The sequence below is a fragment of the Staphylococcus pseudintermedius genome (assembly GCF_001792775.2).
Classification (GTDB): domain Bacteria; phylum Bacillota; class Bacilli; order Staphylococcales; family Staphylococcaceae; genus Staphylococcus; species Staphylococcus pseudintermedius.
In genome coordinates this window covers 57,672-104,380 of sequence record NZ_MLGE02000007.1, presented here as the reverse complement: position 1 = coordinate 104,380, position 46,709 = coordinate 57,672, and the positions used below count along the sequence as shown (strand labels likewise).

At 37.7% G+C, this 46,709-nt stretch carries 41 protein-coding genes and 1 pseudogene (1 of these 42 only partly in view); 23 read left to right on the top strand and 19 right to left on the bottom strand.

Features of this window, described 5'->3' with window-relative positions; all coding sequences use genetic code 11:
* Positions 1 to 170: 170 nt before the first annotated feature.
* The gene (locus tag BJK46_RS07205) at positions 171 to 1,769 is read right to left on the bottom strand and encodes a M20 family metallopeptidase (RefSeq protein WP_103263462.1); all 1,599 of its coding nucleotides are present in this window, start codon (positions 1,767 to 1,769) and stop codon (positions 171 to 173) included.
* A 183-nt stretch (positions 1,770 to 1,952) separates the two neighbouring features.
* On the opposite strand from BJK46_RS07205, the gene BJK46_RS07200 reads away from it, so the two are divergent.
* The gene (locus BJK46_RS07200; protein WP_014613066.1) at positions 1,953 to 2,309 is read left to right on the top strand and encodes a DUF3139 domain-containing protein; all 357 of its coding nucleotides are present in this window, start codon (positions 1,953 to 1,955) and stop codon (positions 2,307 to 2,309) included.
* Positions 2,310 to 2,476: 167 nt separating this feature from the next.
* Here BJK46_RS07200 and BJK46_RS07195 read toward each other — a convergent pair whose 3' ends face one another.
* Complete coding sequence (locus BJK46_RS07195; protein ID WP_014613067.1) at positions 2,477 to 3,424, bottom strand: lactate/malate family dehydrogenase; 948 nt, start codon at positions 3,422 to 3,424, stop codon at positions 2,477 to 2,479.
* Positions 3,425 to 3,604: 180 nt separating this feature from the next.
* Between BJK46_RS07195 and BJK46_RS07190 the strand changes: the two genes are divergently transcribed.
* Both BJK46_RS07190 and BJK46_RS07185 read left to right on the top strand, forming a co-directional pair.
* Positions 3,605 to 4,678 carry a M42 family metallopeptidase gene (locus BJK46_RS07190; RefSeq protein WP_014613068.1) on the top strand — a complete coding sequence of 358 codons (1,074 nt, stop codon included), beginning with the start codon at positions 3,605 to 3,607 and terminating at the stop codon, positions 4,676 to 4,678.
* Between the two features lie 171 nt (positions 4,679 to 4,849).
* Entirely contained in the window at positions 4,850 to 5,755 is a 906-nt protein-coding gene (locus BJK46_RS07185) for a DMT family transporter (protein ID WP_014613069.1), read from the top strand.
* A gap of 354 nt (positions 5,756 to 6,109) precedes the next feature.
* On the opposite strand, the gene BJK46_RS07180 is transcribed toward BJK46_RS07185, so the two are convergent.
* Positions 6,110 to 6,445 (bottom strand): DUF4889 domain-containing protein, encoded by a 336-nt coding sequence (locus BJK46_RS07180; protein ID WP_103263461.1) that lies wholly within the window; start codon positions 6,443 to 6,445, stop codon positions 6,110 to 6,112.
* A gap of 283 nt (positions 6,446 to 6,728) precedes the next feature.
* Here BJK46_RS07180 and BJK46_RS07175 point away from each other — a divergent pair, with 283 nt between their 5' ends.
* Positions 6,729 to 7,922, top strand: a complete 1,194-nt coding sequence (locus BJK46_RS07175; RefSeq protein ID WP_014613071.1) for a CynX/NimT family MFS transporter — start codon at positions 6,729 to 6,731, stop codon at positions 7,920 to 7,922.
* An 85-nt stretch (positions 7,923 to 8,007) separates the two neighbouring features.
* Here the strand turns inward: BJK46_RS07175 and BJK46_RS07170 are convergent, their stop codons facing one another.
* The gene (locus BJK46_RS07170) at positions 8,008 to 10,101 is read right to left on the bottom strand and encodes a helix-turn-helix domain-containing protein (protein WP_014613072.1); all 2,094 of its coding nucleotides are present in this window, start codon (positions 10,099 to 10,101) and stop codon (positions 8,008 to 8,010) included.
* Between the two features lie 574 nt (positions 10,102 to 10,675).
* On the opposite strand from BJK46_RS07170, the gene BJK46_RS07165 reads away from it, so the two are divergent.
* A complete protein-coding gene (locus BJK46_RS07165; RefSeq protein ID WP_065354033.1) occupies positions 10,676 to 12,115 on the top strand; it encodes a sucrose-specific PTS transporter subunit IIBC in 1,440 nt (479 codons plus the stop codon).
* A gap of 696 nt (positions 12,116 to 12,811) precedes the next feature.
* Here BJK46_RS07165 and BJK46_RS07160 read toward each other — a convergent pair.
* Together BJK46_RS07160 and BJK46_RS07155 are read right to left on the bottom strand one after the other, a co-directional pair.
* A complete protein-coding gene (locus BJK46_RS07160) occupies positions 12,812 to 13,750 on the bottom strand; it encodes a magnesium transporter CorA family protein (RefSeq protein WP_020219805.1) in 939 nt (312 codons plus the stop codon).
* Positions 13,747 to 14,211, bottom strand: coding sequence for a MarR family winged helix-turn-helix transcriptional regulator (locus tag BJK46_RS07155; protein WP_014613075.1), 465 nt, complete (start codon positions 14,209 to 14,211; stop codon positions 13,747 to 13,749). The genes BJK46_RS07160 and BJK46_RS07155 overlap by 4 nt, the downstream gene beginning before the upstream one ends.
* A 410-nt stretch (positions 14,212 to 14,621) precedes the next feature.
* Here BJK46_RS07155 and BJK46_RS07150 point away from each other — a divergent pair, with 410 nt between their 5' ends.
* The 3 genes from BJK46_RS07150 to BJK46_RS07140 all read left to right on the top strand — a co-directional run bounded on the left by BJK46_RS07150 (position 14,622) and on the right by BJK46_RS07140 (position 17,449).
* A complete protein-coding gene (locus tag BJK46_RS07150) occupies positions 14,622 to 16,277 on the top strand; it encodes a Na/Pi cotransporter family protein (protein WP_096533529.1) in 1,656 nt (551 codons plus the stop codon).
* 302 nt (positions 16,278 to 16,579) lie between these two features.
* A complete protein-coding gene (locus tag BJK46_RS07145) occupies positions 16,580 to 16,783 on the top strand; it encodes a hypothetical protein (RefSeq protein WP_014613077.1) in 204 nt (67 codons plus the stop codon).
* Between the two features lie 207 nt (positions 16,784 to 16,990).
* Positions 16,991 to 17,449 (top strand): DUF2871 domain-containing protein, encoded by a 459-nt coding sequence (locus BJK46_RS07140; RefSeq protein WP_014613078.1) that lies wholly within the window; start codon positions 16,991 to 16,993, stop codon positions 17,447 to 17,449.
* Between the two features lie 75 nt (positions 17,450 to 17,524).
* Here BJK46_RS07140 and BJK46_RS07135 read toward each other — a convergent pair whose 3' ends face one another.
* From BJK46_RS07135 to BJK46_RS07120, 4 genes are all read right to left on the bottom strand, one after another.
* Positions 17,525 to 17,941 (bottom strand): GNAT family N-acetyltransferase, encoded by a 417-nt coding sequence (locus BJK46_RS07135; RefSeq protein ID WP_014613080.1) that lies wholly within the window; start codon positions 17,939 to 17,941, stop codon positions 17,525 to 17,527.
* A 20-nt stretch (positions 17,942 to 17,961) separates the two neighbouring features.
* Positions 17,962 to 18,990, bottom strand: a complete 1,029-nt coding sequence (locus tag BJK46_RS07130) for an NAD(P)/FAD-dependent oxidoreductase (protein ID WP_015729590.1) — start codon at positions 18,988 to 18,990, stop codon at positions 17,962 to 17,964.
* Between the two features lie 186 nt (positions 18,991 to 19,176).
* The gene (gene glcP, locus BJK46_RS07125; RefSeq protein ID WP_014613082.1) at positions 19,177 to 20,520 is read right to left on the bottom strand and encodes a glucose transporter GlcP; all 1,344 of its coding nucleotides are present in this window, start codon (positions 20,518 to 20,520) and stop codon (positions 19,177 to 19,179) included.
* A 236-nt stretch (positions 20,521 to 20,756) separates the two neighbouring features.
* Complete coding sequence (locus BJK46_RS07120; protein WP_015729589.1) at positions 20,757 to 21,752, bottom strand: oxidoreductase; 996 nt, start codon at positions 21,750 to 21,752, stop codon at positions 20,757 to 20,759.
* A gap of 131 nt (positions 21,753 to 21,883) precedes the next feature.
* Between BJK46_RS07120 and BJK46_RS07115 the strand changes: the two genes are divergently transcribed.
* The 3 genes from BJK46_RS07115 (at position 21,884) to BJK46_RS07105 (ending at position 25,269) form a co-directional block, all read left to right on the top strand.
* Entirely contained in the window at positions 21,884 to 22,402 is a 519-nt protein-coding gene (locus BJK46_RS07115; RefSeq protein WP_103263460.1) for a GNAT family N-acetyltransferase, read from the top strand.
* 104 nt (positions 22,403 to 22,506) lie between these two features.
* On the top strand, positions 22,507 to 23,211 hold the full coding sequence (locus BJK46_RS07110) for a hypothetical protein (RefSeq protein ID WP_103263459.1): 705 nt from the start codon (positions 22,507 to 22,509) through the stop codon (positions 23,209 to 23,211).
* Positions 23,212 to 23,664: 453 nt separating this feature from the next.
* Complete coding sequence (locus BJK46_RS07105) at positions 23,665 to 25,269, top strand: L-lactate permease (protein ID WP_014613086.1); 1,605 nt, start codon at positions 23,665 to 23,667, stop codon at positions 25,267 to 25,269.
* 467 nt (positions 25,270 to 25,736) lie between these two features.
* On the opposite strand, the gene BJK46_RS07100 is transcribed toward BJK46_RS07105, so the two are convergent.
* Positions 25,737 to 26,912 (bottom strand): glycosyltransferase family 4 protein, encoded by a 1,176-nt coding sequence (locus tag BJK46_RS07100; protein WP_103263458.1) that lies wholly within the window; start codon positions 26,910 to 26,912, stop codon positions 25,737 to 25,739.
* A gap of 426 nt (positions 26,913 to 27,338) precedes the next feature.
* On the opposite strand from BJK46_RS07100, the gene mqo reads away from it, so the two are divergent.
* Positions 27,339 to 28,844: a malate dehydrogenase (quinone) gene (gene mqo, locus BJK46_RS07095; RefSeq protein WP_014613089.1), complete on the top strand. Its 1,506-nt coding sequence runs from the start codon at positions 27,339 to 27,341 to the stop codon at positions 28,842 to 28,844.
* A gap of 318 nt (positions 28,845 to 29,162) precedes the next feature.
* Here mqo and BJK46_RS07090 read toward each other — a convergent pair whose 3' ends face one another.
* Both BJK46_RS07090 and BJK46_RS07085 read right to left on the bottom strand, forming a co-directional pair.
* Positions 29,163 to 30,587, bottom strand: a complete 1,425-nt coding sequence (locus BJK46_RS07090; RefSeq protein ID WP_103263457.1) for a sensor histidine kinase — start codon at positions 30,585 to 30,587, stop codon at positions 29,163 to 29,165.
* A complete protein-coding gene (locus tag BJK46_RS07085; RefSeq protein ID WP_037542346.1) occupies positions 30,580 to 31,257 on the bottom strand; it encodes a response regulator transcription factor in 678 nt (225 codons plus the stop codon). Before BJK46_RS07085 ends, BJK46_RS07090 begins: the two co-directional genes overlap by 8 nt.
* 847 nt (positions 31,258 to 32,104) lie before the next feature.
* Here BJK46_RS07085 and BJK46_RS07080 point away from each other — a divergent pair.
* Complete coding sequence (locus BJK46_RS07080; RefSeq protein WP_014613092.1) at positions 32,105 to 33,169, top strand: ABC transporter permease; 1,065 nt, start codon at positions 32,105 to 32,107, stop codon at positions 33,167 to 33,169.
* Positions 33,166 to 33,855, top strand: a complete 690-nt coding sequence (locus BJK46_RS07075; RefSeq protein WP_014613093.1) for an ABC transporter ATP-binding protein — start codon at positions 33,166 to 33,168, stop codon at positions 33,853 to 33,855. The genes BJK46_RS07080 and BJK46_RS07075 overlap by 4 nt, the downstream gene beginning before the upstream one ends.
* 42 nt (positions 33,856 to 33,897) lie before the next feature.
* Here BJK46_RS07075 and BJK46_RS07070 read toward each other — a convergent pair whose 3' ends face one another.
* Positions 33,898 to 34,161, bottom strand: a complete 264-nt coding sequence (locus BJK46_RS07070) for an AbgT family transporter (protein WP_110161247.1) — start codon at positions 34,159 to 34,161, stop codon at positions 33,898 to 33,900.
* Positions 34,162 to 34,291: 130 nt separating this feature from the next.
* On the bottom strand, positions 34,292 to 35,074 hold the full coding sequence (locus BJK46_RS07065) for a YdcF family protein (protein WP_099997397.1): 783 nt from the start codon (positions 35,072 to 35,074) through the stop codon (positions 34,292 to 34,294).
* Positions 35,075 to 35,385: 311 nt separating this feature from the next.
* Here BJK46_RS07065 and BJK46_RS07060 point away from each other — a divergent pair, with 311 nt between their 5' ends.
* The 4 genes from BJK46_RS07060 (at position 35,386) to tenA (ending at position 39,139) form a co-directional block, all read left to right on the top strand.
* Complete coding sequence (locus BJK46_RS07060; RefSeq protein ID WP_014613096.1) at positions 35,386 to 35,850, top strand: MarR family transcriptional regulator TcaR; 465 nt, start codon at positions 35,386 to 35,388, stop codon at positions 35,848 to 35,850.
* A gap of 106 nt (positions 35,851 to 35,956) precedes the next feature.
* Complete coding sequence (locus BJK46_RS07055) at positions 35,957 to 37,351, top strand: membrane-associated protein TcaA (protein ID WP_099991871.1); 1,395 nt, start codon at positions 35,957 to 35,959, stop codon at positions 37,349 to 37,351.
* 477 nt (positions 37,352 to 37,828) lie between these two features.
* The gene (locus tag BJK46_RS07050; protein ID WP_037544134.1) at positions 37,829 to 38,371 is read left to right on the top strand and encodes a TetR/AcrR family transcriptional regulator; all 543 of its coding nucleotides are present in this window, start codon (positions 37,829 to 37,831) and stop codon (positions 38,369 to 38,371) included.
* Between the two features lie 93 nt (positions 38,372 to 38,464).
* The gene (tenA, locus tag BJK46_RS07045; RefSeq protein WP_031253764.1) at positions 38,465 to 39,139 is read left to right on the top strand and encodes a thiaminase II; all 675 of its coding nucleotides are present in this window, start codon (positions 38,465 to 38,467) and stop codon (positions 39,137 to 39,139) included.
* 125 nt (positions 39,140 to 39,264) lie between these two features.
* On the opposite strand, the gene BJK46_RS07040 is transcribed toward tenA, so the two are convergent.
* Positions 39,265 to 39,897 (bottom strand): hypothetical protein, encoded by a 633-nt coding sequence (locus tag BJK46_RS07040; protein WP_014613100.1) that lies wholly within the window; start codon positions 39,895 to 39,897, stop codon positions 39,265 to 39,267.
* A 160-nt stretch (positions 39,898 to 40,057) separates the two neighbouring features.
* On the opposite strand from BJK46_RS07040, the gene BJK46_RS07035 reads away from it, so the two are divergent.
* Positions 40,058 to 40,393: a thioredoxin family protein gene (locus BJK46_RS07035; protein WP_103263456.1), complete on the top strand. Its 336-nt coding sequence runs from the start codon at positions 40,058 to 40,060 to the stop codon at positions 40,391 to 40,393.
* 122 nt (positions 40,394 to 40,515) lie between these two features.
* The gene (locus BJK46_RS07030; RefSeq protein ID WP_014613102.1) at positions 40,516 to 41,418 is read left to right on the top strand and encodes an alpha/beta hydrolase fold domain-containing protein; all 903 of its coding nucleotides are present in this window, start codon (positions 40,516 to 40,518) and stop codon (positions 41,416 to 41,418) included.
* Positions 41,419 to 41,991: 573 nt separating this feature from the next.
* On the opposite strand, the pseudogene BJK46_RS12435 reads toward BJK46_RS07030, so the two are convergent.
* Positions 41,992 to 42,075 (bottom strand): annotated as a pseudogene (locus BJK46_RS12435) (hypothetical protein); the annotation flags it as partial.
* Between BJK46_RS12435 and BJK46_RS07025 the strand changes: the two are divergent.
* Positions 42,038 to 43,024: a PTS sugar transporter subunit IIC gene (locus BJK46_RS07025; protein WP_225550179.1), complete on the top strand. Its 987-nt coding sequence runs from the start codon at positions 42,038 to 42,040 to the stop codon at positions 43,022 to 43,024. The pseudogene BJK46_RS12435 and the gene BJK46_RS07025 overlap by 38 nt on opposite strands.
* A gap of 58 nt (positions 43,025 to 43,082) precedes the next feature.
* On the opposite strand, the gene BJK46_RS07020 is transcribed toward BJK46_RS07025, so the two are convergent.
* The gene (locus BJK46_RS07020) at positions 43,083 to 43,559 is read right to left on the bottom strand and encodes a thioesterase family protein (RefSeq protein WP_014613104.1); all 477 of its coding nucleotides are present in this window, start codon (positions 43,557 to 43,559) and stop codon (positions 43,083 to 43,085) included.
* Between the two features lie 175 nt (positions 43,560 to 43,734).
* Between BJK46_RS07020 and fni the strand changes: the two genes are divergently transcribed.
* Together fni and BJK46_RS07010 are read left to right on the top strand one after the other, a co-directional pair.
* Entirely contained in the window at positions 43,735 to 44,766 is a 1,032-nt protein-coding gene (fni, locus tag BJK46_RS07015; protein ID WP_065520371.1) for a type 2 isopentenyl-diphosphate Delta-isomerase, read from the top strand.
* 173 nt (positions 44,767 to 44,939) lie between these two features.
* The gene (locus BJK46_RS07010; protein ID WP_103263455.1) at positions 44,940 to 46,145 is read left to right on the top strand and encodes a GTP-binding protein; all 1,206 of its coding nucleotides are present in this window, start codon (positions 44,940 to 44,942) and stop codon (positions 46,143 to 46,145) included.
* Between the two features lie 26 nt (positions 46,146 to 46,171).
* Here the strand turns inward: BJK46_RS07010 and gltS are convergent, their stop codons facing one another.
* A protein-coding gene (gltS, locus tag BJK46_RS07005; RefSeq protein ID WP_063278985.1) for a sodium/glutamate symporter crosses the window boundary here: on the bottom strand, positions 46,172 to 46,709 show its 3' portion. 674 nt of this gene lie beyond the right edge of the window; the window shows 538 of its 1,212 coding nt (coding positions 675-1,212); its start codon lies off the right edge, out of view — the gene reads right to left on this strand; the stop codon is at positions 46,172 to 46,174.

Below are 46,709 nucleotides of genomic sequence, written 5' to 3'. Positions count from 1 at the left end.
CTCTACAAGTGGGGATTAATACCATTAGCCCAGCTTGCAGAGTTGGCTTACGCAAGATATTGAACCGCCGAGTACGGAACCGTACGCTCGGTGGTGTGAGAGGACGAGTAGTCAATTAATGGCTATTCTCCTACTCGATTGTCGTGATTTGGCAATATTTTACTATTCAATTATGATAAAAAATGTGTTTTGATTATTGTTTCTAAAATAATAGGTAACTCTTCAAAGGCACTCTGTTGATGTACGCGCTCGGTCACTTTATGGGCGTCTTTACCGATAGGACCACAGTTCAAAAATGGTGCTTGAATCCGTTCAATCGCTTCAAACGGAATATGATATGTCTGGCCAAATACAGGTGTGTGATCGCGAAATGCGTCAAATCCTGAACCATTTGGAGATGGTGCAACGTAACTTAAATCACTAATACCATTAAAATAATGAATGCGTTCTGACACACGATTGAATTGTTGCTTGGCAGTGTCTGTAATCGTTTGTTTAATTGCTTCAACTAAAGGGTGAAACGATGCATTCGTTGCTGGATAATACGGTGGTGCAAAGAATGTAACAACGACAGGGCCAAGTGATTTACAAAGGCGAATAAGCGCATCAATAATCAAAATAGACTGTGCATGGGGCTCTTGTTCGTTTTGAATGGCTTGGTCAACCCTGTCTTTAACTGCGCGCTCACCATGATGTTGACATGCATATTGATACAACTCTTGATAAGTCAGCAACTGCAACTGAGGTAGCGGTGCGACGTCTTCATCTTTCATTCGTTGTTGGTAAGCCGCCCAAGCTTTATGCATGCCTTCTTTGACCGCCGCATTAAATTGTTGGAAAACATCATTTGCGTTATGTTTAAATAAGAAAAGATTAAATAAAGCGACTGTACGAAATGGCGTTTGGACATCATAATGATGCTTAACATCATTCATTTTTAATGTGACAGGGAAGGGCGTCGACTCACCTTCAAATGTCTCTTTAAAACGAGCGCTATATTCAATTTCTTGAAGGATATAACTCATCATAAAATTCGAACTTAAACCGAGTGCGGGTGTACCGACATGGGTTTCACGACCATTCACAAAAACGCCTGGCATAATTTTGCCAATCGACCCGCTATAAAAATAATGGATGTCATTGCCTTGTTGTTGAAATGTCGGCTCACTATTTAAATGTAAGACGATATCGAGTTGATGTTGCTGACAAAGTTCATCTAAGTGTGCCACTGCGGCATGCATTCCTTGTGAAGTAACTTCTTCGTCAGGTACAGTCATCAAAATGAGGTTGATATCCCATTGTTCGATGATGGCTTTTTCAATGAGTGACATATGTAACATGAGGCCGGGTTTCATATCCATACTGCCGCGACCAAATAAATATTGACCGGACTGAATATCGACTTGAACTTCTTTATCAAAATCCTCAACATGTCCTTGAAAAGTTGCTGTGAGGCGATCCATATCAAAAGCTTCAGATTGGTATAAACCAAAATCTTCAATACCCACTGTATCAAAATGACTGATACATGTGACGGCTTTGTGAGAGGTAGCGCCAAGATATAAAGCAACTACCGCATGTCGACCATCGTCAGTCGGTACGAGATGGATCTGTTCAGGGTGTGCTTTGAAATAATCAAGAGACATCAATTGATCTTTCACTAAATAAGGAAACGATTGTTCACCTTCTGAATGTGTCACACTTTGATGTGCAACGAGTTGTTTTAACAGTAATGCTCTTCCTGCTGCTGTTTGCCAATGTGTTTTCATACTATCTTCTCCTTTGTGTACTGTTTCCAGCATACAGTCTCATTGTAAGTGTTTTCATAGCATTTGCCAATGACATCCAATGACTTTATGACGTTTGTGTGACGGAGGAAGTTCTCTTAGATGTCTCAAACTGATTTGTGTTAATATAGTAAAATAAGATAGTACAAAGTGGGGGCATATGACATGTTAAAAAAAATAATCGGTATTATTTTGTCACTCATCGTTATATTTATCGTTGTTGCCGGTGCATTTTTTGCGTTTAAAGGGTACCAGAAAAGCCAAAATTTAAAGATGATTGATCAATATTTAACTGAAAATCATTTGAAAGATAAAGTCATTGAGGAAAAAGATGAGTACGACCCGAGAAAAGGGATTTTTTATAAAGAGTTAACGATTAAAGGCGATGAAAAAAATACATACATCGCACAGCCGATCCATATGAAACGTGGATTTTTCTTACAAGGCTTTAATACAGAAACGAAAAAGCATGATAAAAACGCGAAATATAGTTTCTTTGATGAAGATTATAAGTTGAAATAACTGTTTCTTAATTAGGAAATACGAGCTTGAAAGTTTTACGAATGCGGACATGTTCTTGCTTGATGATGTGGATAAGATGATGAAGAAAAGACTCGGACGAATTGATGTTCCGAGTCTTTTTATGCAAAGGCAATGATACAGCCCTTATATGAAGTGTGATTCTCATGCTACTTTACAGATTCTGCTGTTGCGATGGCTTGTTGAATATAGTCCACTGATTGATCGAGTGCTGTTTTTTCCTCTGCATCTAATTGAATTGGGAATATTTCATGGTGGCCATCGCGATTCACACGTGTCGGCAAGCTAAAGGCCACATTCGTATAATCATATACATTTTGATGGACAGTTGAAATCGGTAAAATACGATTCTCATCATAAAAAATAGCTTCTGCTAAATCGACAGCAACGCGTGAAATGGCTGAATTTGTCCAACCTTTTTTACGCATGACATCAAAAGAAACTTTATCGATTTGATCACGAATGCCTTGTTTCGAAATCGGTGTCGCCCCGTTCAATTGTTCATATTCTTCTAACGACATGCCGGCAATACGGACACGACTCCATACAGGCACAGTCGTTTTACCGTGCTCCCCAATCACAAAAGCTTCGACATTTTTTGGATCAACTTGATAATGATTGGCAATCAATGTGCGAAAACGTGTCGACTCTAACATCGTGCCTGTTCCCATAATCTTGTGATGTGGGTAGTTAAATTGTACTTCAGCAATATAAGTCATCGTATCTACTGGATTTGAAATCATCATAATATGCGGAGATGTCGTAACTGCAGTAATCTGGGCCATTATCTCTTGGATGATTTTCGTATTGTATGCTGTCAGTTTCGTACGATCCGCCATATCTGCGTTTGAAGGAATGCTGGCAGAAATAATGATTAAATCAACGTCTGCTAACATCTCGTATGTACCGACTTTAATACGTGTATGATGTGTCCCGCTTAACCCTTGAAAATGCTCATGATCGAGCGCTTCACCTTCTATACGGTCACGATCTGTATCAATTAAAATGATTTCTTGAAACAGACCTGCATACTGAATATCTGTTAAAATCTGACTCCCTACGCGTCCTAAACCGATGAGTGCGACTTTATTGATCATTCTAAACCCTCCTTGAAGTTGTATCAAAATATATCATTAAATTGACTCAAGTATACATAATATTAGTATAAACTTTGTGAAAGACAAGATGCAATGACCAAGCAATTCATCAGCAAGTACATTTTTCAGAATTTTTGGTATGATAATTAGGACACATCCTATAAAGGGGGACAATGAATAATGAAAGATACAAAAGCATTACTCCAACAATTAACAGACCTTAACGGGATTGCTGGACATGAGTATAATATTAAAAAGGTGATGAACGACCTTTTAGAACCAAATAGCGACGAAATGATCTATGACAATTTAGGAGGTGTTTTCGGTAAAAAAAATTCCAAAACAGGTCAACGTACAATTATGATTGCCGGTCATCTGGATGAGATTGGCTTTATGATTACGAAAATAGATGATAATGGCTTTATTCGTTTTACACAAGTTGGAAGTTGGTGGAATCAAGTCATGTTATCGCAAAAGGTAACAATTACGACAGATGAAGGTCGGCAAATTCGCGGCATTATCGGTTCAAAGCCACCCCATGTACTCACACCTGAAGAACGTAAACGCCCAGTCGAGATGAAACATATGTTTATCGATGTCGGTGCAAAAGATAAAGCTGAAGTTGAAGCGGCAGGCATTGAAATTGGCAATATGATTACACCATATTCTGAATTTGAGACGTTATTAAATGAGGATTACATGACCGCGAAAGCATTTGATAACCGCTTTGGTTGTGCAGTTGCAGTCGACGTGATGGACGAGCTTAAAGATGAGGATATCAATGTGAATTTAGTTGCAGGTGCGAATGTACAAGAAGAGGTGGGGCTACGTGGTGCAAAAGTGGCTGCTCACAAAGTAAAACCTGATTTAGCCATTGCGGTAGACGTCGGTGTCGCGTATGATACACCAGGTTTAGAAAGTAATGGAGACACTAAAGTAGGCAATGGTCCAATTGTGTTAAATTTAGATGCCACAAATATTGGTCATGTCGGGTTAATTCGTCACGTGAAAAATGTAGCTAAAGCGAATGGTATCGACTTGCAATGGGATTCTATTCCAGGTGGCGGGACAGATGCCGGAAGTTTCCATACAGCGTTAGACGGTATTCCTTCTATTGCATTGTCACTGCCATTACGTTACATGCATTCAAACGTATCGATACTGAGTCGCAAAGATTATCAAGCCGTCGTTAAGTTAGTCACTGAAATTATTCGTGCGTTAAATGATGAAGTGATTGACGAAATCATTTGGTAAAATATTTAAAACCACAATTTAAGCAGAATTCCACTTGTTCAACTAAGCAGTGGTGTTCTGCTTTTTATGTAGAGCGATAAAAGTAATGTGAAAGAAGCAAAAAGATATTGTCTTCACGTGTGAGTCATGATAGATTAGACAAAAATATAAAGACAACAGAGGAGTCTTTCCATGACACAACAACATCAAAAAAGGTGGTTAGGTTATTTATTAGTTATCATTGGCGCTTCATTTTGGGGGATAGGTGGAACAGTCTCACAATGGCTTTTTCAACATGCAAATGTCGATGTTACATGGTTTGTAGCCGTGCGACTCATGCTCTCAGGGCTGTTATTACTTGGCATTGCTTTTATTTCAGAAGGTCCGAAAGTCTTCCACATCTGGCGTGATAAACGATCCACAGCACAAATTTTAATTTACGGCTTATTCGGTATGCTTACCGTACAATATACCTTTATGGTTACTATCAGCTATGGGAATGCGGCGGTCGCGACATTATTACAATACCTTGGTCTTATTTTCATTATTTTTTATCTCGTTTTCAGGAAAGTTACAAAAATAGGTGTGAAGGAAATTGTAGCGGTATTGCTTGCATTAACCGGTACATTTTTATTACTGACTAACGGTAATATACTGAATCTACAAGTCCCTAAATTAACGATTGTATGGGGGTTACTGTCAGCCATCGCGCTTGCTTTTTATACCATTTATCCAGTGAAGTTATTAGCACGATGGAGTTCACTGACTGTCGTCGGTTGGGCAATGTTTATCGGAGGCTGTGCATTAAGCATCGTGCATCCGCCATGGCAAATGGACTTTACTACTTGGACGTTACCGACTTATCTTTATTTTGGATTTGCCATTATTTTTGGAACGATGCTCGCATTTTGGTTTTATATCGATAGCTTGCGATATTTACATCCACATGAATCAGGATTATTAGGCACACTTGAACCATTAACAGCACTCTTGACATCTGTTGTTTGGTTACACACTACGTTCGGAGTGTGGCAACTGGTTGGTGTTGCTTGCATCATAATGATGGTCGTCATCATCTCCGTCGTCCAAAACAAATAACGACATCATACAGGTTGAGGAATAAAAAAACAGATTGCATAACAACCCAGGAAGTCTAACAAAAAAGATTACAGAACGAAGCTGACGTCCTAAAAAGCCTTATTGAATAGCAACCTGGGCGAGACTCCTGAGGCATAGAGACGAGACCGAAAATCCACCAACGCATCTACCAATGTAACATTTCAATCAAGCGTTGGTTAGTTGAGGAGAGGCGCCTAGGAACGCGAGCCCAAAAGTGCAATCAATAAGGCGAATATATAAATATAAAGCTTCGTTCTGTAATCTATAAGATAATGCGCTTTCAATTTAGAACGAGAAGATAAGAAATGTTTCTCAATTCTTTAAGTCAACATACTAATGCATGTCGTGAATTTTCATCATCAACCCATGTGGCACATCATCATGTGACACAATCTTTTTCTTAATATATACATGTGGTTCATCTTTTTTCGCCACAAGCTTCACAAAATCACCTTTCTCAGGTCTGAAGTCATCATCGGTTGGAATCTTCACATTTGTTTCTACGGTTTTCTCAGACTCACTCACCACTTTTTCAGCAGTCGTGTCATCTTTCATATAACCGTAATAAGTTTCCTTTTGTCCTGCAAGCATCATCGCCACAACTACGCCTACTGTAGCGACTAACATCGCCACAATCAACACGATACCTATCGTTTGTTTTTCTTTCATTGATGTGTCTCCTTTGGAAAATTTAATTGCGACTTCATAATAAGTCACTTCTTATTGTATCGAAAGAAAATACTTTCGAAAAGCAAAATATTTAATGTACATACGATGTTAAGCGATAGACTTTGTTGTCTATATTATGTGCACAGTGAACAAGTATATGAAAATTTGTACGAAAGATTACGTAGAGAATCTTCAATTTTTTCGCGAGTCGTGAATGGCGTTGTGGTATAGTATCTATATTAAAAATTATCGCTTCCATGAGGCAAGAGGTGGAGGGACAACAATGTCTGAGTTCAATGGACATCAAAAAATTCAAGATCAATGGCTACTCGTCTTCGGTATTATTTTAATTGCGGCCACGTTACGCGCGCCACTCACAGCCGTAGGACCAGTCATCCAACAAGTTAAAACAGATTTACATATTAACAATGGGATTGCAGGTTTGATTACGACCATTCCACTCATTATTTTTGGTGTGGTATCGCCATTTGTATCGCGTATGCTTTCAAAAATTTCGATGTCACGCTTTTTATTTTTAACTTTAATGTTAACGATGGTCGCACTGCTTATTCGAATTTTGGGAGGGATACTAACATTTTTCATCGGAACAGTGTTACTCGGTGTATCGATTGCACTAGCCAATGTCACGTTGCCGGCTTATGCGAAATGGGCTTTCCCGACACAAATTGGTTTAATTACAGGAATTTATAGTGCGACGATGAACTTTACAGCTGGGTTGGGTGGGGGATTAAGTTACCCACTGTCTACTGTTACATCGTTATCATATCGCTTTTCACTCGTGTTTTGGGTCGCTTTTGCAGTGGTAGCATTCGTAATATGGTTGCCTCAACTGAAACAAGCGTCTTATTTAGCTTCACAACAACATGAGGGATTGAGAAAGCCGATTTATTGTTCGAAAATTGCATGGGCGGTGGCACTCACGATGGCATTCCAATCTATGATGTTTTATAGTATCGTCGCTTGGTATCCGTCAATATTAGTGAGTAAAGGCATTGAACCGGAAATGGCGGGATACTTTTTAATGTTGAATCAATTTTCGCAATTACCGATGACGTTTACATTTCCGATTATTGCCGCAAAGATGTCGACACAAAGAAGTTTGATCAGTATAGTTGCAGCGCTGATGAGTGTAGGGTTTATGTTGCTGTTTTTCAACAATACGTGGATATTACTTATGGCGATGATTTTAACTGGTATGGGCATTGGCGCATGCTTTAGTTTATGTATGACGATGTTTTCGATTCGTTCAAAAACAACAGCCGGCAGTATGGCTTTATCAGGTTTTGGTCAGTCGGTCGGTTATTGGATCGCGGCGATAGGGCCTTTTCTACTTGGTATGGCACATGATTTGTTGAATAATTGGACGGTCGCTATTGTGTTGTTTTTAATGATGGTCGTAGCTGTATTTAGTGCAGGTATGATTGCCGCGCAAAATAAATATATTGAAGATGAATAAGTGATAAAAGTAAGGGTTAAGACGAGGTATGCACCTTGTCCTAACCCTTATTTTGGATGACGTTCAAACGCTCACCAGCAAACGATTACAATATATCTGATTGTTGCTGTGCTTGACTTTTCGTAATATGAATTAATTTGATGTGGCCAACAGGCAGTGTTGTTTGATAACGTGACTTACCAAAATGATGGAGCTGAACATGAAATAACAATTGATTCGCTGCATGAATGGTTGAGATAAACTGTGGAGGTAAGTAATAACCTTCTGCGTTTTTTGCAAGGATGTCATCGATGTTACTGTATTTTGGATGATACGTATATTCTGCCACTAAATGTTGATGTAACTCTAAAGTACCGTATAGCTCATACGTCAAATCCTTTTGGTCGTTTTGGACTTGATACGGGTGAAATAACAATATATCATAGGCCAATCGCGATTCGTGAACGACATAGGAACGTTCCACGACACTATGCGAATGATTGAAAGGTTGCATTAAATGAAATACGTGTTGTAGCGCGGTTTGATGGCCCAGTCTATCGAAATAACCGTGCATTTCTGGCTGATGACAGATGAGCGGTAAAGTTAAACCTTGGACGGTATGATGCATATTTAACCAAATTTCCAACCATTCTCTCGGGTGTACTTTCTCTTCTTTTTGCGCATATAACCATTCATTGACACCGGATAATAAAATAGGACGTTGATTCAAGTTGTAATCTTCTAGCCAATCTTTAAGTTGGCGATGGAAAGGATGTGTCAGTTGTAATGATGAAGATGTGGATTGCGCAGTACTGTTCACCAATGACATATCCACCATATAGTAATCAAAATCTGTATCAAGTTGTAACGTTCGTTGTGGCATCGGTATGTAAATGAGTAAAGTGAATTGGCAACTTTCGAGTAATGTCTTCATCTCTTGAATGATGAATTTGATGTCACGTGCTAAAAGTGTTGCATCATCTAATACGAGATTGAAATACAACTGTGACATATCAAAATCAATAGCAGATTGACGTAGCACTTGTAATAACGGTTGTAAAAAGTGCAATTTAAATTTTTCATAACTTTGCATAGATGAGATACGATAAGCAATGCCATATTGATGGTGGTACACTAACTGGCTTAAACATTTGACCTCATCCAAGTTATCAAACGTGATATTCCCCCATGATGTTGCGTTGAAGTACAGTGTGATAGGAGTCGCTTTTTGATACGTTTGCACATGCGGAGTTGGATGGAATATCTGCATCATTTCACGCATATGTTGTACTTCAAGGAGTAACCGTTTAGATGGTAGCCAGCGCGTTTGTTGGGATTGATTTAAATAAATGCTTAACGGCTGGTTTGCATTAAATTTTTCAAGAACATCGAGTAAATGACCTTCAAAATATTGATCATCAAACGGTTGAATATCGACTTGAATGACTTGCTTTTGATGTTGCTTTCGAAACGCAATCGGACTGACGCCAATAAAACGTTTAAATTGTTTAGAATAATGATTGTAACTACTAAATTGATAGTATAATGCAATCTGATTAATCGATTCATTCGTGTGCAGTAAGTGATACATGGATAAGCCAATTTTCAGTGAAACAAAATACTTTTTGAACGTATAATTTAAATATCTGTTGAACAATGTTGAGATGTATGATTCGGTAACAAAAAAGTGCTCACTTAACTCTGGCAAAGATAATCGAGAAAGGGGTCTTTGATGAACATAATCCATGATGTTATTAAATAAGATGCTTTTCACTTGAACCCGTGGCACATGAACTGCCCCTGTATCGATAAAACATTCATTGACTAACATTTCGATAATCGGTTTGAAGCATTCGAAATATTGGTCCGTGTTATTTTCGGTAATCACTTTTTTTATTTGTGTGGTGATTATATTGTGAGATGATAACTTTTCTTGATTGAAAAAGCCTAATAAATAATGTGGCTGATATTCTGAGAAGTAGTGTAATGGAATAGAGATTTTTGCAACAGCTTGTGCATCTTTAACTTTAACGATGTCATTATGGTTAATGATTGCAACTTGATGATAAAAATGACTCTTTTTACCGTTGAGCTCGAGTGTCAGGACGCCTTCAAATGAAACGAATAATTCGATACGATTAAATACACGATATGCACTAGATGTGTACTGTTTCATTAATTCAATAGTGATGCCTTGCATAATGGACCTCTCTCAAATTCAGTATTTTTCAACAGCATTGAAATGACTTAATAAATCAACATTATTATAGAATTATTGATTGTTAGACCACAATATGATTTGCAATATTGTGAAAAGAAAGACTTAAAGTGAAAAGATAATGACATATTAAAGGTTTTAAAAAGAGTATAGAAAACAATATTCTTTAAAAAAAGATATATCGCAGTGAAAAAACGTGGTAAACATTTCAGAAACGGTGTTGTACTATGAAAGGTGTTTGAAAAATTTAAAGCTCAAAAATAGAATATGAAACACTTGGGAGAGAAAGTAACACCAATAGCTGACAGGTTTTGAAGTAACATCACTATAACATATTCTTAACAAAGCGACACCCTTGATTGCTACATCGTTAAACAGAAGTGACAAAGAATTTTGAATAGGTATTGATTATCCATTTGAAAACGAATACAATGAAGATAATCGTTTTTGGTACCGGTTCCAAAAAAGTTTCGAAAGCATTGAATAGGTCATTTTGGAGCCTTGCATTGTTTTTGAAACGTATTTAAGTATGCAAGACAACTGAAGGAGTGATGTTATGGCCTATCAAAAAGAAGCAGCAACGATTTTAAAAGCAGTGGGTGGAGAAGAAAATATTGAAGAAATGGCGCATTGTGCAACCCGTTTACGCCTCACATTGAAAGATGAAGGCAAAGTAGATGAGGAAACACTCAGTCAAATAGACGTTGTTAAAGGGACATTTTCTACAAGTGATCAATATCAAATTATTATCGGTTCAGGTACTGTCAATAAAGTATTTCAAGCGGTGCAGACTTTAATGAAAGGTGATACTGACGAACATACCCATCAAGAGAATAACAAACAGAAGAAAAAGGGGCATCCGTTACAACGTTTTGTGAAGATGTTGTCAGACATCTTCGTTCCAATTATTCCGGCAATTGTTGCGGGCGGTTTGTTAATGGGACTGAACAATATTTTGACAGCAAAAGGGATTTTTAGTGAATCACAATCTGTTGTCGAAATGTATCCGCATTTTGCTGAATTTGCAAGTATGATCAATATTTTTGCAAGTGCACCGTTTGCGTTGTTACCTATTTTAATTGGATTCAGTGCGGCGAAACGCTTTGGAGGCAATGCGTTTTTAGGTGCTGCATTGGGGGCAATTATGGTTCACCCTGCGCTAATGAACGGTTATGCATATCCAGAAGCACTAACAAATGGTGATCCAATCCCGCAATGGCACATATTAGGTTTATCCATCGCGCAAGTGGGTTACCAAGGACAAGTGTTACCTACATTAGTTGCGACATACATTTTAGCACAGTTGGAAAAAGGGTTACGTCGTGTTGTACCGACTGTATTAGATAATTTACTTACACCATTATTTGCTATACTCATTACCGCATTTTTGACATTTTTATTTGTAGGACCATTGACACGTACAGCAGGTTTTTGGCTTACTGATGGCTTAACATGGCTTTATGAAACAGGGGGCGCTGTTGGTGGATTCCTCTTCGGACTGTTCTATGCACCAATCGTTATTACAGGGATGCACCACAGTTTTATTGCTATTGAAACAGCACTCATAGCAGATTCAGCAAAAACGGGTGGCTCTTTCATTTTCCCAATCGCTGCAATGTCGAATATGGCGCAAGGTGCCGCTGCATTGGCCGCATTTTTCTTAATTAAACAAAATCAAAAATTGAAAGGTGTCGCTTCAGCAGCCGGTGTATCAGCAGTGTTAGGGATTACGGAACCCGCTATGTTTGGGGTCAATCTGAAGTTGCGTTATCCATTTATCGGAGCAATGACAGGATCAGCTTTAGGTTCAGCATATGTTTCATTCTTTAAAGTGAAAGCAACGGCATTAGGAGCAGCGGGCATTCCAGGTGTCATTTCAATCGCACCAGGTTCATGGACACATTATATTATAGGCATGTGTATCGCCTTCATTGGTAGCTTTGTTATCACATTAATCTTATCGAAACAGAAAAAGTATCAGGGCTTAGCAGAATAAAACAAAACGTGAGAATTAAGAGGATAAATATTAATTATATGAAAGACTGGGATAGCTGCATTGCGTCCCAGTCTTTTGACATCATTGAGGATACGCATCTATCATTAAAAAATACGATAACTAAGAAAAGCACTGTTAATTGTATGAGTTAAGCGTGTGAATTTTATCATGTTAGTACGAGTTTATTATGAGAATGATGATTTTAAAGCGTATTGAAAAACGATTCTAATATGAAAATAAAAGCCTTGACTGACGAGATTGCAAAATAGGGCGAAACGACTTAGAACCAAAGACAGTGGTATTTGTGGCATATAGTAATGACAAAAGCTTTGATATTGGCTAAAAGGTTAGTGTGAAAAGTACTTGGAATACAAGGGTGTAAGAACCATCCGAGACGCCTATGGGATAAAATGAACAATTAAATAAGATTTCTACTGTTTAACGCAATAGCTGTCTGACTTCTCCATCTAAACACTTTTGAGAAGTCTAGTCAGCCATATGGAGGGCAGTACGACGACATCTTTGTTGTACATAAGATTTCTGTACTACTCCCAAAACACAATTTGGCTTCTATCAAATGAATATTTTAATTAAGCCAAATTTCGTTGAGGCAAGCCGACTAGAAATGCGAGGGATGGCCCAAACCTCAAACTAAAACCTTGTGATTTCATACATCAAACGGCACCCAACCTATCGTCAAAGCTTATCATTCCGCCATAAAAAGACAAACAATACAACAACAAGCACCACAGAAAGCACAATAATAATCAACCACGACAGGCCACTTTCTGTATCAATCGGCAATGGCACATTCATCCCAAAAAAGCTAAACACCAAAGTCGGCAACGTTAACAACACTGTAAAAATCGTCAACGTCTTCATCGTCGTATTCAACTGATTCGAAAGCAATGACGCATAGGAATTCGACATACTTTCTACAATACGTAAATAAAGCTCAGTCGTTTCTACCGCTTGTTGGTGCTCATTTTTCAAGTCTTCCAACAATTCTTCATCATCATCAAACCGTTTAATTGCTGGCAAACGGAACAAATGACGAATCGTTGAGGAGTTGGTTTTTAATGAACCTAAAAAGTAAACGAGACTTTTTTCAATTTCACTTAATAAAAATAAACGTTGGTTCGTTACGCGCTGTTGTAAATTATACTCCACTTGACGACGCTCTTTATTGAGTAAGCGTAAACTTCTATTATATTGTGCTGCCATATCATACATGACTTTTAAGGCAAATTGACTTTTATACTTCAAGTTAATCGGCTTTTGAATTAAGTGATCAAAATAATGAAATGATTTTGCACAAACCGTCACAATAATATCTTTGCCGATAATGATACCTAACGGCAATGTTGTAAAACTTTTAAGCTTGTATTGGCCTGATTTTGTAATAGGGAAGTCACTAATAATTAATGAATAGCCGCTATCGTCATCATATTCAATACGTGAACTTTCTTCGCTATCTAAAGCATCTTCAAGGAAATCTTGAGGAAAAGCATACATATCAATGAGACGTTGTATTTCAGCTTGAGTCGGTTTGACGACATTAAGCCATTGTGCATGTTCCCAGTCTTCACTTTCTACTACACGGAGGTCCGCGTCATTACGATAGGCACGAATCATGTTGCGTCACCTTCTTCTATATCTTGTTTTAAATGTCTGATGTCTTTGTAGCCTTGTCTATAGGAGGCAAAACCTTCCATAATCGCATACCAATCTTCGCCAAACTCAGACTTAATTCGATTAAATAAATCACTTTGTGCGCGATTTAACTTTTTGATAAGTGCTTTACCTTCTGACGTTGGATAAAGTCGCTTTAAACGACGATCCGTTAAATCAGGCTCATCATAAATTAAACCTTTTGCTTTTAATAATTTGAGTGTCGCATGTGAGCCTTGTTTTGAAATTTCTAGATTCTCCAATAATTTTTTAGTCGTAATGCCTGGCAATTTGTTAATAAAAAAGAGAAAGCGATGGTGTTGACGACTCATATCATATTCAGCGATGAGATCATCGGCTGTTTTAGTAAATGTTTGATAAGCGTAATAAAAAAGAAACAGTTCATAATCATTATTTTGAGTCATAGTAAACTTCCTTTTCTGAAAAGTCTTTTTCATTATAGTAAAGAATTTTACATCTGTCATGGATATGTTGATGAAATTTGAAGGATTGTTCACACATGGATCTATGAGAAGGTGAACCATGCTGTAGATCTACACATGCCAATGTGAATTTTGTAATGTGAATGTTAAGCGTTTAATGTGACATAAATAACACAAAATTTGAAATGTGACGTTAAATTTGTAGTTACTTTTTAGGAAAATCATGAATTTAAATCGAATCTTCATGAAATCTTAACATTAAATTTACAAAGATAAGAGATAATCAGAGTGAATCATACTTGGATAGTATGGCTAAGATATTGAAAAATAACCTATTTCATGTCTTTTTTTGGTGTTTTTTACAAACTTTATATTGAGGTGGAAAAATGGAAATGTCGGTAACTGAAGTCATCTTTTCGTTTTTAGGTGGCTTGGGTATCTTCCTGTATGGTTTAAAAATAATGGGGGATGGTCTTCAAGCTTCTGCTGGAGATCGTTTGCGTAACATTTTAAATAAATATACCTCTAACCCAGTACTTGGTGTGTTAGCAGGTATGATTGTGACAATATTAATTCAAAGTAGTACAGGTACGACGGTCATCACAATTGGTTTGGTCACAGCTGGATTTATGACATTGAAACAAGCAATTGGTGTCATTATGGGTGCCAACATTGGGACGACGGTGACCGCGTTTATTATCGGTATTGATTTAGGGGAGTATGCGATGCCGATTTTAGCATTAGGTGCGTTTCTTATCTTCTTTTTCAAACGTTCAAAAATTAATAATATTGGGCGTGTTTTATTTGGTTTCGGATCACTCTTTTTCGGTCTTGAGTTTATGGGAGGTGCAGTGAAACCATTAGCTGAATTGGAAGGCTTTAGACAGTTGATGCTCGATATGTCCTCACATACGATTTATGGTATTTTAGTTGGAATAGGTTTAACGGCGCTTGTGCAAAGTTCGAGTGCGACAATTGGGATTTTACAAGAATTTTATAGTCAAGATTTAATCACTTTACAAGGTGCGATTCCGGTCCTGTTAGGTGATAATATCGGAACGACCATTACAGCAATATTAGCAAGTTTGGCAGGCTCACTAGCTGCAAAACGAGCGGCATTTGTTCATGTCATTTTTAATGTCATCGGTGTGATCATTTTTACGTTATTATTACCTATCGTCATCCCACTGATAGCGACAATTCAAGACGCATGGCATTTAAAACCAGTGATGACGATTGCCTTTGCACACGGCGCCTTTAACGTGACGAACACATTAATTCAATTGCCATTTGTTGGTGTTTTAGCTTGGATTGTCACGAAAATTGTGCCAGGTAAAGATGTCACAGAAGATTATAAACCGCAACATTTAAACAAAGATTTAGTGTATCATGCACCGGGTGTTGCGTTACAAGAGACACAAAAAGAGCTACAAAATGTTGGGAATATCGTACGCTCTATGCTTGATGATGTGCACCATCCGTCTCAAATGGATAAAAAAATGATTAAAAATGTGCAACAAAAACATCAAGCTGTCGTGACGATTAGTGATAGTATACGTAATTATCTCGTACGTATTTCGACTAAAAATATTACTCGAAAAGATGTTGAACGATTGGCTGTCATGTTTGATGTAAATCGCTCCATTTTAAAAGTATCCGAATTAATCGAAGCATATATTGAACAAGTGAACCGTAAAAAAGCGAAAGAGATTACTTTAACAGAAGATGCTGAGCGTGGCATTGATAAACTGTATCGCTTTGTAGATGAATCATTTACGAAAGCCATTGAAACATTGGATGTATACGATACAACGAAGAAGGATGAAGTGGTCGAGCGGAGTCGTGAAGCATTTAACATTGAACATCAACTTCGTAAAGGTCATATTAAACGTTTGAATCGTGGTGAATGTTCGACTGACGGTGGCCTGCTCTATGTAGATATTATTGCCGTATTAGAGCGTATCGGTTATAACTCACGTAATATTTCTGAAGCCATGGTTGGTTTAAATGAAGATGTATCCACTGAAGAAGAAGTTGTGAATGTATAGTTTGTTTTGAATTGAATGAGGTGTAGTGTTTGTATCTTGATCAGACACTACGCCTTTTTAATTGAAAAGTGAAAGCAAAATATAACTTGAGAAAAATGAGGGAATTTCATTAAAAACTATCAAAATAAATAGTCATTGTTACAATGTTCTGTCAAAAGAATAATGTTAAGTGACAAATATTTGAAAAACAAACAAAATGATTGTGTTCACTTTAACTTTTGATAATCTTTTAAAGATGACAAATTTTTGATTTTGTATATACTGTATTGATTTGAAAGGGGTGAACGTATGCACAGGTGGTGATGTGGACACAAGAAGACGAAGATAGTGAAAACCTTGCACCATTGACAGAACTTAAAACAGGTGGTGCAACAACGAATAGTGGAGAAGCGGGGGCAACAACAACAGCTGTATCGCCATGGTTATGGGTGATCAGTATTGCTGCTTTAATTGTAGCGCTCGTCGCATTGTTTAAACGACGAAACTTTACGAAATCTGACAAATAATTGTTATTGACATGATGTCTATGTTTACCGCTATAATCAGTAGTATAGAAGATGAGGGTTCAACATTTTTGCCTTCCATTTATTAGGATTTTATGGATGATACATCAACTAGTTTGAAAAAGAAGGGAACGTCAATTTCCGTATTGCATTAACTCATGACAACAAGTTTGAGCATTAACGGAATTAAAACAATGGAGCGTGAAAACAATGAGACGTATTTTATATGCATTTATGACTTATACCGTGTTGGGACTATTGAGTGGGTTTGCTTACAGAGAATTAACAGTACATTATGAATTTACGGGTTCTACCCAAATGAGTGTCATGCATACACACTTATTAACGCTCGGTATGTTTATGTTTTTAATACTGATTCCGATAGAAAAATTATTCAAAATCAGCAGCTACTATTTATTTAACTGGTATTTTATTATTTACAATATTGGTGTGTTGACGACAGTGTCAATGCAGTTTATGAAAGGGTTTAAGCAGATTTCAGGTGGTACCATTCCAGCGTCGTTTGCAGGATTTGCCGGTATTGGGCATGTAACGATAACGGCTGGATTTATTCTGTTATTTTTCTTATTACGACAAGCCATTCTAGTGTCACCACGAGATGGCGCTGTTGCCAAAGATGAAGTGAAAGACGAAACACCCGTTGAATAAAACGATGAAAACAAAAACCATTCAGTGCGCTATCTAAAATTTAGACACAGTGCTGAGTGGCTTTTTTTGTACATGTTACTTTTCAACGGGATAGTGGCGGTACATCCCACCTGAACGCGGTTCTGTTGAGATAAAACCGAATTGTGCATAAAGTTGGTCGGCAGGGTAATCAGCGATAAGACTGACGTATGTACCGGGTTGACGCACGGACTCTATGTAATCCATTATCTGTTGCATAATCACTTTGCCGTGACCTTGACCTTGGTATTTCGGACGTACTGCAACATCGATAATTTGAAATGCGGTGGCGCCGTCTCCAATGACACGTCCCATACCGATCAGTTGATGGTCGTCATAAATCGTAACTGTAAAACACGCATTCGGCAACCCAACGCGGGCAGCAGCTTCTGATTTTGCACTTAGCCCCGTGATACGACGTAGTTCACAATAGTCGGCTGGGGTCGGAATTTCATATTTTACTTCAGTTGTCATGACATAACGTTCCTTTCAATCTAGTGTGGTAAAAATTGACGATTGGCTTCTTTAAAGACATCATTGTGACTCGATACGTAGCCTTCTTTTGGTGCTGAAGGATCAATGTATTGTTTTGCACTGTTTGCCGCATGAGCCGCATCGCTGAAAGCACTCGCGATTAAATGTACTTTTGCGGGATGTTGGACAATATCGCCACAAGCATAAATCCCTGGCACTGAAGTACATGTGTTTTTCTCACCATACACATAATCGTCGTTCACAGTTTGAATTGTAACATCTGAATCGTTTAAAAGTGTCAGTTCACGTTCGAAGCCATGACTAATAATAACCTCATCTACACGATGGATGGTTGTTTCCCCCGTTTCACCATTTTCAAGGACGACTTCGTTAATTTTGTTCGCATCATCCGCAGTACTCTTCAATTGTACAATTTTGCTATTCGGAAACTTTTGGACATTTAATGAATCCAAAATGTTTTGCATCGCTTCGTGACCAGAAATATCTTTTTTGCGATAAACGAGTTTCACACTTTTAGCATAACCGGATAAATCACGTGCCCAATCTAACGCAGAATTGCCTGCTCCTGAAATAAGAACGTCTTTATTTTTGAATTTTTGATATTGTTGCACGACATAATGTAAGTTTGTCAGTTCAAATCGTTCTGCACCTTCAATTTTAAGTGGTAACGGTTTGATGATACCCGCACCTATCGCAAGAATGATTGCACGTGACATTAAAGACTGACCGTCAGCTGTAATGATTTCAAAATGATGTTCATCATGTTTGATAATATTTGTGACTTTCGTTTCGAGCAAAACTTCAGGGTTAAAATGAAGGCCTTGTTGAATAATATTTTTTAAGATGTCATAACAGGATTGAGGTGCAACACCGCCAATGTCCCAAATGATTTTTTCGGGATAAATTTGCATTTTGCCACCTAATTCGCGTTGAACATCTACAATGCGTACGTCCATCCCTCTAAGGCCTGCATAAAAACTCGCATATAAACCTGCCGGGCCACCACCGATAATTGTTACATCTTTCATTTTTTTACGCTCCCTCAAGTTAATTTGATGCTTTCTATTATCATATAAATGAGAATAATTATCAATTGAAGTGCCGTAAATGTCAAAAATATATACATAGCAGAATTGTGGTTGATAGGGTATATAATCAATAAAAAACAGCCAATAAGCATGACGGTTCATACTTATTGACTGTATCACTATATTCTATTCGACATTTTTCGCATTCGTACGTGCACGCAAGTCTTGTTCGATTTGTTCAAGACTGCGACCACGTGTTTCAGGCAAGAATTTTATAACGAAAATCATTGCGATGATACCAATGACTGCGAAGATTAAGAAGACTTGTTGAACTTGTAATACATCTGTGAGCACTGGGAAGAATTGTGCTACGAGTAAACTACCAATTGAAAGTACGAGTGCTGCAATACCTGTTGCTGCACCACGCGCACGCATTGGGAATAATTCTGGTAACATTACCCATAATACAGGGCCCCATGACACACCGAAGAAAATAATGAATGTTGTTAAACAAAGCAGAATAATCCAAGCGGCACTATTGACCCCGATAAGCCAAATTAATGCACTCATGATCAGTAATGAAGCCACCATACCAATGTTACCAATGACAAGTAATTTTTTTCGGTCAATTTTGTCGATAATTGAAATTGCGAAAATAGTTACAAGAACATTTACAACACCGATGCCAACTGTGCTTAAAATGGCGGTTGATTCACCAAAACCTGCTGTTGCGAAAATTTTAGGTGCGTAGTAAATAATGGCATTAATCCCAATCAATTGTTGGAGTAATGCAAAAACACTTCCGATAATGATTGTCGACAACAACCAAGGCGATTTAAGAACAGTCCAAGTGTTATCAGCAATTTGATTGATTTTCTTCATATTTTCGATTTCATGATCGATTTCTGAAGCTGGGTAAGTTAATTTCATCACGTCACGCGCTGCTTTTTCACCACGTTTTTCAAGTAACCAACGTGGGCTTTCAGGCATGAAAATAACACCAATCATCAAAATAACAGAAGGCACTACTGCTAAGCCAAGCATCCAACGCCATCCTTCAATAGGTGCAAATGCATAGTTCACAAGGTATGATGCTAAAATACCGATTGTGATCATTAATTGGTTGAGTGAACTTAATGAGCCACGTGCGTCTGTCGGTGCAAGCTCAGACAGATAAACTGGAACAATCGCAGTAGAACCGCCGACAGCTAAACCGATAATGACACGACCTAAAACTAAAATTTCCATCGTTGGTGCGAGCGCTAAAATTAATGCACCAATAATAAAGACGATAGAGATCATAAAGACTAAACGACGGCGACCTAATTTTTCAGATAATGGGCCACTTAACCCGGCACCGACAATCGCGCCGACCAACATGGATGAAACAACAAGCCCTTCAGTATATGCATTAAGTGGGATGTCATCCTTTAAATAAAGTAATGCACCGGAAATAACCCCCATGTCATATCCGTATAATAAACCACCTAAAGCACCAATGAAGAAGATCATCTTTTTATTTATTTTCATTGTGCAACCTCCAATATTGTTCTGTATTCAAGTATACGCTTTCATATGGTAATAGTAAATTATAAAATTTTGCAAGTTTAAAGTTTTGTAATCATAAATAACTCGTCTTTGCAAAATATTTGTCAACTATTAATCATATGCTTTGATACGACAAAGTTAGACTCCCATTACTTTGGACGATGTTGCTTCAAAAGTGTGACAGGTATCACATTTCTGAAGCAACTCATGTTATATTTTTAAGCTTCAGGACGTAAATCAACCACTATACGACCTAAAAAGTCATGTTTCTCTGCTTTTGCTAAATACGTTTTCAATTCACTAAAAGGGACCACCGTTTTAATGTCATGCAACTTTGCAGGTTTTAAATCTTTAGAAAGACGTCGCCATAAATGTTGTCTACGTTGCATTGGAAAAGCGACTGAATCTGCACCTAAAAGTCGGATACCACGTAAAATAAATGGATAGACTGTACTTGTGAATTCAGCACCACTTAAATTACCGCTAACGGCAACTGCACCGTGACGTTGAATACGTTTTAACACTTCAGTTAAAGTTTCACCACCGACAGGATCAATCGCCGCCTGCCATTCTGTTGAAGCGAGTGCTTTGTCAGTCACTTCATCAATTCTAGGAATAACCGTACGTGCACCTAACGCTTTTAATTGCGCATGATGTTCAGTTTGACCAGAACTTGCGATAACTTTATAGCCAATTGCATTTAACATCATGACCGACATTACGCCGACACCACCTGTAGCACCACGGACGAGTACCGGACCATTAGTACTTGTAATTTTATTGTCTTCTAACAATTGAATAGAAATCGCTGCTGTAAAACCTGCAGTACCAATAATCATTGCCTCTTCTAACGTTAAGTCTTCAGGGAGATGAACTAACCAATCACCTTTCACACGTGCGACTTCACTAAAACCACCGTCATGATTCACACCGAGGTCATAACCCGTGGCAATGACTTTGTCGCCTTCTTTAAATGACGGGTGGTCTGAAGCCATCACGACACCAGCCAAATCTATGCCAGGTACAATCGGATAATTGCGAATGATTTTATTATTCGATTTTGTAGCGAGTACATCTTTATAGTTAATACTTGAATAATGTACACGAATTGTGACATCCCCTTCAGACAAATCATCTAACGTAAGCTTAGTGAAATCTGCAGACAATGTGTCTTCATCATGAGTCACGCGAAAAGCTTTAAATGTTTCTGTCATATGCATGTGCCTCCTCAAATTTTTTCGTTCACACTTTACCAAAAACGCTCATGAAAGACAATTAGATTGCTTTTGCTCGTTGAAGTGAAGTGTCTCGTGTACAATAAAAGAAAAAGCGGGGAGGCAAGACGTTGGGATATGAATTAAGAAAGGTAACTGTGACGGAGGTCGCCACGTTACAACAGATAAGTAAAGATACGTTTTATGCGGCGTATCGCAATGATTATGAACAAGCATTATTTGACAGTTACTTTGCGGAAGAGATGTCTATAAAGAAGTTAACGGCCGAATTAGAAGATCTGGATATGCACTTTTTCTTTTTATATAACGATGATGTAATAGTCGGTTACGTGAAAGTGAATGTTGGAGCGGCGCAAACGGTAGCAAAAGGGATACAGTATGCAGAACTTCAACGGATTTATTTGTATCCTGATTATCAAGGGCAAGGATTGGGACAATGGCTATTTGATTTTGTATGTGACTTTGTAAAAAATGTACTAGGAAAGTCCAAGCTATGGTTAGGTGTGTGGGAAGAGAATCGTCCGGCACTTAACTTTTATTTGAAACAAGGGCTTGTTAAAACAGGTGTACGCCCATTTAAGATGGGAAAACATATCGACGAAGATTGGATTATGGAGAAAGATTTATAAAAATTATTTGAAAATTTTGCCGGAAATGTTTAGTATTCAGTGTGAAGTGTATAAAAAAGTGATAGGTTTTTTCTATATCATTTACTGAATGAGGAGGAAGCATCATGAAAAGATTATTGGCAAGCTTGATGATTGTACCGTTATTGCTCGTAGCATGTTCTGACGACGAAGGTAAGGACAAAGATCAGTCGTCGAACAAAGATCAAACAACACAAAAAGATAAGAAAGCAGATCAAGACAAGCAAAAAGACAATAAAGCGAAAGACAGCAAAGAGAAGGACAAGAAAGCAAAAGATACGCAATCTAACGACAACGGTGCTGCATCATCAGACGTCAACCAAGGTACTAATGATGGGCAAAGTACAACTGAGTCACAACAAAATCAAAATCAGGCGGATCAAGGACAATCTTCAACACAAGATCAGCAAAATAATGCGACAAATGGCAACGGAAATGGTCAAAATCAAACGTCTCAATCATCTTCACAATCACAACCGAAATACGTCGCCCCATATCAAGGACAAAATGTGACACCTGTAGCTCAAAATATTGTACGTCAAGAAGTTGACCGTCAACAAGCATTGAGACATCTTCCGAACTTCCAAACATCACTCGACAGTGCACAAGCAGAAGTAAATCGATTAAATGGTCAAAACAATCCTTATAATGACTATGCATTACAAGGTGATGGTAACCGTTACAGTTACATGTTTAGTTTTATCAACCAATCACAGCCGGGTACATATACAATCGTGACAGTAGATGGGACTGGTCATGCGAAAATTGTAGACCCAGCGTATCGTCAATAATGAATTTTGAACAAAAAGGGTTAGGCACATGAGCGGCTTAACCTTTTTTTATTTTTTCAACATATGAGCTGACATGTTTGTTGCGCTTCATGAATAATGCGATAGAATTTTAGAATTTAGAGATTTGATTTGATAGTGAAAAGTGAAAAATAAACATATAGTATAAAATGAATGAGGATTTTTTAACTTTACATTTTTATGATATTGAAATCTATCATTGCAATTAGAAAAAACAACTTATATAATCTAAAATAAACGTCATTGTAGGGTAATAAATACACTTTTTAAATGTTGGTGACACGAATAAATAGTATTCTACAAGCATTGAGAAATTATTCACAAGCGCTATTGAATTAATTGTATTGACGTGGTATATTTTATGTGAAATCAATCACATGTCCCCTCATGGAGATTGACGCATAAAAAATAAATATTGAAGGTAGATGAAAAGAGATGTTAGTAGAGCATTTTGATCCATTTCACAATCTTGCAATTTCTGCATTGGTTGCAAGTATTCCAATCATTTTATTCTTGTTATGTTTAACAGTGTTTAAAATGAAAGGGATTTATGCAGCAATTACAACACTCGTCGTCACACTTGTGATTGCATTAGTTGTATTTAAATTACCAGTAGGCATTGCTTCTGGTGGTATTTTAGAAGGTTTCTATCAAGGTATTTTACCAATTGGCTTTATCGTTATGATGGCCGTATGGTTATACAAAGTGACAGTGGCGACAGGTCAGTTTGCTATTGTACAAGATAGTATCACGACAATTTCTGAAGACCAACGTATTCAATTGTTATTAATTGGTTTTGCGTTCAACGCATTTTTAGAAGGTGTAGCTGGATTCGGTGTACCAATCGCAATCTGTGCGGTATTACTGATTCAACTTGGATTTAAACCATTACAAGCTGCAATGCTTTGTTTAGTAGGTAACGGTGCAGCAGGTGCATTTGGTGCTATTGGTTTACCAGTTTCTGTTATCGATACATTAGCATTAAAAGGTGACGTATCAGCATTAGACGTTGCTCAAGCGACAAACTTAAGTTTACCTATTTTAAGTGTCATTGTACCTTTCTTATTAGTCTTTATTATCGACGGATTTAAAGGGATTAAAGAAACATTACCGGCGATTATTGTAACAATCGTGCCATTTGTTGTATTACAAGTCTTCTTTAACCAATTTTTCGGTCCTGAATTAGTGGATATCCTTCCACCACTTGCTTCAATGGGTGCATTAGCATTATTCTCTAAAAAATTCCAACCGAAAAATATTTTCCGTTTAAATGCTGGCGAAGAAAAGATGGAAGTCAAACATCATTCTTTCAAAGAAGTCGTATTTGCATGGAGTCCATTCATTATTTTAACAATTCTTGTATTAATTTGGAGCTCAAAAGCATTTAAAGGCCTCTTTTTGGAAGATGGCGCATTATCATTTATGAATGTTAAATTTGGTATTCCAGGAACAATGAATGATATTTCGGGTCATCCGATTATGTTAACATTCAACATTTTAAATCAAACAGGTACAGCGTTATTGATTGCCGGTATTATTACGGTTTTAATTTCGTCAAAAGTCAACTTCAAACGTGCCGGTGCATTGTTTGTAGAAGCATTTAAAGAATTATGGTTACCGATTTTAACAATTTGTTTCATCTTAGCCATTGCGAAAGTGACAACATATGGTGGTTTAACAAGCGCGATGGGTGAAGGTATTTCAAAAACTGGAGCAGCCTTCCCATTCTTATCACCAATTCTCGGCTGGATTGGCGTGTTTATGACAGGTTCAGTTACGAATAACAACGCATTATTCGCACCAATTCAAGCGTCAGTTGCCCCTCAAGTCGGTACAAGTGGTGCCTTACTTGTTGGCGCTAACACTGCAGGGGGTGCGATTGCGAAATTGATTTCTCCACAATCTATTGCGATTGCGACTGCAGCCGTAAAACAAGTAGGTAGAGAGTCAGAGTTGTTGAAGATGACTTTAAAATATAGTGTCGGTTTATTGATATTCTGGTGTATTTGGACGTTTATTTTATCGTTAATTTTAGGTTAATGATTGAAGGACTGATATGGCTGATTTTGTTGGCTATGTCAGTCCTTTTTGCGTCCTTTTTTAGATAGCTGAAAAATTCTCGCCTTGATTGAACCGTGCTACGCTTTCTGAAGCGCTGAAACTCCAACAAAATTCGGCTTGATTTAAGTGTACATGTGATGGAAGCCGAATTGGATTTTCCGTTTCAGCTAATGCCTCAGGAGTCTTGCATGGTGCTTACAATCTAGGTTGAGTACATCTAATTGGAAGAAGGAAAAACATAATAAGCCGCTCCTTTCTAAAATCAAATACTTAATTTTTGTGGCGGTATGGGGAAATACTTGAGGGATGCAATGCGCAGTGAATTTGTCCTCATACGTCATTGATTACGTATGATTCACGAGGTAATGGCAAATAATTCTACGCTTAATACATATAAAAATGAGGCTGAGAGATCATTAAGTTCTCCAAGCCTCATTTTCAATCAGTCATGATGATTGTGATGCAATTACATGATCCATGGCTGTTTTAAACTGATTATAAATGGATTCAGGCTGATACTGTTCCACTGTTTGATAGCCACTTTGAATGATAGGATTTAAATATTTTGAATGTCCATATTCCACAATTTCTAAGAGCTGCATGGCAAGTGCTGACGCTTGAAGATGCGGCACTAAGAAACCGTTACGGCTATGTTGAATCAGTGATTTCGGACCAGTATTGCCATCAAAACTTACGACAATACTGCCTTGGTTCATCGCCTCTAAAATCGTCATGCCGAAACCTTCATTACGTGAGGGGATACATGTAATCTTACTTTCTGCAATATACGTGCTGAGATGTTGTGTCGTTGGTCGTAAAAAGACAAGGTCTTGTAATCGTAAAAAGTTAATCTGTTGTTGTAATGCCTCTTTCTCACTACCATCTCCAAAAATTGATACAGTATAACCAAAGTCACGCAAATCTTCTTGGATTTCATAAACAGCTTGAATAAGGAGATCAAATCCTTTTTCATATTCAAAACGACCTGCTGCGATGATTTGGTTTTTCTTCATAATATGATGGCGCTTTTCATCAATCATATTTGGAACGACAAAAATCGGTGCATCTAAATATTGTGTATAGCGCTGTTTATCAGCTTCAGTTAAAGTCGTTATTGCATTGAGATGTGGATAATAAGTCAATAACTCTTCTTTCAACTCTTGGCGATGTGCATCCAAGTTCATATGCTCCATCCCGATAGTTAATTGATGGCCTTTTGCAAATCGTGCAATGAGAAGATTGTGGCTGGCACGCGTACCGACAAAAATATCTGACGTGTCATTTTGGATGGCGCGAATCATCTTTTTTTCAATATAACTCGAATATTGACGAAAACCGGGCTCGTATTGTGTTAAATATTTGGGTTTTAACAATGGTGTAAACTTACGAATGCGATTTGCTGCGAGTGGGATGAGATTTCGTAAGCCAAGTTGATAATGAACTAATGACTTAACTGTGACGCGGGAATCAAGTTCGAAATACGGTTGTTGCTTCGATTTGAAAATTGAAATAATCGTGACTTGATGTCCTTGGTGAACCAATTGATTGGCAAGGTTGGTAATCGTCTTAACTGTACCGCCAACAGCAAAAATATTGTGCATTAAAAACGTGATAGACTTCATGACGCATCCCTCGATTAGTTACTTTTTCTTCATTATAGCACTGCTGAAATGTGGAGTGTTAATGAATTGTGAATGTAATATGTAATTCATTTCATGTAGCTGTTTGAAATGAAAATAGGTACAAAATTTCTTTCAAATGCATTTAATGAAAATTTCACAAATTAGACGGAATCGCTTTTTTCTTACATGATTAAGGTATATAATTAAATTATTGGCCTATTGTGTTATCGGATAACATTTTCATGACATACGCATGATTTTTTTATCGCTATGAAATGTAAGGCTGAGGCAAAGGATAACAGTTCATATCAGGTATAATCAATTGGAATAGTCGAAATATTTTTATACTTTATGAATGTAACAGATGGATTTGACAACATAGGATGCTGTGAACGATTTAAAACGAAAAAGGGGGTCTGTATTGTTATGAAAAACTTACATAACAAGACAGATGTTGTACTTATTGGTGGCGGAATCATGAGTGCAACATTAGGAACATTATTAAAAGAGTTAGAGCCTGAATGGGATATTAATGTTTTCGAACGTTTAGATAAATGTGCACAAGAAAGTTCTAACGTGTGGAATAATGCGGGCACAGGACATTCTGCACTATGTGAGTTGAACTATACAAGTGAAAAAGAAGATGGCTCAGTCGACATTACAAAAGCCATTAAAATTAATGAACAGTATCAAGTTTCGAAACAATTTTGGTCATACCTTGTAAAAAATGGTCAGCTTAAACAACCAGAGGGTTTCATTCGCACGGTACCACATATGAGTTTCGTTACAGGGGAGAAAAACGTGAACTTCTTAAAAGCACGTGTGAAAGCATTGCGGGAAAATGTATTATTCCAAGGCATGGATATTACAGATAACGAAGAAACGTTGAAAAAATGGGTGCCTTTAATGATGGAAGGTCGACAACAAGACGGTGAACCGATTGCTGCGACACGTGATGAATCAGGAACAGATGTGAACTTTGGAGCATTGACGCATAAAATGTTAAGCAATCTAGAAGCTAAAGGCGGTTCATTATATTACGAACATGAAGTACTCGATTTAAAGCAACATCGTGATGGCATGTGGACTGTTAAAATTAAAGACTTAAAAGAAAATCGTGTCTTTACAGTCGTTTCTAAATTTGTATTTATTGGTGCGGGCGGTGCAAGTTTACCGTTACTTCAAAAAACAGGGTTACCCGAGTCGAAGCGTATCGGTGGCTTCCCAGTCAGTGGTATGTTTTTAGTATGTAAAAAACCAGAAATTACGCATCAACATAAGGCGAAAGTATATGGTAAAGCTGAAGTAGGTGCGCCACCGATGTCTGTACCACATTTGGACACGCGTTATATTGACGGAGAACGTGCTTTATTATTTGGACCGTTTGCAGGTTTTTCACCAAAGTTCTTAAAAAGAGGATCCTATTTTGATTTAATTAAGTCTGTGAAACCGAATAATGTTGCAACGATGTTAGCAGCGGGTGCTAAAGAAATGGGTCTTACGAAATATTTAATTCAACAAGTATTGTTATCTAATAAAGAAAGAATGAATGATTTAAGAAAATTTGTGCCAACAGCGAAAGATGAGGATTGGCAAGTGGTTGTCGCAGGGCAACGTGTTCAAGTGATTAAAGACACAGATGATAAAGGCAAAGGAACATTACAATTTGGGACTGAAGTCATTACGTCTCAAGATGGTACATTAGCGGCATTGTTAGGTGCTTCACCAGGGGCATCTACAGCAGTTGCAGTCATGTTAGATATTTTACAACGTGCGTTCAAAGACAAGTTTAACCAATGGGAACCACAAGTGAAAGAGATGGTACCGTCGTTTGGTGTCCGTTTGACGGATGATATTGCGTTGTTTAAGCAATTGAATCATGAGATTTCGGAAAACTTGAAGTTGGATGAATCGGGTGCGTTATTAAGTTAATTTGTAGATAACAAAGCAGTGAGGCGATATGGCTTCACTGCTTTTTTGCGATAATAAAATAATCAACAAATTGCTTAATCATGCTTCGTTTTCCAAGGCACTACCGTCTCAACTAGCCAACGCTTGATGAAATAGTTACATCAAGCGTTGGTGGACTTTCGACTGCAGCTTGATGAGGAGTCTTGTACGGTTTTGCAATCTGTGAGAGCGGCACTGTCAAAGCAGGTGAAGATGACAATCGTTACTTATTCTTATACATCACAAAACGCAAATACATCTTGTGTTTTGTGATGTATAAAGTATTTATGCTGAACCATTCTACACTTTCTTAGATGCTTTTTGCCACACCGATGATGACTGAGCAGGTTGAGATGCATCAATACGTGGAAGGAAAATAGTAAACGTCGTCCCATGATCGATTTTACTCTCTACTTCGATACGGCCACCATGACGTTCAATAATAGATTTGGAAATCGCGAGTCCGAGCCCATTGCTATCTGTATGGCTAGAAGATTTATAAAAGCGTTCAAAAATCCGTTGTTTTACTGCATCATTCATGCCAGGGCCGTCATCTCGTACTTTTAAAATCATTTGATCGTTTTCAGCAGTAAGATCGATTTCAATGGTACCGAACGCCTCTGTATACTTAATAGCATTGCGAATCACATTTTCGAAAGCTTGAGCGATTAAACGCGAGTTGCCTCGAATGGTGACTGCTTCTAAATCATAGAGAAGCACTTGATTTTTCTGGTCGATGGCATAATTTTCATGTTTTAAAATGTCTAAAATACAAGCGTTAGCTAAAAAAGTATCATCAAATTGTAAATGTGTATCATTATCTAATTCTGACAATAACAACAGTTGACGCACGAGTTGGCTCAAGCGGTGTGTTTCATCATAAATGCGTTCAATATAGCGTGCTTGCTGGGGTGTCGTATGTTCTTGTTGCAATTGCGTCAATAAATGATGAATATGTGTTAAAGGTGTTTTAATTTCGTGCGAGACGTTTTGAACAAAGTGTTGTCTCATATCATCGAGTTGTTTTAATTCGAGTCGCATCGTGTCGAAATGTTGTTGCAGGACACCTAGTTCGTCGCGTCGTGTGACGGCAATAGGTGTTGCGAAATCGCCAGCCATTAACCGTTCAGTGGCATATTTTAACTGTTTGACTGGCTTCACTAATGCGTATGTGGACCATGTGACGAGTGCAATGGAGAATAGGACAAGTAAAACCAGTAGCACGAGTAAAAAGATACGAAATTCACCAAAAGCATGGCCAATGTCAGGTCTTATAAAAACTGCGACGTTGCCATTGGGAGTTGTGAAATGTGTACCGACTGTATTACGTGTTTCATTATCAAAAAAGCCTGTAATCACTGGATTGAAAGGTCTGTTTCCGATACCATGATAATCTTTTCCTGACTGCACCCGTTGAATATCGGATATGGTTAAATTTTGTTTCCGAAACGGTTCACCATAATATGTTGCATGACCTTGTTTATCATAGGCGACGACTTGATAATTCAAATCTCCTAATAACGCTAAATAACGGTCTAAGTTTTGGCTAGTTTGTACATCTTTATACGCTTCGGCACGCTTTAAAGTAGCCATGATTTTGGCGTCATTTTTCTCTTTTAATTGAAAATGGTAGTAAATATTAGCAATCTCAAAGCTGAGTAACGAACTAATGAGCATCACAGTGAAGGTATACAGTGCGAAACGAGAGTACAATGATTTAAGCATCTTGTGTCACCTTATAACCGATGCCGCGTACTGTTTCAATATGGACATTGGCCCCGAGTTTTTTTAGACGTGCTCTTAAACGTTTAATATGGACGTCCACGGTGCGTTCATCTCCTTCATAATCGATACCCCAAATTTTTTCTATTAATTGTTCACGCGGAAAGACTTGCTTCGGATAAGCGACGAGCAAACTTAACAATTCGAATTCTTTATGCGGTAAAATCATACCTTTCGTCTCCACTTTTACTTCGAGCTGTGTTTGGTCAATCGTCAAGTTACCGAGTGTCAAAAGCGTTTCAGTCGCAATTTGATAACGTCTGAGCACGGCCTGAATACGGAAGATGAGTTCAGCGACTTCAAATGGTTTGGTAACATAATCATCCGTTCCCGCTAAAAAAGCGCGCTCTTTATCGCTCAGAGCATCCCGAGCAGTCAGCATAATGACGGGATATTCATAGTCATACTTTAACGTTTCGCACAGTTCGAAACCGTCCATCCCATCCATCATGACGTCCACGATAGCGATATCAATTGTATGCTTTTCAAGGTATTCAAGAGCCGCTTCACCACTTGCGACAGTGACAGCTTGATAGCCTTTATGCTGCAAATGTGTTGCGACATAATTCAAAATTTCCGGATCATCATCAACAATTAAACATGTGACTGACACATTGACCGTCCTCCTTGAGGTACAATTTCAGCCTTTACGGTATATAAGTATATAACGTTGTGAAGCTGTTGAAGCTATCATAAATGTTTTTATTCAAAGTTTCAATTGGAAATGAAAAGTGTGAGCCATGTCGCGAAATATGATGTCCATTAAGTTTTCTAACCTCTATCCATTCAAATGTTACGATCCATTATTGATTTTAAAAAAGCCGTAAAATGAAGGGAAATAAAATACAAAAATGATGCTATTGTTTTTTTGATTTCATACACTTGAACCCAGTTTCTTCTGTTTGATGGAAGATTGACCAGAAGGCTGAGACGCCCGAGAGAATGTGTACATACTGCTTACAGTAAGTGCTTCACTTTAATAGTGGTTACTGTTTATCGCAGTAGCTGTCTGACTTCTCAAGGCGCATGCTTTTGAGAAGTCGAGTCAGCCTCGCGGGGGCAGTACAACGAAAGCTTTGTGACACATGAGATTTCTGTACTGCTCCCAAAATCGACTAACGCCTCAACAAACGTAACAGTTTAATCAAGCGTTAGTGAGTTGAAGGGCCAACACCTACGACAGGAAAGCCATGATGGCAATCTTAAACCACAAATTATAGGGAGGGTAAGTACAACAAACATATTGCATCAATAGCATTAAATTTTTGTATCCTATTCATCCTCTAATAATAAATCGTAAACCCATGAGTGATGCGGCTGATTAGTTGTATGTCCCACTCCCATTTTTCAGTTGTTGATAACGATTTTAAAGTGTGTCATAAAAATGTATCTTGTTCATATTCAGTTCATAAATGGGCGATATAGTATATCCAAGATGAAATTGAAAGGGAGATATGAGTATGAAACTTGCATTGAACGAACTCAAATTTTATAAGTTTAAGTATTTATTAATTACATTTATCGTCATTCTTCTTGCAAGTATGGTGCTTTTTATTACGGGGTTAGCACAAGGTTTAGCAAGAGAAAATATCGCACTGATCGACCAGTTCAAATCAGAACGCTTTGTCATTCAAAAGGATGTCGATCAACAACTTGAAAAATCAAATATCGATTTGAAAACGCAACAAGACATTGAAGAAAATGTTAAATCAGCGCCATTAAAATTAGCAATGGCGACGATGAAACATCAAGATAACAAGACGGATATGCTTTTTGCGACGATGCCAAAAGAAGCGCGTCCGGCATTAAAAGCAGGGCACCTACCAGAAAAAGCAAATGAAGTCGTTTTGAATCAGAAATTAGCAGGGGAAGGTGTCCAAATCGGGGACCAAGTCAATATCGAGGATAAAGACGTCACTTTAAAGGTCGTCGGTTTCTTTGATGATGCGATGTATGCACATACAAATATTGCTATGACAACGGATGAAGGACTCAAAGATATTGCTGGTCAACATGTCGCAACGTCACTTTACTTTTTAAATGATGTCACAGCAAAACAACTCAAAAATATTGAGGGCATTTCTGGTATCGAAATCGTCAACAAACAAGATTTGACGGATGCGATTCCGAGCTACCAAGCTGAGCAAGCACCACTGAATATGATGATTGTAAGTTTATTTGTGATTACAGCAATAGTACTGACAGCATTTTTCTACGTTATGACCATTCAAAAAACGTCAGAAATTGGGATTTTAAAAGCGATTGGCGTTAAAACGTCACATTTATTATGGAGTTTATTATTCCAAATTTTATTCGTGACGATGTTAGGGGTCATCATCGCATTATTACTCATTACAGGATTAAAAGCGACGTTACCTGTCACAATGCCATTCTTTATTAATAGTGGCATGATGTTACTCGTCGTTGTTGTTTTCATTATTGTAGCTATCGTCGGCGCATTACTTTCATTAGTGCGTGTCTTTAAAATTGATCCTATTGAAGCGATTGGAGGGGGACAAGTATGAGTTTAGTCGTCAAAGATTTAGTGAAAACATTCGGTAAAGGTGATGCTGCCACAAAAGTGTTAAAAGGCATTAACTTTGAGGTGCAACCAGGTGAATTTGTTATTTTAAATGGGATGTCAGGTTCTGGTAAATCTACACTGTTGACGATTATCGGCGGACTGTTATCTCCTACTGAAGGCAAAATCCAATTAGACGGTGAGGATTTGGGTGGTTTGTCTCAAAAAGCATTAACCGACAAACGTTTGAAAGACATTGGTTTTATTTTCCAAGCTTCTCATTTAGTTCCTTATTTAAAAGTGCATGAACAATTGGAACTCGTGGGTAAAGAAGCGGGGATGGACCGTCAAACAGCACAACAGCGTGCAAAAATGTTATTAAATGAAATCGGATTGAGCCATAGAGAAAATGTTTATCCACATATGTTATCTGGTGGTGAAAAACAGCGTGTTGCCATTATGCGTGCATGGATGAATCAGCCGAAATTGTTACTCGCTGATGAACCTACTGCGAGTCTAGATGCTAAACGTGCGACAGAAGTGGTTGAAATGATTAAGCAACAAGTACGTCAAGAAGGTGCAATCGGTATCATGGTAACACATGATCAACGCTTGTTTGATTATGCAGATCGTATCATTTACCTTAATGATGGTGAATTGATGGAAACAGCGACTGCTATGACAGTTTGATAGGGAGGTATTGAGCATATTTGAGTAGGAGAAACTGAGATATCAATTTTGCTCTGATACTATCTTTTCATAAATTATAGGAAGGGATTGGGACATTTTAGTTTCCCACTCCCTATTTTTTATTGTGCATAGGTTAATCATAAAGGTAAGTAAGACACCATTCAAAAACACCACAAAGCCATCATGACTTAAAATAATGGGCGCTGCAATCGTTTTGTCGGTACCTGGATGTTTCACAGCGGTATCCAATTGTGACACCACCTCAGTCACAATGGCAAGCACAATACATAACGAAAAGAAGAGCATTATCGGGTCAGGTCAACGAGTGCTTAACTTTTCGACTTGATTTAAAAATAATGAAATTACGGGTTGTTTTTCGCTTTTATTCTTCATCACATCACACCCTATCTGAATTATGCGCTTACTTATCTGAAATTTAAGAAAATATATTTAAAATGCAAATACCGACTTGAACGATAGTAAAGAGCGCCCAAACTCGTGGATATTGAAAAAGTAAGCCGCTGTAATCACGTAACAGTTCACGACTGACCCAATGATGTGGCGTTGGGGCACCATAACCGAACGCATGTAGTTGTTGGCGTTCAGCGAGTCGTAATGCACGTAAAATGTGAAATGAACTCGTCACTATGATGGTATGTGGTTGTTGATGTAACGCTAAGTAATGTTTGGAATAGTAAATATTTTGGCGCGTATTGGTCGACTGGTCTTCCATAGTAATTTGCTTCGGTGCTATCCCTTGTTGTATTAAATACCGTTGCATCGCGAGTGCTTCAGATATCGGTTCATCTGGGCCTTGTCCACCACTGACGATAATGTGAACCTTTTCTAATTGGCGACTCAATGCGATGGCGCGATCTAACCTTGCTTTTAACATCGGTGTTACAGCTTCTGTATAGATGCCTGCACCGAGAACGATAATGTTGGCACGTGTCACGGGAGGCAGGTGGTGTAAAAATGTAAAGGTCATGAACAAATAAGTTTGCCAAGCTGTGAGAAAGACGATGGCTAATTGAACTAACAATTGAAAAGGAATCGTCAAAACGGCTGGTATTAAAGGAATGACTAATAAACTTCCAATAATCAGCGCGACAATCGCTAAGTGATAAGTGATGACACGACCGATGATGTGCCAATATGTTTGAATGTGCCGATATAGCGTTAGCGCAAGTAAAATCAACCCAATGACTAAAGTGATCATTAACCATATGAGGCGATCGGCATGCGTGATGTAGCTGATCGTGATGAAAAGCATATGAATGTATAGAACCGCCGTAAAGGAATGGATGCGTAAAAAAAGATGTGGCTTTATCTTTATCAATGTTAAGATTATAATGTAGCTTATTAATAGCAAAATTTGAAGTAAATTCATTTTTTAAGTCCTTTATTTTATCATTTACGGTAATGATACTAAATTCTTTACAAAAAATGTCAAAAAATGAGGTTCCCTTATAAAATAATTGTTGGTACGATGGTAAAGATAGTTGTTTGTAATGAAGGCGGTGAAGAAAAATGACCCATTCAAATTTAATGAATCAACATGTGACGTTTATGGGTGAGTTTATGACGAATGTGAATGCACTCACAGCAGGATTATTAAAAGATTTAAGATCTCGATACGGCATTTCAAATGAACAATCGAGTGTGTTATTAATGCTTTCTAATGACAAGTCACTGACATTAACAGAGATTACATTACGTCAAGGTGTGAATAAAGCGGCAGTCAGTAGAAGAATAAAAAAGTTAGTAGATTTAGGTTTAGTCAAATGGGTAAATATGGCATATGAATATGATAAACGATTGAAATATGTTGCTCTGACTGAAGCGGGTATCGATTATGTCCGCGCTTCAAGAAATTTAATTGCAAATTTAGCAAACGAAATGTTGTCAGATATCCCATTAGAAAAAATTGAACAAACACGAGACATGCTTGAATTGATTGATGAACGGATACAAGGTCAATTGAATCAACTATAATGCATCATGTGCGCTACTACTCACGTCTGATGCAGTTTTTATAGTTAACCTTTATGATAGAAAAATATGACGAATGAGCTCAATGAATAGAATAGGAGGTGTACGTATGGGTCAATGCGCGGTATGTCACCATGAAAAGTTACCACATCAAAGCGTCTGTCCAAATTGTCAAAATCAAATATTGTATTCTAAAACCCCTAGTCCACAGTCACCTAAACAACGAGATGCAGCACAGTCATCATCTTCCAATAACAATAAAAGACCACCGTCATTAAAAAAAGTCATCCCTATTGCTATTGTAAGTTTTATTATTATTTTACTCATTATTTTATTTTTGCTGCTCAGAAACTTTAATTCTCCTGAAGCTCAAGCGAAAATCTTGATTAATGCGGTGAATAACGAAGATAATGCAAAAGTATCCAACTTTTTAAGTTCAAAAGAAAATAAAGTAGGCCGACAAGAAGCGTCAACTTACATCAAATTTGTAAAACAAGAAGTGGGCATGAAACTGTTCGAAAAAGAAGTATACGACACTGTGGACGGGCTTAACCATGAAACCGCTGTAGCCTCTTATATTAAAACACGTGAAGGTCAAGATGTGTTGAGAATTAGTAAAAATGGGCGGCGTTATTTAATCTTTGATAATTTAAGTTTCTTAGCACCAACGAAACAGGCGATTGTGAAGCCGAAAGAAAAGGCGACGTTTGAGTTTGATTCAGATGGCGCGCAAAAGAAAGTGGTCGCTGAAGCAGGACAATCCGTATCACTAGGTCAATTCATACCAGGAAGTTACGCGATTGATACTGTAAAAACAACGGACCGCGGTACATATGAAGGCCAATTGAAGTTTGATTTTGTGAATAGTAAAAATGAAACCATTCCAGTGACCGAAGACTTTAAAGAAGCTCAAGTAAAACTGTCACTTAAAAATGTGAGTGATTTAAAAGAAATTAAAGTGGTGATTAATGACGAAAAAATAGCTCAAAATAAAAACGATACTTATGGGCCGTTTCCAGTCAATCAGGACATTAAAGTCTATGCTGAAGGTGAAGCTTACGATCATACATTTAAAACAAATACAGAAGTGATTAAAAAAGATGATGTCCAATCTGAAAATAAAATCACTGTGTCGTTTGATAAAGATGAGATTGAAAAATATCGCCAATCTAAAGAAAAAGATACATTGAATAAGATCAAGGACTTTTTCAAAAAGTATACGGCGTCGTTAAATGAAGCGTATGAAAGCCATGATTTTGATTTAGTTTCTAAATATTTAAAGGAAAATACAACAAATTATGAAGCGATGCGTTCGAATGTGAAAGGTCAAAATCAGTATGAATTTAAAAATCCTGTAGTCATAGATGTTTCGCGCAACGCCGATTACTACGCAGTGACAGTTGAAAAAGAAGACGCACAAGGCCGTACAATTCAATCCCATTATTTATTAGATGGGGATGAAAATGCCAACCACTTAAAAATTGTGAACTATCAAAATTACTAAAGTATAAAAGTGAATAACATCCTAATGAAGTTCTAGTCCGTTGTTGGAGTGGAACTTCATTTTTTGATGTATGGATATTTCGGATTGATGATTTAAAAATATATTGAGTCAGTTGGGGTTCATGAAAGGCGATACAAGAAAGTTCGAGAAGCGTTAGCAATTTGCATAATCGACTGTATTAATGAGAACAAAGTATGTAAATCATCAATGAGTTAAAGTAACTTATAAATTAATTGGAACAATCATGTTATTTGTTTCGTAAAAGTTATTTGAATAAATTTTAGTTTCTATTGAGTTGTGTCGAAAGTTGAAGTACAATTATTAATAATTTAATAAAAAACGGTGTAAAATAATATTGTAAGAAAAATTTTGTGTTGTTGGAGGGGGCATCTCCAATGATATGAGTGATGAATGTTTCGAATTTACACCTCATTGATAAGCATCACCATAGAAGAAAAGAAAGGTGCGCATGAGTTTATGAATGAAAGAGATATACGTGTACAGAAAACGAATTTGAAATTATCAGAAGTATTTTTAACCTTATTAGAAGATTATTGGCTCACCAAAATTACCATTAACCAAATATGCCAAAGAGCGAACGTCCATAGAACGACTTTTTATAAACATTTTAAAGACAAATACGAATTACTCTATTATGTGAGTCGAATGGCGTTGAAACCTTATTTCGCCTTGGCATTAGACATGCGTTTAAGAGAACCATTCAGTAGTATCGATAAGACGATTAATCAACAAATATTAAAAATTTTACATACGCAAAAAGGCGATGCGAAGTTTTATCAAGTGGTGACCGCAAGTTTCTACGATTATTTTCAAAAGGAACTCCAGCGCTATGAAGCAGAATTACCTACTCAATTCCCTTTCCCAATAGAAGTGTTTAGTTATGTTTATGCTTCCACAATCTGTTCGATTAATCAGTGGTGTAGTGATTATGATCTACAATTAGATGCGTACTATCGTGATGAAATTTATCGCAATTTGATGAATTTTCACCAAAAATAAAACGCGTGTGTATGATGTAGATGATTGCATATCGTCTGTACACACCTTTATGATGATAAGGAAAGAAACTCTAATTTGAAAGGCGTGTTCATGATGAAATTTACTGAACGATTATGGCAACGTGTTCAACCGATATGGGACAGCTACCTAGAGCATCCGTTTGTCAAAGGGATAGGTGACGGGACGTTAGATAAGGAAAAGTTTAAACATTGGATGAAGCAAGACTATATTTATTTGATAGATTATGCGCGATTATTTGCGATAGGTGCAACAAAAGCGACGGATTTAGAAATGATGACCACTTTTGGCAATTTAGTCTCTGGGACATTGAATACAGAAATGCAACTCCATCGTCAATACGCCGCGCAATTTGGCATTAGTGAACAAGAATTAGAATCAACGCAACCAGCGAGTACGACATTGGCTTATACAAGTTATATGTTGAATTTAGCCCAACGTGGTGGTGTAGAAAATGTGATTGCCGCAGTGCTCACGTGTACATGGAGTTATCACTATATTGGAGAGGCGTTAAATCAAATAGAAGGCGCTGCAGAACATCCTTTTTATGGTGAATGGATAAAAATGTACAGTTCACCCGAGTTTACGGCGTTTAAAGAAGATGTCATTGAGATGATGGATCGTGTCGCTGAAGGAATGTCGGAAGAGGCATTGGACGCATTAGAAGAGATTGTCGTTCATACGAGCTATTATGAATATATGTTTTGGGATATGGCAGAGTACTTGGAGACTTGGCCAATCAAAGGATAAATGAAGAAGTGATGAAGATTGATGTGCTTTTGGGATGGTAGTATTTAATCATTGAAAGACAATCAAAAAGAAGTCGCTATGGAGAATGTGGTTGTCTCTATAGTGACTTCTTTAATTTGAGTCATTTAAAGCTGTTTACGGATTTTTGGACGTCTGTTTCTGAAAAATAGACTGATAAAATAAAGAACCATGGCAATAGCGGTAAAAATAATCGCATTATGAAGTGCATTCGATGGTGAAAAAACAGTAGCAGGATCTACGTTACCGATGTAAGGTGCAAGTTTTTGTGTGATTTCTTCAGCAGCACGATTAATATAAAATAAGAAAGCAATTGGAATGAGTAAAATCCATATAGAGATGAACCAATTGATGACTTTCAAAATGGTGCGGTTAAAGATGAGTGTCAAAATCGCAAAAATAATATTAACCAGTACTAAAATGAAGAAAAAATTGAGACCCATAATTACATAATTGAGGGTTTGTTCAATATTTGATGTATCGATAAATGATTGTGCTGTCAGTTGATCGGCAATCACTTTAAGTTTATCGAATGTGACATTTTCATCAAGAAAGCTCATTTTAAATAAAGTTTCGCTATACATACTATATGCAGCAATCGCAACGAGTACCATAGCGATCAGTGTTAAAATAAAGCTCACCCATGAACGTCGCTTTTTACCATAATATGTACTACGGTGGATAGGTTGGTTTTCAAACTGTTGTTGAAACTGGGGGTGTTGTCGTGTGGTCTCTTTCATATGTAACGCCTCCTATATCATTGAACAAGCTTTGTTAAAATCTTTCGCTAATACAATTATGCATTATAGTACACCTAGAATCATATTCATAGTGCTTTTTTATAAAATATGATAGAACTGAGATAAGTTCATAATGGGAAATGGAAAAGGAGGTTGCAAGATGGAAGTATTAAAAACATTGGATGCGTATGAAGCGTTTGTTGCCAACCATCAAATCGCGGTCGTTCACGTTTCGAGAGACAATTGTTCTGTATGTCATGCCGTTTTACCACGGATTCAAGAGCTAGTTGCACGTTATGAAGGTGTTGCGTTAGGCAATGTCAGTGCAGATGACGTCCTTGAAATTGCAGGAGCGCTGTCAATTTTTACTGTCCCTGTCGATATCATATTCCTTGAAGGTAAAGAAATGCATCGTGAAGGTCGCTTTATTGATTTAGAACGAATCGAATCACAACTGAATACCATTTATGAAGGCGTCAAAGGCTCAAATTTATGATAATATGAAGATGATTTTGTGAAAACAGTTATTGCGCTCTGAGGGATAACATATAAAATAAATATATAAGCAAAGTTTTCAAGTGATACACTACGATTGTTGAGAAAAAGTGAGGGATACAATTGAAACGAAATGTCATGAGTAATTTAGTGGGGAGATACTTGTCGCAACAACGTCATCTCAAATTTAAAACCCAAGCAGAAGTGGATGTGTTTTTAGAAAAGAGACGTGTGTTAAATCAATCCAAGCATAAACAGCCAGATCAAATTAATGTGAAATCAAATTTAGTCAAAGATATGTTTGATGAGATGCAGGTGTTTCGCTTTAATTTTGGTCACCATATTAAAAATAAAATCTTATATATTTATGGAGGCACTTTCGTCTTTCAACCCTCTGTTTTTCATTGGCGGTTTATGGATAAGTTGGCGTATGAAACGTTACACGAAATTGTGTTGCCGATTTATCCTAAGGCGCCTGAATTTACATATCGTGAAACGCATGAGGCGATTGAGCAAGCTTATCGTCGGTTATTAAAAGAAACAGAACCTGAAAATATCGTCATTATGGGTGATGCTTCAGGTGGAAATATGGCGCTTAGTTTTGCGCAAAAATTAATGGAACAAGAAGAATTGCCACTGCCTGGAAAGCTCTATCTTATTTCGCCTTGGTTAGATATTTCGCTATCCAATCCGGAGATCACTGAACAAGTGCAGAAAAAAGATCCGATCCACAATATTTTCAGTTTACAATCGATTGCTAAAGTGTGGGCCGATGATTTGGAACGTAAAAACCCGCGTATTTCACCGATGTATGGACCTGTGAGAGGATTACCACCTGTTTACATGTTTGGGGGCACATGTGAAGTGTTTTATCCTGATATGAGAAAGTTAGCAGATTATTTTGAAGCGGAACAACAGCCGATTCATTTTTATGAGTATCGCGATATGGTGACAGCCTTTCCGTTGTACCCGATTGTTGAGTCAAGGAAAGTGTTGAAGCAGATTCGAAAAACGATTGATGCGTGAAGGTTTCAAATAAATCAGTATGGATATACAGATTGCATGAGTCGTGTTGTGCTTTCTTAAGGGCTGATGCTTCAGGAGTTTTGCACGGTTTTTGCAATCTAACGATATGTTACTACTCATTGATCAAACCAATAAGCATCATTAGTTTGTGATTAAGTTTTGTTTATCATGACGCTGATGTGAATAGGAAAATGACTACGTATGAAAAAGGATACCACAAATGATTGATTGGGTATGCCTTTTTATTTGTTTTAAACTATGCTAAAGGAATGATGGCATTATTTTTATAACATTTTACTGTATTATTTCTCTTGTTGACCTTAAAGTAATGTGTATATTTCGCTTAATTTAAGGTGGAAAATGGGTGGTAATGTTTATAAGAATTGAAATGACGGTCAGTAAATTGACTATTAAGATTCATTTTTAGAAAGTTCAAAATCAAACCGACGTGCAAAAAACAAAAAACTTTAGTAAAATGAAATACATGAATAAACAAACTATAAAAATTATACAGTTATTCAAAAATTGAAATGATGAACAAGGGGCCTTTTTCGAATAACAAGAGGGGGGCATTATGGACTTACTTATCGGTACAGCATTTTTAGTTTTAGTACTCGTCATTTTCACATTATTTACATATAAAGCGCCTAATGGTATGCGTGCGATGGGAGCGCTTGCGAATGCAGCCATTGCGACATTTTTAGTTGAAGCTTTTAATAAATACGTCGGCGGCCGCGTGTTCCACAATGACTTTTTAGAACAAGTGGGTGCTGCAGCGGGTGACTTAGGTGGTGTTGCTGCAGCGGGTCTGACGGCTTTAGCCATTGGTGTTTCGCCCGTTTACGCCTTAGTGATTGCGGCAGCTTGTGGGGGTATGGATTTATTACCAGGATTTTTTGCGGGTTATCTTATCGGTTATTTAATGAAATATACTGAGAAATACGTGCCAGACGGTGTGGATCTTATTGTTGCTGTATTAATCGTTGCACCATTATCAAGAGCGATCGCGATGCTATTAACACCTGTTGTCAACAATACACTCGTTAGAATTGGTGACATTATTCAAAGTTCTACAGATACAAGCCCGGTCATTATGGGGATTATTTTAGGTGGCATCATTACTGTCGTCGGTACAGCGCCACTAAGTTCGATGGCGTTGACCGCACTGCTAGGTTTAACAGGTGTGCCAATGGCTATTGGTGCGATGGCCGCATTTAGTTCTGCATTTATGAACGGTACACTGTTCCACCGTTTAAAATTAGGTGACCGTAAAGCGACGATTTCAGTGAGTATTGAACCGTTGTCACAAGCAGATATCGTTTCGGCCAATCCGATTCCAATTTATATTACGAACTTTTTTGGTGGTGCGACGGCAGGCCTTGTCATTGCACTTTCCGGTTTGATTAACGATGCGACAGGGACAGCGACTCCGATTGCTGGCTTTATCGTCATGTTTGGTTTTAATTCTTGGGTGACTGTGGTCGTGTATGGTGTCATCATGGGGATTATTGGACTTATTTGGGGCTATATCGGCTCTATTGTCTTTAAAAAATATCCAATTGTCACTAAAGCAGACATGATTAAACGTGGTGCAACAGACGCATAATTGAATAACATAACAAAACACTACAAGCTGTGACGAGGACTTGTAGTGTTTTTTGAATTTATGCGCGAGGAATGCCAATTCGGTGTCCCAATTGTTTTGGCCACTGCATCTTTCCTTGTGAGTTAGCATAGTGTTGAATTGCGTGGAAAATATCGTCAGGAAACACTGCTGGGCGCTCTGTTTTTCGATCCATACCCATCATCATCGTTTCTGCAGTGGCCATGACAGTTTCTGTTTCTTGATGAATCAGCTCTAAAAAGAAGTGTGTGCGTTTGACATCATAATCATAAATGTGAACTTTAATGTGAAAGGGTGTATCATGCTTTAGTTCTTTAAGGTACGTAATATGAGTTTCTAAAGTGAAAACCGTGTAGTTTCGACGGTCGCGTTCTGCTGTTGTTAACCCAATGGCATCATGAAAATGATCGATGGCTAAACTAAAAAGTCTTGCATAAACAGCATCATTCATATGACCATTGCGATCAATCCAATCATTTTCAACGCGATATGTATCATAAAAAGGGTAATTGAACATAGGGACACCTCTTTGTTTTATTTGTTCATCAGTATACCGCAAAATGTTAAAGAGATAAAACAGTGTGACATCCCCATATTTTTTTTAATATGTTGATTTCAAGAAAATACTTTATGTCGGCACTGAATATGATATAGTCAAATTAATCAACCAATAATGAGGGGTTTTTAAGGTAATGACGAATAAAAGAGAACAAAGAAAAAATGAACATGTACGATTAGCACTCGCGCAAAGTGATACGCTACAATCCGATTTTGATCGCATTCAATTTGTTCATCATGCAATACCGGAAATGGATGTAGATGAGGTGACACTGTTGCCTAACTTTAAAGCACTCCATATGTCACACGTCCTCTATATTAATGCGATGACGGGTGGTTCTGAATGGACGGTAAAAACGAATGAACAATTGGCTCAAGTCGCTAAAGCTACACAAATTCCAATGGCTGTAGGAAGTATGCATGCCGCGTTGAAAAATCCAGCTGTACGGCATTCTTATGCAGTGGCTCGTGAACAATATCCAGAGGGTCAAATTTGGGCGAATGTGAGTGCGGACGTGACGTTGGAAGAAGCACAAGCGGCGATTGAGATGATTCATGCCAATGCGTTACAAATTCATGTTAACGCACCACAAGAGTTAGTCATGCCAGAGGGGAATCGACAATTCAAACATTGGTTAACGCGAATCAGTGAAATTATTAAAGGCGTCGAGGTACCGGTCATTGTGAAAGAAGTAGGCTTTGGGATGAGCTATGACACGATACAACAACTTATCGATGTAGGCGTCTCTTATGTTGACATTAGTGGTCATGGTGGAACGAACTTTATCTCAATAGAAAATGAACGTCGCCAATTTAAAGATATGGGTTATTTAAAAGACTGGGGGCAATCGACAGTCGTTTCATTATTAGAAGCCCGAAATTTGAGCAGTCGCGTCCATGTACTTGCAAGTGGAGGGATACGCCACCCACTTGATGCGATTAAAGCATTACGTTTAGGTGCAGAAGCAGTGGGTATGTCGCGACCGATTTTAAAGATGCTTCATGAAGAGGGCGTGGAAGCGACGATTGAATATGTAGAAGATTTTAAAATACAAATGGCTTATATTATGACTTTATTGAATGCCAAAAATATCACAGAATTGCGTCAAGCGGCGATTGTGTTTGATCCGCATTTAAAAAACTGGATACAACAGCGTCAATTGTAGTCGAACTGAGGAATGCATGAGGGTGTCATCACGCCGTCATTCGTTCCTTTTTTAATGCAGTTAACGGGTCAGCCCAAAAATCATTTCAAATTTTCATTGCGTTGATGGAAGTATTTATTATATACTGTAAAACGTAATTATTACGATTTGTAATGAAATGAGGAGGGCTATTTATGGGGAAAATCCCAGTAACGGTATTAAGTGGGTATTTAGGATCAGGTAAGACGACTTTGCTGAATCATATTTTAAACAATCGTGAAGGAAGAAGAATTGCTGTCATTGTGAACGATATGAGTGAGGTAAATATTGATAAAGATCTTGTCGCTGAAGGAGGGGGACTTTCGCGTACAGATGAAAAACTCGTGGAACTTTCTAATGGTTGTATTTGTTGTACATTGCGCGATGACTTATTAAAAGAGGTCGAACGTATCGTTAAGCGTGGCGGCATTGATCAAATTGTTATTGAATCGACAGGGATTTCTGAACCGGTTCCTGTTGCGCAAACATTTTCTTACGTGGACGAAGCGCTAGGGATTGATTTAACAGAGATTTGTCGTCTCGATACGATGGTCACTGTTGTCGATGCGAACCGATTTATTAAAGACTATCAATCTGGAGACATGTTGTTAGATCGAGATCAAGCTGTGGGTGAAGATGACGAACGTACGATTGCTGATTTACTCATTGATCAAATTGAATTTTGTGATGTGCTCATCTTGAATAAAATCGACTTAGTGAGTGAAGAAGAGGCGAATCGTTTAGAAGCGATGTTGCGTAAATTACAACCGACTGCAAAATTAATCCAAGCGGTCAATGCACAAGTGAACATTGATGAAGTATTAGAAACAGGGCGCTTTAATTTTGAAGCGGCGAGTCAATCAGCAGGTTGGTTGCAAGAACTTGAGGCGGGTGGACATGCGACACATACACCTGAAACTGAAGAATATGGTATTTCGTCATTTGTTTATCGCAGACGTTTACCATTTCACGCAGAACGCTTTAACGCTTTTCTTGAAAATATGTCTGAATCCATTGTACGTGCGAAAGGAATTGCTTGGTTAGCACAATACAACAATGTCGCATGTCTCGTTTCTCAAGCAGGAACAGCCGTTGATATTCATCCTGTGACATTTTGGGTAGCAAGTATGCCAAAAGCTGAACGTGCGGCGATTTTACAAGAAAGACCGGATGTGCGTGCAGATTGGGATCCTGAATATGGTGACCGTCATACACAACTTGTTATGATTGGAATTGATTTAGATGAAGCGGCAATCACTGCACAATTAGATGCGTGCTTATTGAACAGTCAAGAAATTGATGCGGATTGGTCACAATTTTCTGAGCCATATGGTTGGGAAATTCAACGCCAAGAAGCATAAAAAAAGAGGTGTACGCACCTCTTTTTTTATGGTTTGAAGATGTTAATAAATGTCGTAATAATCGGTACTCCGAGTAAATCAACTAAAAATGCGCCAACAATTGGAACGACCAAATAGGCACGTGGTGAATTACCAAACTTTTTCGTAATGGCATCTAAATTGGCCATTGCATTCGGTGTCGCGCCAAGCCCGTGTCCGATGAAACCACCAATCATCACGGCTGCATCATAGTTTTTACCGAGCAAGCGGAAGACGATGAAAATAGAGAATAGTGCGACGAAAATAATTTGGCATATAACGATAACAATCAGTGGTAATGCTAAGTTGTATACTTCTGTTAACTTAATACTCATTAACGCAATTGATAAGAAAATACTTAATGAAATGTCGCCAATTTGATTTGTGAGTTTTAAGTCGATTAAGTTTAGATTTGCAAATTCCGAAATGTTACGAATAATTACTGCAATAAACATTGAAGCAACATATAATGGAATATTGATTCCTGACCAGTCACTGAATAATTGACCTAAATATGTCCCAAGTCCCATACAGAATAATATGACT

What these genes read in the sequence shown, in the direction of transcription:
- BJK46_RS07205 (WP_103263462.1), bottom strand. Translation starts at nt 1,769, where the DNA reads ATGAAAACACATTGGCAAACAGCAGCAGGAAGAGCATTACTGTTAAAA.
- BJK46_RS07200 (WP_014613066.1), top strand. Translation starts at nt 1,953, where the DNA reads ATGTTAAAAAAAATAATCGGTATTATTTTGTCACTCATCGTTATATTT.
- BJK46_RS07195 (WP_014613067.1), bottom strand. Translation starts at nt 3,424, where the DNA reads ATGATCAATAAAGTCGCACTCATCGGTTTAGGACGCGTAGGGAGTCAG.
- BJK46_RS07190 (WP_014613068.1), top strand. Translation starts at nt 3,605, where the DNA reads ATGAAAGATACAAAAGCATTACTCCAACAATTAACAGACCTTAACGGG.
- BJK46_RS07185 (WP_014613069.1), top strand. Translation starts at nt 4,850, where the DNA reads ATGACACAACAACATCAAAAAAGGTGGTTAGGTTATTTATTAGTTATC.
- BJK46_RS07180 (WP_103263461.1), bottom strand. Translation starts at nt 6,445, where the DNA reads ATGAAAGAAAAACAAACGATAGGTATCGTGTTGATTGTGGCGATGTTA.
- BJK46_RS07175 (WP_014613071.1), top strand. Translation starts at nt 6,729, where the DNA reads ATGTCTGAGTTCAATGGACATCAAAAAATTCAAGATCAATGGCTACTC.
- BJK46_RS07170 (WP_014613072.1), bottom strand. Translation starts at nt 10,101, where the DNA reads ATGCAAGGCATCACTATTGAATTAATGAAACAGTACACATCTAGTGCA.
- BJK46_RS07165 (WP_065354033.1), top strand. Translation starts at nt 10,676, where the DNA reads ATGGCCTATCAAAAAGAAGCAGCAACGATTTTAAAAGCAGTGGGTGGA.
- BJK46_RS07160 (WP_020219805.1), bottom strand. Translation starts at nt 13,750, where the DNA reads ATGATTCGTGCCTATCGTAATGACGCGGACCTCCGTGTAGTAGAAAGT.
- BJK46_RS07155 (WP_014613075.1), bottom strand. Translation starts at nt 14,211, where the DNA reads ATGACTCAAAATAATGATTATGAACTGTTTCTTTTTTATTACGCTTAT.
- BJK46_RS07150 (WP_096533529.1), top strand. Translation starts at nt 14,622, where the DNA reads ATGTCGGTAACTGAAGTCATCTTTTCGTTTTTAGGTGGCTTGGGTATC.
- BJK46_RS07145 (WP_014613077.1), top strand. Translation starts at nt 16,580, where the DNA reads ATGTGGACACAAGAAGACGAAGATAGTGAAAACCTTGCACCATTGACA.
- BJK46_RS07140 (WP_014613078.1), top strand. Translation starts at nt 16,991, where the DNA reads ATGAGACGTATTTTATATGCATTTATGACTTATACCGTGTTGGGACTA.
- BJK46_RS07135 (WP_014613080.1), bottom strand. Translation starts at nt 17,941, where the DNA reads ATGACAACTGAAGTAAAATATGAAATTCCGACCCCAGCCGACTATTGT.
- BJK46_RS07130 (WP_015729590.1), bottom strand. Translation starts at nt 18,990, where the DNA reads ATGAAAGATGTAACAATTATCGGTGGTGGCCCGGCAGGTTTATATGCG.
- glcP (WP_014613082.1), bottom strand. Translation starts at nt 20,520, where the DNA reads ATGAAAATAAATAAAAAGATGATCTTCTTCATTGGTGCTTTAGGTGGT.
- BJK46_RS07120 (WP_015729589.1), bottom strand. Translation starts at nt 21,752, where the DNA reads ATGACAGAAACATTTAAAGCTTTTCGCGTGACTCATGATGAAGACACA.
- BJK46_RS07110 (WP_103263459.1), top strand. Translation starts at nt 22,507, where the DNA reads ATGAAAAGATTATTGGCAAGCTTGATGATTGTACCGTTATTGCTCGTA.
- BJK46_RS07105 (WP_014613086.1), top strand. Translation starts at nt 23,665, where the DNA reads ATGTTAGTAGAGCATTTTGATCCATTTCACAATCTTGCAATTTCTGCA.
- BJK46_RS07100 (WP_103263458.1), bottom strand. Translation starts at nt 26,912, where the DNA reads ATGAAGTCTATCACGTTTTTAATGCACAATATTTTTGCTGTTGGCGGT.
- mqo (WP_014613089.1), top strand. Translation starts at nt 27,339, where the DNA reads ATGAAAAACTTACATAACAAGACAGATGTTGTACTTATTGGTGGCGGA.
- BJK46_RS07090 (WP_103263457.1), bottom strand. Translation starts at nt 30,587, where the DNA reads ATGCTTAAATCATTGTACTCTCGTTTCGCACTGTATACCTTCACTGTG.
- BJK46_RS07080 (WP_014613092.1), top strand. Translation starts at nt 32,105, where the DNA reads ATGAAACTTGCATTGAACGAACTCAAATTTTATAAGTTTAAGTATTTA.
- BJK46_RS07075 (WP_014613093.1), top strand. Translation starts at nt 33,166, where the DNA reads ATGAGTTTAGTCGTCAAAGATTTAGTGAAAACATTCGGTAAAGGTGAT.
- BJK46_RS07070 (WP_110161247.1), bottom strand. Translation starts at nt 34,161, where the DNA reads ATGCTCTTCTTTTCGTTATGTATTGTGCTTGCCATTGTGACTGAGGTG.
- BJK46_RS07065 (WP_099997397.1), bottom strand. Translation starts at nt 35,074, where the DNA reads ATGATCACTTTAGTCATTGGGTTGATTTTACTTGCGCTAACGCTATAT.
- BJK46_RS07060 (WP_014613096.1), top strand. Translation starts at nt 35,386, where the DNA reads ATGACCCATTCAAATTTAATGAATCAACATGTGACGTTTATGGGTGAG.
- BJK46_RS07055 (WP_099991871.1), top strand. Translation starts at nt 35,957, where the DNA reads ATGGGTCAATGCGCGGTATGTCACCATGAAAAGTTACCACATCAAAGC.
- BJK46_RS07050 (WP_037544134.1), top strand. Translation starts at nt 37,829, where the DNA reads ATGAATGAAAGAGATATACGTGTACAGAAAACGAATTTGAAATTATCA.
- tenA (WP_031253764.1), top strand. Translation starts at nt 38,465, where the DNA reads ATGAAATTTACTGAACGATTATGGCAACGTGTTCAACCGATATGGGAC.
- BJK46_RS07040 (WP_014613100.1), bottom strand. Translation starts at nt 39,897, where the DNA reads ATGAAAGAGACCACACGACAACACCCCCAGTTTCAACAACAGTTTGAA.
- BJK46_RS07035 (WP_103263456.1), top strand. Translation starts at nt 40,058, where the DNA reads ATGGAAGTATTAAAAACATTGGATGCGTATGAAGCGTTTGTTGCCAAC.
- BJK46_RS07020 (WP_014613104.1), bottom strand. Translation starts at nt 43,559, where the DNA reads ATGTTCAATTACCCTTTTTATGATACATATCGCGTTGAAAATGATTGG.
- fni (WP_065520371.1), top strand. Translation starts at nt 43,735, where the DNA reads ATGACGAATAAAAGAGAACAAAGAAAAAATGAACATGTACGATTAGCA.
- BJK46_RS07010 (WP_103263455.1), top strand. Translation starts at nt 44,940, where the DNA reads ATGGGGAAAATCCCAGTAACGGTATTAAGTGGGTATTTAGGATCAGGT.